The organism is Synechococcus sp. MU1648 (genome assembly GCF_023630615.1).
Taxonomy (GTDB): Bacteria; Cyanobacteriota; Cyanobacteriia; order PCC-6307; family Cyanobiaceae; genus Parasynechococcus.
Genome location: NZ_JAKUHI010000005.1, coordinates 55,944 through 109,795 on the forward strand (window position 1 = coordinate 55,944; position 53,852 = coordinate 109,795).

Annotated in this window: 62 protein-coding genes and 1 tRNA gene (2 of these 63 cut by a window edge); 32 read left to right on the forward strand and 31 right to left on the reverse strand. The window is 60.2% G+C overall.

The window, feature by feature from the left end:
- From atpH to NCN06_RS07265, 8 genes are all read left to right on the forward strand, one after another.
- Window positions 1-32: the 3' portion of an ATP synthase F1 subunit delta gene (gene atpH / locus NCN06_RS07230; protein WP_115022423.1), read on the forward strand. The gene continues 517 nt to the left of window position 1, outside the view; only the last 32 of its 549 coding nucleotides appear in the window; its start codon lies beyond the left edge, outside the window; it ends in the stop codon at window positions 30-32.
- A 57-nt stretch (window positions 33-89) separates the two neighbouring features.
- Window positions 90-1,610, forward strand: a complete 1,521-nt coding sequence (gene atpA / locus NCN06_RS07235; protein WP_115022421.1) for a F0F1 ATP synthase subunit alpha — start codon at window positions 90-92, stop codon at window positions 1,608-1,610.
- A 13-nt stretch (window positions 1,611-1,623) separates the two neighbouring features.
- A complete protein-coding gene (locus NCN06_RS07240) occupies window positions 1,624-2,574 on the forward strand; it encodes a F0F1 ATP synthase subunit gamma (protein WP_115022419.1) in 951 nt (316 codons plus the stop codon).
- 160 nt (window positions 2,575-2,734) lie between these two features.
- Window positions 2,735-3,439, forward strand: coding sequence for a TIGR02466 family protein (locus NCN06_RS07245; RefSeq protein WP_250398795.1), 705 nt, complete (start codon window positions 2,735-2,737; stop codon window positions 3,437-3,439).
- Between the two features lie 33 nt (window positions 3,440-3,472).
- Window positions 3,473-3,802: a 2Fe-2S iron-sulfur cluster-binding protein gene (locus NCN06_RS07250; RefSeq protein ID WP_115022416.1), complete on the forward strand. Its 330-nt coding sequence runs from the start codon at window positions 3,473-3,475 to the stop codon at window positions 3,800-3,802.
- Window positions 3,799-3,984 carry a DUF8621 family protein gene (locus NCN06_RS07255; protein ID WP_226423264.1) on the forward strand — a complete coding sequence of 62 codons (186 nt, stop codon included), beginning with the start codon at window positions 3,799-3,801 and terminating at the stop codon, window positions 3,982-3,984. The genes NCN06_RS07250 and NCN06_RS07255 overlap by 4 nt, the downstream gene beginning before the upstream one ends.
- Window positions 3,981-5,036 carry a DUF3326 domain-containing protein gene (locus NCN06_RS07260; protein ID WP_250398796.1) on the forward strand — a complete coding sequence of 352 codons (1,056 nt, stop codon included), beginning with the start codon at window positions 3,981-3,983 and terminating at the stop codon, window positions 5,034-5,036. The genes NCN06_RS07255 and NCN06_RS07260 overlap by 4 nt, the downstream gene beginning before the upstream one ends.
- A complete protein-coding gene (locus tag NCN06_RS07265; RefSeq protein ID WP_250398797.1) occupies window positions 5,036-5,464 on the forward strand; it encodes a YchJ family protein in 429 nt (142 codons plus the stop codon). Before NCN06_RS07260 ends, NCN06_RS07265 begins: the two co-directional genes overlap by 1 nt.
- Here NCN06_RS07265 and ald read toward each other — a convergent pair.
- The 5 genes from ald to NCN06_RS07290 all read right to left on the reverse strand — a co-directional run bounded on the left by ald (window position 5,461) and on the right by NCN06_RS07290 (window position 11,220).
- Entirely contained in the window at window positions 5,461-6,600 is a 1,140-nt protein-coding gene (gene ald / locus NCN06_RS07270) for an alanine dehydrogenase (RefSeq protein WP_250398798.1), read from the reverse strand. The two genes, NCN06_RS07265 and ald, sit on opposite strands and share 4 nt — an antisense overlap.
- A gap of 73 nt (window positions 6,601-6,673) precedes the next feature.
- Window positions 6,674-8,347, reverse strand: coding sequence for an NAD+ synthase (locus NCN06_RS07275; RefSeq protein WP_250398799.1), 1,674 nt, complete (start codon window positions 8,345-8,347; stop codon window positions 6,674-6,676).
- Window positions 8,347-8,928 carry a nicotinate-nucleotide adenylyltransferase gene (locus NCN06_RS07280; protein WP_250398800.1) on the reverse strand — a complete coding sequence of 194 codons (582 nt, stop codon included), beginning with the start codon at window positions 8,926-8,928 and terminating at the stop codon, window positions 8,347-8,349. Before NCN06_RS07280 ends, NCN06_RS07275 begins: the two co-directional genes overlap by 1 nt.
- A gap of 1 nt (window position 8,929) precedes the next feature.
- Window positions 8,930-10,225: a GTP-binding protein gene (locus tag NCN06_RS07285; protein WP_250398822.1), complete on the reverse strand. Its 1,296-nt coding sequence runs from the start codon at window positions 10,223-10,225 to the stop codon at window positions 8,930-8,932.
- Entirely contained in the window at window positions 10,222-11,220 is a 999-nt protein-coding gene (locus NCN06_RS07290; RefSeq protein ID WP_226423259.1) for a CNNM domain-containing protein, read from the reverse strand. Before NCN06_RS07290 ends, NCN06_RS07285 begins: the two co-directional genes overlap by 4 nt.
- An 87-nt stretch (window positions 11,221-11,307) precedes the next feature.
- Between NCN06_RS07290 and NCN06_RS07295 the strand changes: the two genes are divergently transcribed.
- Complete coding sequence (locus NCN06_RS07295; RefSeq protein ID WP_250398801.1) at window positions 11,308-12,633, forward strand: aminopeptidase P N-terminal domain-containing protein; 1,326 nt, start codon at window positions 11,308-11,310, stop codon at window positions 12,631-12,633.
- Between the two features lie 7 nt (window positions 12,634-12,640).
- Here the strand turns inward: NCN06_RS07295 and NCN06_RS07300 are convergent, their stop codons facing one another.
- Entirely contained in the window at window positions 12,641-13,804 is a 1,164-nt protein-coding gene (locus tag NCN06_RS07300; protein WP_250398802.1) for a calcium:cation antiporter, read from the reverse strand.
- A complete protein-coding gene (locus NCN06_RS07305; protein ID WP_250398803.1) occupies window positions 13,801-14,523 on the reverse strand; it encodes an HAD-IA family hydrolase in 723 nt (240 codons plus the stop codon). Before NCN06_RS07305 ends, NCN06_RS07300 begins: the two co-directional genes overlap by 4 nt.
- 102 nt (window positions 14,524-14,625) lie before the next feature.
- Here NCN06_RS07305 and NCN06_RS07310 point away from each other — a divergent pair, with 102 nt between their 5' ends.
- On the forward strand, window positions 14,626-15,141 hold the full coding sequence (locus NCN06_RS07310) for a 30S ribosomal protein PSRP-3 (protein WP_115093168.1): 516 nt from the start codon (window positions 14,626-14,628) through the stop codon (window positions 15,139-15,141).
- Between the two features lie 148 nt (window positions 15,142-15,289).
- Here the strand turns inward: NCN06_RS07310 and atpC are convergent, their stop codons facing one another.
- Window positions 15,290-15,700 carry an ATP synthase F1 subunit epsilon gene (atpC, locus tag NCN06_RS07315; RefSeq protein WP_115022395.1) on the reverse strand — a complete coding sequence of 137 codons (411 nt, stop codon included), beginning with the start codon at window positions 15,698-15,700 and terminating at the stop codon, window positions 15,290-15,292.
- Window positions 15,701-15,774: 74 nt separating this feature from the next.
- Window positions 15,775-17,238 carry a F0F1 ATP synthase subunit beta gene (atpD, locus tag NCN06_RS07320; RefSeq protein WP_115022393.1) on the reverse strand — a complete coding sequence of 488 codons (1,464 nt, stop codon included), beginning with the start codon at window positions 17,236-17,238 and terminating at the stop codon, window positions 15,775-15,777.
- A gap of 245 nt (window positions 17,239-17,483) precedes the next feature.
- Between atpD and groES the strand changes: the two genes are divergently transcribed.
- The 3 genes from groES to NCN06_RS07335 all read left to right on the forward strand — a co-directional run bounded on the left by groES (window position 17,484) and on the right by NCN06_RS07335 (window position 20,078).
- Complete coding sequence (gene groES / locus NCN06_RS07325; protein WP_115022391.1) at window positions 17,484-17,795, forward strand: co-chaperone GroES; 312 nt, start codon at window positions 17,484-17,486, stop codon at window positions 17,793-17,795.
- Window positions 17,796-17,867: 72 nt separating this feature from the next.
- Entirely contained in the window at window positions 17,868-19,499 is a 1,632-nt protein-coding gene (gene groL / locus NCN06_RS07330; RefSeq protein ID WP_115022388.1) for a chaperonin GroEL, read from the forward strand.
- 222 nt (window positions 19,500-19,721) lie between these two features.
- On the forward strand, window positions 19,722-20,078 hold the full coding sequence (locus NCN06_RS07335; protein WP_115093302.1) for a hypothetical protein: 357 nt from the start codon (window positions 19,722-19,724) through the stop codon (window positions 20,076-20,078).
- 11 nt (window positions 20,079-20,089) lie between these two features.
- Here the strand turns inward: NCN06_RS07335 and NCN06_RS07340 are convergent, their stop codons facing one another.
- A complete protein-coding gene (locus NCN06_RS07340) occupies window positions 20,090-21,499 on the reverse strand; it encodes a hypothetical protein (protein WP_250398804.1) in 1,410 nt (469 codons plus the stop codon).
- A 302-nt stretch (window positions 21,500-21,801) separates the two neighbouring features.
- Window positions 21,802-22,962 (reverse strand): hypothetical protein, encoded by a 1,161-nt coding sequence (locus NCN06_RS07345; protein ID WP_250398805.1) that lies wholly within the window; start codon window positions 22,960-22,962, stop codon window positions 21,802-21,804.
- 137 nt (window positions 22,963-23,099) lie between these two features.
- Here NCN06_RS07345 and NCN06_RS07350 point away from each other — a divergent pair, with 137 nt between their 5' ends.
- On the forward strand, window positions 23,100-24,212 hold the full coding sequence (locus NCN06_RS07350) for a hypothetical protein (protein WP_226397982.1): 1,113 nt from the start codon (window positions 23,100-23,102) through the stop codon (window positions 24,210-24,212).
- A 12-nt stretch (window positions 24,213-24,224) separates the two neighbouring features.
- Here the strand turns inward: NCN06_RS07350 and secG are convergent, their stop codons facing one another.
- Window positions 24,225-24,455 (reverse strand): preprotein translocase subunit SecG, encoded by a 231-nt coding sequence (gene secG / locus NCN06_RS07355; protein WP_115022383.1) that lies wholly within the window; start codon window positions 24,453-24,455, stop codon window positions 24,225-24,227.
- Window positions 24,455-26,092, reverse strand: a complete 1,638-nt coding sequence (gene gpmI, locus NCN06_RS07360; protein WP_250398806.1) for a 2,3-bisphosphoglycerate-independent phosphoglycerate mutase — start codon at window positions 26,090-26,092, stop codon at window positions 24,455-24,457. The genes secG and gpmI overlap by 1 nt, the downstream gene beginning before the upstream one ends.
- 108 nt (window positions 26,093-26,200) lie before the next feature.
- Here gpmI and pyrR point away from each other — a divergent pair, with 108 nt between their 5' ends.
- The gene (gene pyrR / locus NCN06_RS07365) at window positions 26,201-26,752 is read left to right on the forward strand and encodes a bifunctional pyr operon transcriptional regulator/uracil phosphoribosyltransferase PyrR (protein ID WP_226397984.1); all 552 of its coding nucleotides are present in this window, start codon (window positions 26,201-26,203) and stop codon (window positions 26,750-26,752) included.
- Here the strand turns inward: pyrR and NCN06_RS07370 are convergent.
- The 3 genes from NCN06_RS07370 to NCN06_RS07380 all read right to left on the reverse strand — a co-directional run bounded on the left by NCN06_RS07370 (window position 26,736) and on the right by NCN06_RS07380 (window position 29,481).
- Window positions 26,736-26,957 carry a ferredoxin-thioredoxin reductase variable chain gene (locus NCN06_RS07370; protein ID WP_115022378.1) on the reverse strand — a complete coding sequence of 74 codons (222 nt, stop codon included), beginning with the start codon at window positions 26,955-26,957 and terminating at the stop codon, window positions 26,736-26,738. The genes pyrR and NCN06_RS07370 overlap by 17 nt on opposite strands.
- A 30-nt stretch (window positions 26,958-26,987) precedes the next feature.
- On the reverse strand, window positions 26,988-27,833 hold the full coding sequence (locus NCN06_RS07375) for a hypothetical protein (RefSeq protein ID WP_226397985.1): 846 nt from the start codon (window positions 27,831-27,833) through the stop codon (window positions 26,988-26,990).
- 73 nt (window positions 27,834-27,906) lie between these two features.
- On the reverse strand, window positions 27,907-29,481 hold the full coding sequence (locus NCN06_RS07380; RefSeq protein ID WP_226397986.1) for an Hsp70 family protein: 1,575 nt from the start codon (window positions 29,479-29,481) through the stop codon (window positions 27,907-27,909).
- 62 nt (window positions 29,482-29,543) lie between these two features.
- Here NCN06_RS07380 and NCN06_RS07385 point away from each other — a divergent pair, with 62 nt between their 5' ends.
- The 4 genes from NCN06_RS07385 (at window position 29,544) to NCN06_RS07400 (ending at window position 31,045) form a co-directional block, all read left to right on the forward strand.
- A complete protein-coding gene (locus tag NCN06_RS07385; RefSeq protein WP_115022373.1) occupies window positions 29,544-29,828 on the forward strand; it encodes a hypothetical protein in 285 nt (94 codons plus the stop codon).
- A 42-nt stretch (window positions 29,829-29,870) separates the two neighbouring features.
- Complete coding sequence (locus NCN06_RS07390; protein ID WP_025362489.1) at window positions 29,871-30,098, forward strand: DNA-directed RNA polymerase subunit omega; 228 nt, start codon at window positions 29,871-29,873, stop codon at window positions 30,096-30,098.
- Window positions 30,099-30,108: 10 nt separating this feature from the next.
- Window positions 30,109-30,480, forward strand: a complete 372-nt coding sequence (locus NCN06_RS07395) for a DUF1818 family protein (RefSeq protein WP_226397987.1) — start codon at window positions 30,109-30,111, stop codon at window positions 30,478-30,480.
- A 316-nt stretch (window positions 30,481-30,796) separates the two neighbouring features.
- Window positions 30,797-31,045, forward strand: coding sequence for a DUF2811 domain-containing protein (locus NCN06_RS07400; RefSeq protein ID WP_115093179.1), 249 nt, complete (start codon window positions 30,797-30,799; stop codon window positions 31,043-31,045).
- On the opposite strand, the gene NCN06_RS07405 is transcribed toward NCN06_RS07400, so the two are convergent.
- From NCN06_RS07405 to NCN06_RS07430, 6 genes are all read right to left on the reverse strand, one after another.
- Entirely contained in the window at window positions 30,997-31,725 is a 729-nt protein-coding gene (locus NCN06_RS07405; protein ID WP_250398807.1) for a hypothetical protein, read from the reverse strand. The two genes, NCN06_RS07400 and NCN06_RS07405, sit on opposite strands and share 49 nt — an antisense overlap.
- Complete coding sequence (locus NCN06_RS07410; RefSeq protein ID WP_250398808.1) at window positions 31,709-32,194, reverse strand: EVE domain-containing protein; 486 nt, start codon at window positions 32,192-32,194, stop codon at window positions 31,709-31,711. The genes NCN06_RS07405 and NCN06_RS07410 overlap by 17 nt, the downstream gene beginning before the upstream one ends.
- Window positions 32,195-32,240: 46 nt before the next feature.
- Entirely contained in the window at window positions 32,241-33,626 is a 1,386-nt protein-coding gene (gene murD / locus NCN06_RS07415) for a UDP-N-acetylmuramoyl-L-alanine--D-glutamate ligase (protein WP_226397989.1), read from the reverse strand.
- A gap of 42 nt (window positions 33,627-33,668) precedes the next feature.
- A tRNA-Val gene (locus NCN06_RS07420) sits at window positions 33,669-33,740 on the reverse strand.
- 75 nt (window positions 33,741-33,815) lie between these two features.
- On the reverse strand, window positions 33,816-34,592 hold the full coding sequence (locus NCN06_RS07425) for a photosystem II electron transport protein, Sll1252 family (protein WP_226397990.1): 777 nt from the start codon (window positions 34,590-34,592) through the stop codon (window positions 33,816-33,818).
- Entirely contained in the window at window positions 34,592-35,092 is a 501-nt protein-coding gene (locus NCN06_RS07430) for a hypothetical protein (protein ID WP_226397991.1), read from the reverse strand. Before NCN06_RS07430 ends, NCN06_RS07425 begins: the two co-directional genes overlap by 1 nt.
- Before the next feature lie 106 nt (window positions 35,093-35,198).
- Between NCN06_RS07430 and serA the strand changes: the two genes are divergently transcribed.
- The 4 genes from serA to NCN06_RS07450 all read left to right on the forward strand — a co-directional run bounded on the left by serA (window position 35,199) and on the right by NCN06_RS07450 (window position 38,614).
- Complete coding sequence (gene serA, locus NCN06_RS07435; RefSeq protein ID WP_250398809.1) at window positions 35,199-36,785, forward strand: phosphoglycerate dehydrogenase; 1,587 nt, start codon at window positions 35,199-35,201, stop codon at window positions 36,783-36,785.
- The gene (gene prmA / locus NCN06_RS07440; protein ID WP_250398810.1) at window positions 36,785-37,678 is read left to right on the forward strand and encodes a 50S ribosomal protein L11 methyltransferase; all 894 of its coding nucleotides are present in this window, start codon (window positions 36,785-36,787) and stop codon (window positions 37,676-37,678) included. The genes serA and prmA overlap by 1 nt, the downstream gene beginning before the upstream one ends.
- Window positions 37,679-37,828: 150 nt before the next feature.
- Entirely contained in the window at window positions 37,829-38,128 is a 300-nt protein-coding gene (locus NCN06_RS07445) for a ferredoxin (protein WP_006043345.1), read from the forward strand.
- A gap of 99 nt (window positions 38,129-38,227) precedes the next feature.
- The gene (locus NCN06_RS07450; protein ID WP_226397993.1) at window positions 38,228-38,614 is read left to right on the forward strand and encodes a DUF8632 family protein; all 387 of its coding nucleotides are present in this window, start codon (window positions 38,228-38,230) and stop codon (window positions 38,612-38,614) included.
- A 37-nt stretch (window positions 38,615-38,651) separates the two neighbouring features.
- Here the strand turns inward: NCN06_RS07450 and psbV are convergent, their stop codons facing one another.
- Together psbV and rnz are read right to left on the reverse strand one after the other, a co-directional pair.
- Window positions 38,652-39,164: a photosystem II cytochrome c-550 gene (gene psbV / locus NCN06_RS07455; protein ID WP_115022620.1), complete on the reverse strand. Its 513-nt coding sequence runs from the start codon at window positions 39,162-39,164 to the stop codon at window positions 38,652-38,654.
- A 74-nt stretch (window positions 39,165-39,238) separates the two neighbouring features.
- A complete protein-coding gene (gene rnz / locus NCN06_RS07460; protein WP_226397994.1) occupies window positions 39,239-40,198 on the reverse strand; it encodes a ribonuclease Z in 960 nt (319 codons plus the stop codon).
- A gap of 83 nt (window positions 40,199-40,281) precedes the next feature.
- Between rnz and NCN06_RS07465 the strand changes: the two genes are divergently transcribed.
- The 3 genes from NCN06_RS07465 to NCN06_RS07475 are packed head-to-tail and all read left to right on the forward strand — an operon-like array spanning window position 40,282 to window position 42,707.
- On the forward strand, window positions 40,282-41,691 hold the full coding sequence (locus tag NCN06_RS07465; protein WP_226397995.1) for a SpoIID/LytB domain-containing protein: 1,410 nt from the start codon (window positions 40,282-40,284) through the stop codon (window positions 41,689-41,691).
- Window position 41,692: 1 nt separating this feature from the next.
- Window positions 41,693-42,424, forward strand: coding sequence for a glucosamine-6-phosphate deaminase (locus tag NCN06_RS07470; protein ID WP_226397996.1), 732 nt, complete (start codon window positions 41,693-41,695; stop codon window positions 42,422-42,424).
- Between the two features lie 19 nt (window positions 42,425-42,443).
- Window positions 42,444-42,707: a hypothetical protein gene (locus tag NCN06_RS07475; RefSeq protein WP_226397997.1), complete on the forward strand. Its 264-nt coding sequence runs from the start codon at window positions 42,444-42,446 to the stop codon at window positions 42,705-42,707.
- Between the two features lie 32 nt (window positions 42,708-42,739).
- Here the strand turns inward: NCN06_RS07475 and NCN06_RS07480 are convergent, their stop codons facing one another.
- From NCN06_RS07480 to truB, 3 genes are all read right to left on the reverse strand, one after another.
- On the reverse strand, window positions 42,740-42,910 hold the full coding sequence (locus tag NCN06_RS07480; RefSeq protein ID WP_115022356.1) for a Nif11 family protein: 171 nt from the start codon (window positions 42,908-42,910) through the stop codon (window positions 42,740-42,742).
- A gap of 105 nt (window positions 42,911-43,015) precedes the next feature.
- Window positions 43,016-43,759 carry a YebC/PmpR family DNA-binding transcriptional regulator gene (locus tag NCN06_RS07485; protein ID WP_226397998.1) on the reverse strand — a complete coding sequence of 248 codons (744 nt, stop codon included), beginning with the start codon at window positions 43,757-43,759 and terminating at the stop codon, window positions 43,016-43,018.
- A 53-nt stretch (window positions 43,760-43,812) separates the two neighbouring features.
- Entirely contained in the window at window positions 43,813-44,721 is a 909-nt protein-coding gene (gene truB / locus NCN06_RS07490; protein WP_115093188.1) for a tRNA pseudouridine(55) synthase TruB, read from the reverse strand.
- Between the two features lie 41 nt (window positions 44,722-44,762).
- Between truB and NCN06_RS07495 the strand changes: the two genes are divergently transcribed.
- Entirely contained in the window at window positions 44,763-45,515 is a 753-nt protein-coding gene (locus tag NCN06_RS07495) for a class I SAM-dependent methyltransferase (protein WP_226397999.1), read from the forward strand.
- A 71-nt stretch (window positions 45,516-45,586) separates the two neighbouring features.
- Here the strand turns inward: NCN06_RS07495 and rpmA are convergent, their stop codons facing one another.
- The gene (rpmA, locus tag NCN06_RS07500) at window positions 45,587-45,853 is read right to left on the reverse strand and encodes a 50S ribosomal protein L27 (protein WP_115022352.1); all 267 of its coding nucleotides are present in this window, start codon (window positions 45,851-45,853) and stop codon (window positions 45,587-45,589) included.
- Window positions 45,854-45,899: 46 nt separating this feature from the next.
- The gene (gene rplU / locus NCN06_RS07505; protein WP_115022350.1) at window positions 45,900-46,265 is read right to left on the reverse strand and encodes a 50S ribosomal protein L21; all 366 of its coding nucleotides are present in this window, start codon (window positions 46,263-46,265) and stop codon (window positions 45,900-45,902) included.
- A gap of 132 nt (window positions 46,266-46,397) precedes the next feature.
- Here rplU and NCN06_RS07510 point away from each other — a divergent pair, with 132 nt between their 5' ends.
- From NCN06_RS07510 to kaiC, 3 genes are all read left to right on the forward strand, one after another.
- Window positions 46,398-47,282, forward strand: a complete 885-nt coding sequence (locus tag NCN06_RS07510; protein ID WP_226398000.1) for a circadian clock protein KaiA — start codon at window positions 46,398-46,400, stop codon at window positions 47,280-47,282.
- Entirely contained in the window at window positions 47,279-47,644 is a 366-nt protein-coding gene (gene kaiB, locus NCN06_RS07515) for a circadian clock protein KaiB (RefSeq protein ID WP_115022346.1), read from the forward strand. Before NCN06_RS07510 ends, kaiB begins: the two co-directional genes overlap by 4 nt.
- Window positions 47,645-47,708: 64 nt before the next feature.
- Entirely contained in the window at window positions 47,709-49,247 is a 1,539-nt protein-coding gene (gene kaiC / locus NCN06_RS07520) for a circadian clock protein KaiC (protein WP_115022615.1), read from the forward strand.
- A 1-nt stretch (window position 49,248) separates the two neighbouring features.
- Here the strand turns inward: kaiC and NCN06_RS07525 are convergent, their stop codons facing one another.
- On the reverse strand, window positions 49,249-51,315 hold the full coding sequence (locus tag NCN06_RS07525) for a HAMP domain-containing sensor histidine kinase (protein ID WP_226398001.1): 2,067 nt from the start codon (window positions 51,313-51,315) through the stop codon (window positions 49,249-49,251).
- Window positions 51,312-52,619 (reverse strand): phosphoribosylamine--glycine ligase, encoded by a 1,308-nt coding sequence (purD, locus tag NCN06_RS07530; protein WP_226398002.1) that lies wholly within the window; start codon window positions 52,617-52,619, stop codon window positions 51,312-51,314. The genes NCN06_RS07525 and purD overlap by 4 nt, the downstream gene beginning before the upstream one ends.
- 58 nt (window positions 52,620-52,677) lie before the next feature.
- Here purD and NCN06_RS07535 point away from each other — a divergent pair, with 58 nt between their 5' ends.
- Both NCN06_RS07535 and purC read left to right on the forward strand, forming a co-directional pair.
- Window positions 52,678-53,571, forward strand: coding sequence for a hypothetical protein (locus NCN06_RS07535; protein WP_226398003.1), 894 nt, complete (start codon window positions 52,678-52,680; stop codon window positions 53,569-53,571).
- Window positions 53,568-53,852, forward strand: the 5' end (the start) of a protein-coding gene (gene purC / locus NCN06_RS07540; protein ID WP_115022341.1) for a phosphoribosylaminoimidazolesuccinocarboxamide synthase. The gene runs 468 nt beyond the window's last position; the window shows 285 of its 753 coding nt (coding positions 1-285); its start codon is at window positions 53,568-53,570; the stop codon falls past the right edge of the window. Before NCN06_RS07535 ends, purC begins: the two co-directional genes overlap by 4 nt.

The following is a 53,852-nucleotide window of genomic DNA, read 5'->3' on the forward strand; positions in this document are numbered from 1 at the left end:
GCCTTGGTCTGGCACTCGCCAAGGCGAGCTGACCTCACTCTTTCCTCCAACGCTCCTTCCTCCCCAACTCCCACCTGGGATCACACGCCATGGTTTCCATCCGTCCTGACGAGATCAGCGCCATCCTCAAACAGCAAATTGAGGACTATGACAAGTCGGTTTCCGTCAGCAATGTCGGTACCGTTCTGACTGTGGGCGACGGCATCGCCCGCGTCTACGGCCTGCAGCAAGCCATGGCTGGCGAACTCATTGAATTTGAGGACGGCACCGAAGGCATCGCCCTGAACCTCGAAGACGACAACGTCGGCGCGGTGCTGATGGGTGAGGGATACGGCATTCAGGAAGGCAGCACGGTCAAGGCAACCGGCAAGATTGCCTCTGTTCCTGTCGGTGAAGCCCTGTTGGGCCGCGTGGTGAACTCCCTGGGTCGCGCCATCGACGGCAAGGGTGAAATCGCCACCAGCGAAACGCGCCTGATCGAGTCCATGGCGCCCGGCATCATTCAGCGCAAATCGGTGCACGAGCCGATGCAGACCGGCATCACCGCGATCGACGCAATGATCCCCGTTGGCCGAGGTCAGCGCGAGCTGATCATTGGTGACCGTCAGACCGGTAAAACTGCCATCGCGATCGACACGATCCTGAACCAGTCGGATCAGGACATGATCTGCGTCTACGTCGCGGTGGGGCAAAAGGCTGCCTCCGTGGCCAACGTTGTTGAGGTGCTGCGTGAGCGCGGTGCCCTCGACTACACCGTGATCGTGGCTGCGAACGCTTCTGAGCCCGCTGCACTGCAGTACCTGGCTCCTTACACAGGTGCCACCATCGCCGAGTACTTCATGTACAAGGGCAAGGCCACCTTGGTGATCTACGACGATCTTTCCAAGCAGGCTGCCGCCTATCGCCAGATGTCGCTCTTGCTGCGTCGTCCGCCCGGTCGTGAGGCTTACCCCGGTGACGTCTTCTACTGCCACAGCCGTTTGCTGGAGCGCGCTGCCAAGTTGTCTGACGCGATGGGCAAGGGTTCGATGACCGCTCTGCCGATCATCGAGACTCAGGCCGGCGACGTTTCGGCTTACATCCCCACCAACGTGATTTCAATCACGGACGGACAGATCTTCCTCAGCTCTGACCTGTTCAACTCCGGTCTACGCCCAGCTATCAACGTTGGTATCTCCGTGAGCCGGGTGGGTGGTGCTGCCCAGACCAAGGCCATCAAAAAGATTGCCGGCACCCTGAAGCTGGAGCTGGCTCAGTTCGACGAGCTGGCTGCCTTCTCGCAGTTCGCCTCTGACCTGGATGCCTCCACCCAGCAGCAGCTCGAGCGTGGCAAGCGCTTGCGTGAACTGCTCAAGCAGCCTCAGTTCAGCCCCCTGATCCTGGCTGAGCAGGTCGCCATCGTTTATGCGGGTGTGAAGGGCCTGATCGATGCCGTCCCCGTCGACAAGGTGGTCGACTTCTCCCGAGAACTTCGTGAGTACCTCAAGTCCAACAAGGCTGAGTTCATCTCCGAAATCCAGGAGAAGAAGGTGATGAGCCCTGAGGCTGAGGCCATCCTCAAGGATGCCATCACCGAAGTCGTGTCCACCATGGTCGCTTCTGCGGCCTGACGGAGCTGCCGAAATGGCGAATCTCAAAGAAATCCGCGACCGAATTAAGTCGGTCAAAAACACCCGCAAGATTACCGAGGCCATGCGCCTCGTGGCTGCGGCCAAGGTGCGCCGCGCCCAGGAGCAAGTGCTCCGCAGCCGTCCCTTCGCGGATCGGCTGGCGCGAATTCTGGAAAATCTCCAGTCCCGCATGCGTTTCGAAGATGCTGCATCTCCCCTGATGCAGCAGCGCGATGTGGAGACCATCACCCTGGTAGCGATCACTGGTGATCGCGGTCTGTGTGGTGGCTACAACGCCAACATCATTAAGCGCACGGAACAGCGTTTCGCTGAACTGAAGGGCAAAGGCTTTGATGTGAAGCTTCTGCTGGTTGGCACAAAAGCCATCGGCTATTTCACCCGTCGCAACTATCCGATCCAGGCCACCTTCTCCGGTCTCGAACAGGTGCCCACCGCCGATGAGGCCAACACGATCTCCACGGATCTCTTGGCTGAATTCCTGGCTGAGAGCACCGATCGAGTGGAGTTGATCTTCACCAAGTTCATCAACCTGGTGAGCTGCAAGCCTGTGGTTCAGACCCTCTTGCCTTTGGATCCTCAAGACATTGCTGATCCGGAGGACGAGATTTTCCGTCTCACCACTAAGGACGGTTTGTTGACAGTTGAGCCAGGTGCTGGTCCTGCCAATACCGAGCCGAAGATTCCTTCGGACATCGTGTTTGAGCAGACCCCTGAACAGTTGCTGAATGCACTTCTTCCTCTGTATCTGCAGAACCAGATGTTGCGTTCACTGCAGGAATCGGCAGCGTCTGAGCTGGCCAGCAGGATGACGGCCATGAACAACGCCAGCGACAACGCCAAGGAATTGGCGAAGACCTTGACGCTGGATTACAACAAGGCCCGTCAGGCTGCGATCACCCAGGAGATCCTGGAAGTGGCAGGTGGTGCCGCCGCGGTCGGCTGATCTTTCCGATCAATCCACCCTTGAAAGCCGGTCCATTGGGCCGGCTTTTTTGTGTCTTCTTGAAGCTGCCGTCTCTCCTACTGGTCAAGGCTCTGCTTGAACAGAGGCCACCACTTCAAGGCTTGTTTACGGTTGAGCTGAGGGGTTTGAGGTTGTCGGCGTGGTTCAGCTGCATCAGCTCTTTCCCACAGTGGTAGGCACAACCCAACTCCCCCTGGACCCACTGCAGCTGGCCGCATGCATGCAGGCTCTGCTGGACGGTCGAGGCGAAGCAGAGGGAAACCCCAGCGAGGGTTGCGCCTGGACGGGTGACCTCCATGGTGTGTGGCAGCTCCATCAAGACGAACGCTTTCAGGCCTTGGTTCAACAGGTGAATGATCAGGTGTGGAGCTACCTCGATTCAATTGGGTTCGCCCGAAGCCAAGTCGCCCTGCATCTGCAGCGGTGCTGGCCTGTCATCAGTGACTGGGATCAGGCGGTTGGACGGCACCATCACCCCAATGCTCATCTCAGCGCTGTCCTCTATCTCACCGGCACCGGCTCCGGTGAGGAGGGCGTTTTACGTCTGCATGCATCCCATCAACCGAATGAGTTGGTGGCTGGCTTGGCGGTGGGTTATGGCGGTCCGATTGCACCAAACCATCCTTTGAATCAATCCCATTGGGATCTAGCTCCACGACCAGGTTTGCTCGTGCTTTTCCCTTCGAGTCTTCAGCACAGTGTTTTGCCGAATGCCGACCCGGATGAGCTGCGCTGTTCCATCAGTTTTGATTTTGTTCTGACGGCTCAAGAGCAGGGTGGATCTCCGGAGTACCTCGCACCCCACCCCCGTCATTGGACATCCCTGGATGAGCCCATTGCCTGAGAGAATGCGGCCTCTTCTCCCCTGACACCCGGCATGACCGACGTGGCCACCTACACCGTCCGCGCCGAGTTCGAAGGCGAGATCCGTACCTTTCCCTGCCGCGCCGACCAGACGGTGCTCAATGCAGCCGAAGCTGCTGGCGTCATGATCCCAAGCTCATGCTGCTCCGGGGTTTGCACCACCTGTGCCGCGGTGATCACCGAGGGCAGTGTTGAGCAGCCCGACGCCATGGGCGTGAAAGGCGAGCTTCAAGAGCAGGGCTACAGCCTGTTGTGCGTGGCCTTCCCGCGCGCCGATCTCACCCTTAAAACCGGCCAGGAAGATGCGCTCTATGAAGCCCAGTTCGGGCAATATCAGAAGTGAGGCTGACCAGCCTGCAACGCCAATTCTTCTGGCCCGCTGATGTGCCGCTGGTTGAGCTGCGCAGCTGGATTCGTCAGCAGTTGTCGCCAGAGGGTGATGTGCTGCGTTGGGCCCTCACTGATGTGCGTCCTGCCCCCGATGGTGGTCGAACCATTCAGGTGGAGGCCGTGATCAGCGCATGAGCTCGGCTCCGATGCCAACGCTGATGCTGGTGCCGACGGGCATTGGTTGTGACATCGGAGGTTATGCCGGTGATGCCTTGCCATCAGCACGGTTGTTGGCCGCAGCAAGCGGCTGTTTGATCACCCATCCCAATGTGATGAATGGGGCTTCGCTCTATTGGAGCGATCCCCGCGTTCACTATGTGGAGGGCTATGGCCTCGATCGTTTCGCCGTGGGCGAGTGGGCCTTGCGAGCGGTGCGGAGGCAACGCATTGGGCTGTTGTTGGATGCCGGGATCGAGCCCGAGCTGGCCCAGCGCCAGATTCAGGTGGCCGAGGGCTGCCGTGCCAGCTTGGGTTTGGATATCGGCCCGGTGATTTCAACGGATGCGCCGCTCGATGTGACGCTGGAGCGCGGTGCCAGTGGTGCCAGCTGGGGACGATTGGGTTCTCCTGATGCCTTGTTGCGGGCTGGTGAACGGTTGAAGCAAGCAGGGGCGACGGCGATCGCCGTGGTGGCCCGCTTCCCGGAGGATCCGGAGAGTGAGGAGCTGGCGGCCTATCGCCAGGGCAGTGGCGTGGACGCTTTGGCCGGCGCTGAAGCGGTGATCAGTCATTTATTGGTGAAGCACCTGCAGATCCCCTGTGCCCACGCGCCAGCCTTGGATCCGTTGCCCCTGGATCCAAGGCTCGACCCGAGGGCGGCGGGTGAAGAACTGGGTTACACCTTTTTGGCATGCGTGCTGGTGGGGCTGAGCCGGGCACCGGATCTGGTGGCCGCTTGGCGACACAGGCCCGGAGACCTCAGTGTCGAGCAATTGGGGGCGGTTGTGGTTCCCGAAGGAGCCCTGGGGGGCGAGGCGGTGTTGGCCTGTGTGGAGCGCAATCTGCCCGTGGTTTGCGTGGCCAATCCATCGGTGTTGTCGGTCACGGCCGACGCCCTTGGCTTGAGCCAGAGCATTTTTCATGTCAGCAGTTACAGCGAGGCAGCAGGGCTGTTGCTGGCTCTGCGGGAAGGATTGAGTCCGGCGTCTCTGGGCCGCCCACTGCCAGCGTTGCAACGGTTGGACTGATGCCTGGCGGTTTCGGTGGAGCCCTCGATCAGAGCCCTTGCCCCTGTGGGGGTGGTGCTTATCGCAGCTGCTGTGGGCCCATGCATCGCGGCGAACAGCGTGCTGAAACGGCTGAACAGCTGATGCGCTCGAGGTATTCAGCCTTTGTGCGTGGGGAAGTGGACTACCTGATGGCGACCCATCCCGAGCCGGATGTTGCAGCGCAGCAGCGGCGCCTTGCCCTGCAGCGGAGTTGTCGCCAGACCCATTGGCTTGGCTTGAACGTGCTTGCCGTCAGCAGCGGCGGCCCAGGGGATCTGGAGGGAACGGTGCAATTTGAGGCGCGTTATCGCGGTGGGGTGTTGAAGGAAACCTCCCTGTTTCAGCGTCGCGATGGCGCGGCCGATGGCCCTTGGCTCTATGTGGCTGCGCTCAAGTTGGAGGGCTAACGCAGGCAGGCCATCGGATGCCGGGGCGGCAGGCCAAGAGCTTTGGCTACCCCCGGGTGACAGACAGCGCCCTGCACCGTGTTTAGGCCCGAGAGCAGTTCGGGTCGTTCGGTCACGGCCTCTTCCAGGCCCCGGCCGGCGATTCCCAGGATGTAGGGGAGCGTCACGCTGACGAGGGCTTCGGTGGAGGTGAAGGGCACAGCACCCGGCATGTTGCCCACGGCGTAGTGCTGCACACCATGAATGGTGACGGTGGGATCGCGATGGGTGGTTTCCTGGCTGGTGGCGATGCAGCCGCCCTGGTCGATGGCTACGTCGACAATCACCGAACCAGGCCGCATCTGCTGCACCATCCCTTCGTCCACCAGGGTGGGGGCCCGCCCGCCGGGTGTGAGAACGGCTCCGATCACAAGATCAGCCGTTGGCACCAACCGTTCCAGCAGGCCGCGGCTGCTCACCACACTCATCAGCCGGCCGCGCCGGTCGGCTTCCAGGCTGCGCAACCGTTGGGGTGATCGGTCGAGCAGTAGCACTTCCGCATCCATTGCGGCAGCAATGCGTGCGGCATTCCAGCCCACGGTGCCAGCGCCAAGCACCACCACCCTGGCCGGTTGCACGCCGGTGCAGCCCCCCATCAGCACGCCACGACCGCCATGGGGTTTTTCCAGCAGGTGGGCACCCACCTGGCCCGCCAGCCGCCCTGCGATTTCGCTCATTGGTGCCAGCAACGGCAGGCTGCCGTTCTCCAGCTGCACGGTTTCGTAGGCAATGGCGGTGGTGCCTGCCTCCAGCAAAGCTTCCCCGACGCTGGGATAGGCCGCCAGGTGGAGGTAGGTGAACAGCACCATGTCCTCCCGCAGGAAGGCAAATTCCTCCGCTTGCGGTTCCTTCACCTTCACCACCAAATGGGCGCCCCAGGCCTCATCTCGGTTCACCAGGCGCGCTCCCGCCGCGGCAAACGCGTCATCGCCGATTCCTGCTCCTGCTCCGGCCCCCGCTTCAATCAGCACTTCAAGGCCCTGGCTGACCAACTCCCGCACGGCGTCAGGGGTCAGCGCGACCCGTTTCTCATCGAGCTTGATCTCCTTCGGCACACCGATGCTGGCCATCGGGGCCGAGAGGACGGAGGCTGCCATGGCGGCTTCAGGGGGATTCCTTCAATGTGGCTCCGCTGCGAGCAACCCGCCACATCACAATGGTGGGACTGCTTTAGGCCGCTGCAATTGGCAAGCGCCAGCCGCTGCCGAAGGCCTGGGGACTCACCTTTAGTAACGGTGCCGCCTGCCGCCGTTTGAATTCGGCCCGTTTCAGCAGCCGTTCCACACGTTCCACCAGGGCGGGATCGTGGCCGGCTGCCACCAGGGCCTCGCCGGAGTGGCGCTCCTGAATCAGTCCTTTGAGCAGTGCATCAAGGGCGTCGTAGTCGGGCAGGGAGTCGCTGTCCTTCTGGTTGGGCCGCAGCTCGGCACTGGGGGGTTTGCGTCGAATCGCTTCCCCCACCAGCTCTCCTTGCTTCGGTAGCCCCAGCGACTGCCGGCAGCCCTGGGCTGCTTGGCTGTCGAGCCAATCGCACAGGGCAAACACGCTGGTTTTGTAGAGATCGCCAATCACCGCCAGCCCGCCGTTCATGTCGCCGTAGAGGGTGCAGTAGCCCACGGCCAGTTCTGATTTATTGCCGGTAGTGAGCAGCAATTGCCCCTGTTGGTTGGCCACGGCCATCAGCAGGGTGCCGCGAATACGGGATTGCAGATTCTCCGCCGTTACCCCTTGAGGCACCTCCCCCAACGGTGCTGTCAGGGCATTGTCGTAGCCCTCCATTAGGCCGGCGATGGGCACCGTGTTGGCCTGCAGGCCAAGTCGTTCGGCCAAGGCCAAGGCATCGTCAATGGATCCAGCCGAGCTCCAGGGGGAGGGCATCAACAGCGTGGCCACTGCTTCTTTCCCCAGGGCAGCGGTGGCGATCACCGCCACCAGTGCGGAGTCGATGCCGCCGCTCAACCCCAGCAATGCCTTTTTGAAACCGCATTTCTGTGCGTAGTCGCGCACTCCGAGCACCAGGGCTCGGAAAAGTCGCTCCAGGGGATCCATCGGTTGGACCCGAGCAGGAGCGGGTTGGTCGCTGTCCCAGACCACGAGATGGTCTTCACAGACGGGAAGCTCCAGCTGTACGACGCCATCGGCGCCCACCACAAAACTGGCCCCGTCGAACACCAGCTCGTCGTTGCCTCCGACTTGATTGAGATAGATCAGTGGGCAGTTCAGGCGCCGCGCCGCTGCAGCTGCTAATTGCTGGCGCAGGGCGGGCTTCGCGGCATCGAAGGGAGAGGCCGCAAGATTGATGACCAGATCCGGCTGCTCTGGCATCAGTTGATCAATGGGATCCGGTCCGGCCAGACGCTCGCGTTGCAGGCCGTCATCCACCCACAGGTCTTCGCAGATGGTGAGTCCCAACCGTTTCCCGTCCGGCAAAGTCAGCAGACAGGGGCCATCGCCAGGGCGGAAATAGCGCCTCTCATCAAAGACGTCGTAACTGGGCAGCAGTTGTTTGTGGGCAATCGGCCGCCAGCCCAGGCGATTCACCAGCACGACACCATTGAGCAGCCTTGGGCTGCGGTTATCCGCTGCCGGCAGCGCTGCACCCACCAACAGGGTGATGCTGCTGCTGAGTTGGTTGACCAGCCACTGCAGCATCGCCTCCTGCTGCTGGATGCGGCTGGGCTCGAGCAACTGGTCCCGGGGGGGATAGCCCCAGAGGGAGAGTTCAGGGGTCAGCACAAGCTCTGCCGCCTGTTCCTCGGCACTGCGCACGGCATCCAGAATCTGCTTGGCATTGCCCTCGAAGTCGCCGACCACGGGGTTGAGTTGTGCCAGGGCGATGCGCATCAGCAGAGGCTTCCCGACAGGCCATACAGATTGTGCTGGAGTAACAGCGGCCACACCGATTCCGGAATTTCAGCTGCATTGGGTTGACGGCGCAGCTGCGAACTGGCGGTGGCGGGAACCTCAAGATCCAGCAGCTCCACCCGTCCGCCTAGATCCCGCAGCGCTTGCAGATTCGCGTCTTGGAGAGGCCAGCCCTTGCGCGGGGCGATCGCCAATCGGCACTGCGGCAGCCAGCCATCGCTTTGTTTCCAGCGGGGGATCTGGCTGGCCAGGTCGCTGCCCACCACAAACACCAGCTCCCGATCCGGCCAGTGCTGGGCGGCCCGTTGCAGGGTGATCAAGGTGTAAGGGCTGCTCAGGTGCTGGGCTAGTTCCAGGCGTTCATCCTGCAATTGCTCCACCAGCTGGCTGAGCAGCATCGCCCGCAAGGACAGGGGGGCATCGTGTTGTTTCAGAGGGTTGTCGCTGGCCCAGGTCGCCACTTGGCCGTAGCGGCTCAGCAGCCCTTCCAGCAGAACTTGATGGCCCCGGGTGGGTGGATCGGCGCTTGTGCCCAGCAAGGCGATGGCAGCAACGGTCATCTCAGGGCAGCAGCGGTTGGAGATCCTGCTCCAGAGCTTTCGGCCAGCGCAGTAGCCAGTGGTGCACCACGGGATCTCGTTCTGCCAAGCGGCGCAGCAGGGCTCCGGGTTGACCGCCACGACGGCGCAGCAATTGCTGCGCTACGAGCCGTCCCGTCCGGCGGCTGGCATGCACCGCCAGGGCGGCTTGAGCGAGGGCTACAGGAGCTGCCGGGGCCAGGCTGCCGCCGCTGCTGACGGGCACCAGCAGCAGAAGTGCCTGTTTGAGGGCCGCTAGTCCCAGCTGAACACCTCCCAGCAGGGCGTTATGGCTGGAGAGACGAGTCAGCAGCAGTCGTGCCGCCGCTGGCGTCATCGGCAGGTTGTAGAGGCGGCTGAGCTGAAGCACCAGGGCGGTATCGCAGGCCATGCCTCCCGCCATATCCAGTGCCACCACTGGGTTGACGGCCACACCGGTGGCCTTGGCTGCTGCGTAGCGACCGATCAGGCTCTGGGCCGTGCGGCGGTGCTGTTGCAGCCGGAGTTGCTGGCATGCTCCTTGGAAGCGGTCGGCCTGGCGTAGCGACTGGATCGCCAGCAGCAGGGTGCCTTCGCTCTCCAGCTGCTGGGTGAGCTGCTCGCGCAGGTCATTCACCTGTGGCGTTGTGATCGTGCTGCGCACCCGGCCATCGGCCTGGATCTGGGGGCTGCGGGGTGCAGCCGCAGCGGCCGTGATCGGGAGATCCACCGGCAGACGCCCGCGAATGCTGCGAAGCAGCGCGGCGCGCTCCTGCTCCGGCCAGCGATCGCTGCGATTCAAAACCACTTGTAGGGGCTTTCCACTGGCTAAAAGCGTGGTCAAGGCCTCCAGGTCAGCCCGGGTTAAGTCGCTGTCCAGCACCAGCAATACCAGGTCGGCTCCCATGGCCACACGGGAGGCCAATCGAGCCCGCCCGGCGGCATCGATTTCATCGATTCCAGGGGTGTCCACTAGCTCAACTCTGGTCAGCCCAGCAATGTCCATGGGCCAATCCACCGCCTGTTGACGCCGGGTGCTGCCGTGAGCGACATCCGTCTGCAGCAGCGGGCGTTGGATCAATGCATTGATCAGGCTGGATTTGCCAACCCCCACCCGACCAAACAGCGCAATGCGCAGGCGCCGTTGCTGCAGCCGTTGCAGTTGACGATCCAGAAGCCGCAAGTCACCCCCCAGCAGTCCCCGTTCCTTGGCGCTCAGCTGCAGCTGGTTCCTCCAGCGCTCCAGCAGCACCTGGCAGCGTTCGACGGTGTGGGGCGGGGTGGGTTGCATCCCGCTCATGCTGCCGGCTTGCGCCACCACCCGGCCAGCACCGCCAGAACCGATTCGGCGCCGATCACGCCAACAAATCCTCCGAATTCATCCACCACCACGCGCACTCCGCTGCTGTCGCGCCGGAACCCCGTCAGCAGCCGATCGGCCCGGATCATCTCCGGCACATACTCCACCGGTTCGCAGAGGTCGACGGGGGTCAGCAGGCCACGGTTTTCCAACAGAGCTGTGAGCACCCGTTCGCGGCTGGCCACCCCAAGCACTTTGTCCACCTGATCGCCGAGCACCACCCACCAGGGGTCGTTGTTGCTCATCAGCTGGGCCCGCTGGGCTTCGATGCTCAGGCCGCCATCAAGGGTTGGTGCCGCCACCCGCGGCGTCATCAGGTCACGGGCAGTGAGATCGTTCAGCTGAAAGACCTTGCCGATCATCGCGGCTTCGTCGGCCTCGATTTCTCCCTTCTGTGAGCCCAGGCGAGCCAGCAGACGGATTTCCTCTTCGTTGGTGCTGAGCTCCGCTTCTGCGGTGATGGCCGGAAGCATTCTCTCCAGCAACAGCACAAGCGGCCTGAGCGCCAGGCCAAGCCAGTGAAGAAGTGGTGCGCTGGCCAGGGCCACTGGCAGTGCCAGGCGACTTCCGAGGGCTTTGGGCAGGATTTCGCCCAACAGGATCACCAACACGGTCAGGCCCACCGAGAACACCGGCAGGGCGGCGCCGCTGATGTTGCGTTGCTCGAACACCCAGGCGGCGTAACCGCCCAGCATCAGGCTCCCGAAAATGTTGAAGCCGTTGTTTGCGATCACGAGGGCAGACAAGGTGCGTCCCAGGCGCTTGCGCAACTGCGCCAGCCTGCGGGCTCCGGGTACGGGGCGCTCCCGGGCCGCCAGTTCGTGCACTCGGATCGGACTCACCGTGAGTAAGGCGGCTTCCACGCCGGAGCAGAGGGCCGAGCCCAACAGCACCACCAAAACCATCAGCAACAGCACCAGGAGGTCGGAGCTCATTGCCGTCTGAAACTCCTTGCATCGTAGAGGCCTTGGCCAGTTTGGCCTCGCCAACTGCCATCCTGTTCCTCTGAACTCTCTGCTGCTGTGAACGGCTTCGATTCCGGAATCCATGCGCGTCGTCGCGCCCTGTTCCTGGAGCAACTGGGCGCAGCCGCTGCGGTGATTCCCGCTGCCGCATTGGCCACCCACCACGCCGACTGCGAATGGCCCTTCCGTCAGGACAGCGATTTTTTCTATCTCACCGGTTTTGATGAGCCCGATGCAGTGGCCTTGTTGCTGCCGCATCGGCCGGAGGGAGAGCGTTACGTGCTGTTCGTGCAGCCCAAGGACCCTGCGGCTGAGGTGTGGACGGGGATTCGTTGGGGCACTGAGGGAGCTGTGGAGCGTTACGGCGCGGACGTAGCCCATCCGTTGGATCAGTTGAGCGCAAAACTGCCGGAGTACCTCGCCGGTGCCGAAGCCATTGCCTTTCGGGTTGGCCGTCACGCTTCTGTCGAATCGATGGTGCTCTCCGCCTGGGGGCGACAGCTCGACACCTTTGCCCGCACGGGAACGGCCGCCTTGGGCTTGGTGGCACCAACCCCGATCTTGCAGCGCCTGCGCCTGCGCAAGGAGCCCCACGAGCTGGAACGGCTAAGGGAGGCTTGTCGCATCTCCGCCGAAGCCCACGAATTGGCCCGTTCGATCACCCGCCCCGGTATGAATGAGGCTGAGGTGCAGGCGGCGATCGAAGCCCACTTCCGCAGCCAAGGTGCCCGCGGCCCGGCCTACGGCTCCATTGTTGCCGGTGGCGACAACGCCTGCGTGCTGCACTACACCGCCAATACGGCACCCCTCCAGGACGGAGACCTGCTGCTGATTGATGCCGGCTGTTCGCTGGAGGATTACTACAACGGCGATATCACCCGAACCTTCCCTGTGAATGGAAGCTTCTCGGCGGAACAGCGGGAGCTCTACAGCCTGGTGTTGGCCGCCCAGGAGGCTGCCATTGCTGTCGTGGCCCCAGAAGGCACCGCTGATGCGGTGCACGCCACAGCCCTGCGCTTGCTTGTCGAGGGGCTGGTGGATCTGGGCCTGCTGATCGGGGACGTGGACGGGATCATCGAGCGGGGCGACTACCGCCACCTGTACATGCACCGCACCGGCCATTGGCTGGGTCTTGATGTGCATGACGTTGGTGCTTATCGGCTCGGGGAGCAACCCGCTCCGCTGCAGCCGGGCATGGTGCTCACGGTGGAACCAGGTCTTTATGTCAGCGATCGACTCAGCGTGCCTAAAGGTCAGCCTGAGATCGACGATCGCTGGAAAGGCATCGGTATCCGCATCGAAGACGACGTGGCTGTTACCGAGACCGGCCACGAGGTGCTCACGGCTGGTGCCCTGAAGAGCGTTGCCGCGATGGAACGCTGACCCAGGATCAGCTCACCACCTGCAAGGCCACCCAGACCACGCCCACGGTGAGCAGCATCAGGCCATCCATTTCGCTGACGCGGCCGCTGATCGGCCGCACCAGGATCAGCGTCAGCACCAGCAGCACCGTTTCGATCGGATCCAGTCCGAGGATTACATCGGTGCCTGTGAATTCACCGATCGCTAGAACTGCCGGCACCGTGAGGCAGAGGGTCGCCAGGGACGAGCCGTAGAGAGTGTTGAGCGACCGCTGCAACTCCCCTTTCCCTGCAGCTTGGAAGGCATTGAGAGCTTCTGGTGCCACCACCAGCAAGCCCACGAGTAGGCCGCCGAGGGAACTGGGTAGCTCGAGGTCGTTGATGCCGGTTTCGATCAGGCTTCCCATCGATTCCGCGATCAGCACCAGCACCAGCAGGCCTGCTGCCATCAGACAGACGTTTTGCAGGATTGAGCTCTGAGATTCGTCATGGGGTGTTGGTTCCGCTGAGGTGCTTTCCGCGAGGGAAAGTTGGTCGGAGCCTTGTTGCTGAGCGGTATCGATGAAGAGGTTGCGGTAGCGGCCGACCTGGCCGCCCAGAAAAATCCCGTAAAGGCTGATCGACACGAACGTCAGCAGCCAATTGATGGGGAGCGAGTAGTTGGCCTCGAGGCTGTCCTGGCTGAAGTTGGGAAGCACCAGAGCCAGAACGCTCATGGTGGTGATCAGATTGATGTAGGCACTTGAACCGCTCTGATTTACAGCTGCCAGGTCTTCCAGCTGCATGGGCTGGGTTCGGCCCTGTCTCTGAAACCTGGCGGCCACGATTAAGGTCACGCCCTTCACCCCCGTGAGCACGATCATCAGCACCGAGAACATCGAGTCGCGGGCCAGGGTCGGGTTGCTGTCTCCCGTCAGCATCGTGGAGGCAATCAGGGCTAGCTCAATCACGATCACGGATCCGGTCAGCACCAGGGTCCCCAGGGGCTCCGCGAGTTGCTCCGCCAGTTGGTCGGCATGGTGCGCCACTCCCCGCGCCATCAGCAGCACCAGCACACTGAGCAGGCCAAGACCCGTGAGGACGGGCAGTGCGGGTTGCAGGAGCAGCCAGTCGAGCACTGTTGTGGTTTCCAGGCTGATTAGGGCCAGGATCCCGATGAGTAGGGGAGTTTCGCGGAGAACGGCCGCCCTCATGCCATAGCTCCCTCCCAGCTCAGCAGCGCATTGGTGTTGTTCAGCACCAGATCAGCGCCGGCCTCCTGCAGCCGTTGTTCATAGATTGTTCGCGCCTGTGCCTGCCCCGCGGTCTGCAGGTGAGGTGGCACCACAGCAAGACTCACGAACCGTTGCTCCGGCCAGCGTTCTCGGGCTTGAATCACGGTGTGCACATCGGCCACGGTGTCGCCGAGATAAGCCACCCGAGCTCCCTCGATGTCCGCCCCCAGAGCCTTGGCCAGGCGGATCAAGCCTGTGGGATCTGGTTTGTCGGGGGCATCTCCCATCGCGATCAAGGGTGGATCCTGGAGCCCCAGTCGCTGCTGCAGCACGAAGCGTGCTGAGGGCGGCTCAGCACCGCTCACGAATCCCCAGCGCATCTTCCTCTGGGAGAGCGTGGCGAAAAAGCTGGCGTCCACCAGCAGGGGCTCATCGCCGATGAATCCAGTCCAGTGACTGGGGTCCCCCTCTGGATCTCCGCCGAAGTAAAAGTCGCTGAAGACATCGATCAGTGCGGTCCGATCCGGCAGAGCAGCGCCGTGGCGCCGCAGCAATTCAAGGCTGGCGTCCCAGTCGTTGTTCCAGGCCCCTTCAGCCTTCAGTGCATCGATGGCATCGGCGCTGGGCTGCCAACCGCAGTAGTGCTGGACAGTGCATTGGAGGGCCCTTCGGTAACTGCCAGCGACATCGCGGATCACACCATCAATGTCGAACAGCAGGATGGTTGGAGATCCCAGAACGTCTGATGGAGAGCGGCTGGTAGGTTAGTTGTTTGTATTTCTGTCTTGAGCGCTGACACCATGCCGGTCACCGAAGGCGCTGCCCCTACCGACCAGGAGGTCGCGACTCCGTCCGCCGACGCGGCTGAAGGCGCCACCCAGGCAGCTGAAACCACTGAAAAGCCTGCAGCCAGCGAGGGTGAAGGCCGTCCTGTTCTGAAGGGTGCCGCCGCGGCTCTGGCCACGGCAACCATCGACGCCGATGGTGTTCCCTCCGGCTACACCCCTAAGGCCGACGAGGGCCGCTTCCTGCTGAAGATCCTCTGGCTTCCCGACAACGTGGCCCTTGCCGTTGATCAGATCGTCGGCGGTGGCCCCAGTCCCCTCACCTCCTACTTCTTCTGGCCCCGTGAGGATGCCTGGGAAAGCTTGAAGACCGAGCTGGAAGGGAAGAGCTGGATCACCGATAACGAGCGGGTTGAAGTGCTCAACCAAGCCACTGAGGTGATCAACTACTGGCAGGAGGAAGGCAAGGGCAAGAGCCTCGACGAGGCCAAGGTCAAGTTCCCCGACGTCACGTTCTGCGGTACCGCCTGAACCCTTTCTCCAGGTTGTTCATCCAAACCTGCCTTCGGGCAGGTTTTTTTGTGTCTGCCCGAAGGTAGGTGGTGATCCGGATGAACCATCAAAAAAGCCAGGAGCGTGAGCCCCTGGCGTATTGGAGTCAATCTGCGAAGCAGATGAATCAGTCGGGAGTTTTACTGGCTTGCAGGCGAGCCCTGGCTTCATTCAGCTGTTGCTGTGCCTTGAGCTTTTCCGGAGAAGCCGGTTGGCCTTCCATGCCAGCCACGACGGTTGAGGCTTTCTGGAAGGCGGCTTCGGCGGTACCGGCATCGATGGCGCTGCCCAGTTCGGCTTTGTTCACCAGAACGGTGACTTCGTCGGCATCGACTTCGGCGAAACCACCCATCAGAGCGATGGAGTTCCAGGCTCCGTTGGCACGAACCCGCAGAACACCGATGTCGATGGCGGTGAGCAGCGAAATGTGGCCGGGCAGGATGCCGAGTTGACCGGTGGTACTAGGCAGGATCACCTCGTCGGCGCTGCCATCAAAGACGTTCTGGTCTGTTGCCAGCACGCGGAGGGTGAGGGACATGAACCTTGGTTCGAAAAGAGAACGGACTGTCGAGAAACACGTGATTGGGGGTGTGAATCACACCCCCGCAAGGATCACTTGGTTTCGGCGGCGATCTTCTCGGCCTTGGCTTTCACTTCCTCGATGTTGCCCACCAGGTAGAAGGCGGCTTCGGGGAGGCTGTCCAGCTCGCCGGCGAGGATCTGGTTGAAACCGGCGATGGTGTCGTCCAGCTTCACGTACTTACCGGGCATGCCGGTAAAGATTTCAGCCACGAAGAAGGGCTGGGAGAGGAATTTCTCCACCTTGCGGGCACGATCCACGGTGCGACGGTCGTCTTCCGACAGTTCGTCGAGACCCAGAATCGCGATGATGTCCTGGAGTTCCTTGTAGCGCTGCAGGGTGGACTGCACGGCGCGTGCGGTGCGGTAGTGCTCGTCACCCACCACTGCTGGCTGCAGCATGGTGCTGGTGGAATCCAAAGGGTCCACAGCGGGGTAGATGCCTTTGGAGGCCAGGGCACGGTTCAGCACCGTGGTGGCATCGAGGTGAGCAAAGGTGGTCGCAGGAGCGGGGTCGGTCAGGTCGTCAGCAGGGACGTAAACCGCCTGAATCGAGGTGATGGATCCCTCAACGGTTGAGGCAACACGCTCTTGGAGAGCACCCACGTCGGTGCCGAGGGTGGGCTGGTAGCCCACAGCGGAAGGCATGCGGCCGAGAAGTGCGGACACTTCGGAACCGGCCTGCACGAATCGGAAGATGTTGTCGACGAACAGCAGAACGTCCTGCTTGTTCACGTCGCGGAAGTGCTCCGCCATGGTCAGAGCGGAGAGACCCACGCGCATCCGGGCGCCGGGGGGCTCGTTCATCTGGCCGTAGCAAAGGGCCACCTTCGACTTGGAAAGGTCGTCAGCGTTGATCACGCCAGACTCTTTGAATTCCTCATAGAGGTCGTTGCCTTCGCGGGTGCGCTCGCCCACGCCGCCAAAGACAGACACACCGCCATGCTCTTTGGCGATGTTGTTGATCAGCTCCTGAATCAGCACGGTTTTACCCACGCCGGCACCGCCGAACAGGCCCACCTTTCCGCCTTGGCGGTAAGGAGCCAGCAGATCGATCACCTTGATGCCGGTTTCGAAAACCTTGGGCTTTGTTTCCAGTTCGGTGAGGTTGGGCGCCTCGCGGTGGATGGGAGCAGTGGTTGTGGTGTTGACAGGTCCTTGCTCGTCAACGGGCTCGCCGAGAACGTTGAAGATTCTGCCCAGGGTGGCTTCGCCGACGGGCACTGAGATCGGTGCACCGGTGTCGACGGCTTCCATGCCGCGGACGAGTCCGTCGGTGCCACTCATGGCAACGGCGCGAACACGGTGGTCACCCAGCAGCTGTTGAACTTCAGCCGTCAGAGCGACGTCATCACCTGCGGGGTTTTTGCCCTCGATGCGCAGGGCGTTATAGATCTTGGGCAATTTCCCTGCGGGAAATTCCACGTCCAGAACCGGGCCGATCACCTGACGGATCACACCCTTGGTGCCAGCAGATGCAGGAGCAGAAGCGACCATAGGTAAGGAGAGTTGCGGGAACAGGCGCTACGCGCTCGGACCCATTCAGAGCGGCGCAACCATACCACTGTCAGTTCAACGCTCCCATCGGTTGGGTCGGCACAGCCTGCGGTTCGGACACCCGCACAGCTCTAGGACTAGAAAAGGGGCCGCCCGATTGCATACGTTGGCACTCATCGGCATCGAGTGCCAACTCGGTTCGATGCGTGGCGCATTGCGCCCTGTCCCTGCTCCTGCAAGTACCCATGGCTGCTGTTTCTCTCAGCGTCTCAACTGTTAAACCGCTCGGCGACCGCATCTTCATCAAGGTCTCCGAATCCGAAGAGAAGACCGCCGGCGGCATCCTTCTGCCCGATACCGCAAAGGAAAAGCCCCAAGTGGGTGAAGTGGTTCAAGTGGGCCCCGGCAAGCGCAACGACGATGGCAGCCGTCAGGCTCCCGAAGTCGGTGTGGGCGACAAGGTCCTCTACAGCAAGTACGCCGGCACCGACATCAAGCTCGGCAGCGATGAATACGTGCTTCTGTCCGAGAAAGACATCCTGGCTGTCGTCAACTGAGATCAGCTCTGCTGATTTGCGGCTCAGCCATCCCTATTCATCATTCATCCTCTTCATTAGGAAACGCCTTCCATGGCAAAGCGCATCATTTACAACGAGAACGCCCGTCGCGCTCTCGAGAAAGGCATCGACATCCTGGCTGAAGCCGTTGCGGTGACCCTGGGTCCCAAGGGCCGCAACGTGGTGCTGGAGAAGAAGTTCGGTGCACCCCAGATCATCAATGACGGTGTCACCATCGCCAAGGAGATCGAGCTTGAAGATCACATCGAGAACACCGGTGTTGCTCTGATCCGCCAGGCCGCCTCGAAAACAAACGACGCTGCCGGTGACGGCACCACCACCGCCACCGTCCTGGCTCACGCCATGGTCAAGGCCGGTTTGCGCAACGTGGCCGCCGGTGCCAATGCGATCACTCTGAAAAAGGGCATCGACAAGGCCTCCGATTTCCTGGTAAGCAAGATCCAGGAAATGGCCAAGCCCATCGCTGACAGCAACGCCATCGCTCAGGTCGGCACCATCTCTGCCGGCAACGACGAAGAAGTCGGCAAGATGATTGCCGATGCCATGGACAAGGTTGGCAAGGAAGGTGTGATTTCCCTCGAAGAGGGCAAGTCCATGGAGACCGAGCTCGAGGTCACCGAGGGCATGCGTTTCGACAAGGGCTACATCTCCCCTTATTTCGCGACTGACACCGAGCGGATGGAAGCCGTCCTCGACGAGCCCTACATCCTGCTCACCGACAAGAAGATCGGCCTGGTTCAGGATCTCGTGCCTGTGCTGGAGCAGATCGCACGCACCGGCAAGCCTCTGCTGATCATTGCTGAGGACATCGAGAAGGAAGCTCTCGCCACCCTGGTGGTGAATCGTCTGCGGGGCGTGTTGAACGTTGCTGCTGTGAAGGCTCCTGGTTTCGGCGATCGCCGCAAGGCCATGTTGGAAGACATGGCTGTTCTGACCAATGGTCAGCTGATTACCGAGGACGCTGGCCTCAAGCTGGAGAACGCCAAGCTGGAGATGTTGGGCACCGCCCGCCGCATCACCATCAACAAAGACACCACCACCATCGTTGCCGAGGGCAATGAGGCGGCTGTCGGCGCCCGCTGCGAACAGATCAAGAAGCAGATGGACGAGACCGACTCCACCTACGACAAGGAGAAGCTGCAGGAGCGCCTGGCCAAACTGGCCGGTGGCGTCGCTGTGGTGAAGGTGGGTGCGGCCACCGAAACTGAGATGAAGGACAAGAAACTCCGTCTCGAGGACGCCATCAACGCCACCAAGGCGGCTGTTGAGGAAGGCATTGTTCCTGGTGGTGGCACCACCCTGGCTCACCTGGCTCCGGCCCTGGAGCAGTGGGCTGCCTCCAGCCTCTCTGGCGAGGAGCTGATTGGCGCCAACATCGTGGCTGCTGCTCTGACCGCTCCGCTGATGCGCATCGCTGAAAACGCAGGTGCCAACGGTGCTGTTGTGGCTGAGAACGTCAAGGCTCGCGCAGGTGCCGAGGGCTTCAACGCAGCTTCCGGCGAGTACGTCGACATGCTGGCTGCCGGCATCGTTGACCCCGCCAAGGTGACCCGCTCCGGTCTGCAGAATGCCGCATCGATTGCTGGCATGGTGTTGACCACTGAGTGCATCGTGGCTGACTTGCCTGAGAAGAAGGAAGCAGCTCCTGCCGGTGGCATGGGCGGCGGTGACTTCGACTATTGACGTCTGTGCGGGTGGTTCGCAAACCACCGAATCACCCACATCCCAGTCATATCAAGGGGTCCTGCGGGGCCTCTTTTTTTTGACTCAGTCATTGCCTTGTCAGATCTAGACCCTTCAAGACATCGAACGGTTGGGGTGCGGTTTCAGCTGCAAGACATGAATGAGTAGGGGTGCAGAAGTGCGCGGGTTAATGTATTGATTCGTCTGGTTCTGTCGGGACAAATGCCACAGCGCCTTGGTGCCTTTGCCGCTCAGTTCGCCCCGGAGACGCTCCAGCGTTTTAAGGATCTCTGTCGACGCCAAGACAAGGCTTACTCCAAGGTATTGGAGCGTCTGGCGTTGTTGTACGTCGAAACGGATGGAGGAATTCTTTCTACAGCAGGGTCTGCGGCACCACCATCACAAGGCGTACAAAAAAGGCAAGTTCAAGTTGAATCACTGCAAAATAAATTGTTAGAAGATCTTTTGAAACGTGTTGAGATCCTCGAAAAGAAAGAAACCAAAATGTTGTATGAGTTGGATCGCGTTCATAAGGAACTTGCCTTCTTTGGATCAGGCCTGAAGGCACCAGGCCTTTGACTAATTTATTACTAAAGATCGGTGGTGATCGGCACTAGCCGTTCACTTAAATTCAACATGGTTATGATCATATTTATGACAACTTCTATGTGTATGCTGTAGCTAATTAATCCAGAACCTGATACATCTGCCTTCTTTCTTCTATCACTAGCAAACAAGTTTCCGACATCGCTCACGAGCGACTTGTCGACCAGTTTCACGGTTGTATTGTTGATTCCCATAGAAAAAACACAATGTTTCTCGTTGGAATGTAAAATACCTGGCTTTTTGCAAAATCGATGAGGAACTAGCTGGCCTGCACCAGCGTTTGCAATAAAAAAGTCAACAGACTGGCACCATTGAATTTTTTTTCGATAAGTTTGACCAACAAGGTTGACGATAGAAGCGTTTGAATAAGGCAATAGTTTATGCCTTATCGAATCGACAACCACAAGGTCTTGACCAATGGGAGTTGACTTGCTGCCCTTGATGGGCTGCCCATCAGTGTATTCATATTGCGTGAATCCATCAATTAAGAATACAAACGAATCGAACCATGGTTTTAGGTTTTCCACAAGAGTTGGTAGAAAGTCTTCTTGCTCGACCCATATTCTTTTTTGCCCAGAAATGCCAAACCAAAGGGTAAGAGTTCTTTTTTTACCCGTTAATTTTTTTAGCTTATTAATTGCTGTATTCCATCCATGGAGACCTTTTAAGCTGTCGTCATGGACAACTTTTTCCATTTCGTCGGTATATTTGTCAAGCTTCGTCCCCAATTGAGTTGATCCAATGACCAATGGGAACATAGAAAATGTAGGCTGATCTGTTGTTGAAGGCGTTCTCCTTTTTAGACTTTTTGGGATAAAAAATGAATTATTGCTAATAATTGGCTTTTTAGTTTTTAAATGCACCAGCCACTTGAGTTGGTCGTAGAAGTGATGATATGGTCTTAATTGATCAAGTAAGTACCCAGAAAATATCGCTTGCTCTGCCCAGCTTTGCGTTAGGCCAGCTTTATTATAGTTTTTGATAACTCTATTGATGTGGTTTAGTATTTGATTGTCATTGGGCGAAGATTTGTGCTTGCCTGAATGTGTTTCTGAAAAAATAGCATCAACGAACGAAGTAGATTGACACAATATCCAACGGTGCCGATTGGTTGAGTCATGAAAGAAAATAAAGTTGCACATTCCATGACGCATGCTTTTAACTGGGAATGTGTCCACAGCATCTATAAAAGGATGAGGTAAGTGCAATATGCCTTCATATGTGTCAATCCCTTTAACTATTTCGAGGATTATTTCGACTTCTTGGTTTTCAATTGAACTGATTATTTTTTTCCATAGTGGACTGCAGACTTCTTCCGCAAGAGAGCTTGATAGTTTTGGTGGGATGAAAAAATTGTATTTCTCTGGCTTTTTTGAGTTTAATTTTTTTTTCATTTAAGCACCTTGCTCTCGTTTCAAATTATACATCCTTGCTATTCATTGAGTGCGCTCAATGTGCAATGTTGTTGGTAGCAGCTCTTGGCTGGGGAATTTTATATTGATACTGACATCAGTTGTCAAGATGAGAGCCTGGGTATAAGCCTGTTTTGTATCTCTTGATTTGATAATTGGTGACTGGCTTGGATCGTTTCTAAGTTAAGTTTGGATTCCTCTATTTTGGTGGTATTTTCTTTCCAGTGATTTTCGTGGAATATATTTTCTCTGTATGTCGTGGTCGAGCTTTATCGACTCGCGGTTTAAAGCTTTGAAAGTTCTGTCCTCGCGCGTTCCAATAGTTTTCCTAATTTTAATCCTTGGGGTCGATTCTCTTTGGCGACTTCCAAAAGTTCAACCTCCGTGGTTTTCGAAACTTTCCCCGACTGGCTCAATTCGATGATGGCGTCTACGGTGTCGTTGGAGAGTTTTCGCTTGGACTCATTGGTCAATGTCTGTTGGAGTGTATCTCCGATAAGGCAGATAGATATGGTTTCCTCGTCACGAATTTTTTGAACTTGTTCGGGCGAACTGTCTTGTATTACTTCATGGCTGAGAGTTGAGAGCATTGTTAATTGTTCATTTGGGTCAAGGCATGCATTAAGTGTTTGAAGATAGGCATCGTTTTGTTCGTAGACTTTCTCCAGCTGTGGCTTGATAAGTTTGCATTGCTGGGCCTCGATCTGAGGTTGACTTTTGATCAATGCGTCTGAAATTCTTGTACTAATCCATGGAAATTTGCTGTAGTAAAGAGCGTTGATCGTGATCAGCATCTCAAGTTCTTTTCGGCTTAGACTTCGGTTGATGATTGCTCCAGCCATCTGGTCTTCGGGATAAAGTTCTTCGGCACCAACCAATTTGAAAATTAATTGTGAGATGTCTCGTTTGTGCCTGGAGTAATTAATTATTGTATTGGAGATATTTGACTCATTCATTAATTCAATGATTTCAGCAGCCTTTGCATGATGGGATGATATGAAATGTCTTGCTCGAAGGAATTGCTCTAGTGGCATAGAGTCTCCATGTCGCTTAACGCGTTGTTGGTATTCTGAAGAAAGCATCTCTTCGATCTCTCGTACTGCCAGAATGATGTGCATGTCAATATTGTTCTCCCACTTGCTTTTGTTTTGAATTAATTCTGGAACCAGCCAAAAAAGTGATTCCGAACTTAAAATAATTTTTAAATTATCTCCATTATTTGCGGCGATTTCGAGCAATTCATCGCTCAAGCTCACTTCGGATTTGGGCTCCCAATTTCCGGACGTGATTTCCAGTCGAGATGCTCGATCCCGGAGTGATTGCTGAATGGGATAACTGATTCCTTGCTCGGCTAAATCGTTTGAAGCGATAGCAAGGGATGACTGGATGGCGGAAGTGCCAGTTTTGCCATGACCAATGTGCAGGAAAAGCTTTGTTTTTTTCACTGCACTCCAGTTATCCCTACAACTTTAGCATTGGCCTTGACGTCATCGTTTGCATTCTGTAGTGAAAATTTTAGGCATTGCATTAAGTCGCTATTTTGCTCTAACCTTTATTGAAATAGGGGCTTCTGAGGTTTTAAGTGACGCGAAAGCTGGTCATTCATGTTGGAGCTCAGAAGTGTGCTTCTTCCTCCCTTCAAGCCTCTCTGCGGCTTGTTGCTCAGGCATCAAAGGGTGGCCTTGGATTTTGCTTTTTAAATCCTGAGAAACTACGTGATGCAGATCAAGCTCTGAAGAAGAATAGTAAAACCGCTTTTCATTATGTCGATCTTGTTCTTTCCGGCCAATCGAGTTCCAAGGTTGTTGTCAGCCATGAAATGTTGGGTAATCGTCCAGCTTTGGTGTGTTCGATAGCGGAGCGGGCATTGGAGAAGCATTCATTCGATCATGTTGTTGTTTCTGGCTACTCCAGATTGCAATCTAATTATCATGTTTCTGCGTTCTCTCAATGGTTTTTTCGAGATCGAAAGAAGCTTCTTAGCGATTTAAAGGTTTTGTCAAAATATAATTTAAATTGGCGTCAATTCACGGCTCTTGAGCGTAGCTTACTTGCTTTGTCTCTTGTTGGTAAAGATCGCAATTGGCACTCCAACTATCGGCGTTTTTGTGACGGGGTCAAGAGTCTTGGTGATTCTGTCACGGTCGTGAGTTGCCATATCCCAACACGCTCCAATCCTTACTCATTGCTTGAGCATTTTCTATCTTCGACAGGGATACCTTTGGAGCTTGAAGAGCTGGAATCATTTGATGTGCGAAAGAATCTTTCCTTTCATCCAGTATTGATTCATGGGATGTCTGCTTATCTCAGCTCATTGCGGCCATTGCAGCAGTCGTTTTTTCCGCACCCCCATGAAGGGAATCGATGGCTCTTTCGTGTTTGCAAGCGTCTGTCTGCTGGTCAGGATCTAATGGCTGAGTTTGATTCATTATTTTCTCCTCGTCTTCAGAATTCCCTGATCGGTCATCTCGACTGCAGGGCATCGTCGAGTAATAAGCAGTATTGCGAATTAATGTCTGTTGATTTTAGTTATTTCCAGCCATCTGATGAGGCCTCGCTTTTGTTAGAGGAAGAGTTACTGGATCTTGCTAGAGATACAGAGCAGAGTCGTAATGCAGAAGATATAGGTCATTTCGATCGCAGGATTCAAAATGCATGTATGCAGAGTATGCGCGCAGAAATTGTGAGTTCCTGAGTGCTGGTTTGTTTAGGTCAACCAGCCAGCACTCAGGATCACGGCCAAGGACAGGAACAGCGCGAGACAGGTCCATGTCAGCCGATTTAACGTTGCTTCCGCGCTACTGGCGCTGCTGAACATTGAGCTGCCGCTGGCAGCCAGTCCACCCATGCCATCACCTTTAGGGCTGTGCAGCAGCACCAGGACAATGAGAAGAATGCCGGTGCCGATCCAGCTCCAGGACAGAATTGAGGTCAACATCAGACAGAGAGAGGCAAGCGAGCGGTTTTGGGGGATGGGTCCATGTTGGACATTGGCGCAATAAGGCTGAGACCGGTCATGGCCTCCGGTTGCGGCAGGTCGAGGATCTGAAGCAAGGTTGGTGCAATATCGGCCAGACCTCCGTTATCGCGGAGTGTGATCCCATTGCCATGGCCAGGAAGCTTGCGCCGTTCTCCCTCGATGAGGATCGCGGGCACAGGATTGGTGGTGTGGGCTGTCCACGCCTGTCCATCCGCTCCCTCCATCAATTCTGCATTGCCGTGATCGGCCGTGATCAGCATGGTTCCACCCTGACGGCCTACCGCATCCAACAGCCGACCAATGCAGCCATCCACGGTTTGGATCGCCTCCTTCGCGGCATCCATTACACCGGTATGCCCAACCATGTCGGGGTTGGCGTAGTTGATCACAATCAGCGAATATTCAGCCTTTTTGATGGCAGCAACGCAGCTGTCGGTGAGTTGCTCGGCAGACATCGCCGGTGAAAGGTCATAGGTGGCGACTCTTGGAGAGGGCACCAGGTGGCGATCTTCTCCATCCAAGGGTTGTTCGATCCCGCCGTTCATGAAGTAGGTGACATGGGGATATTTCTCGGTCTCGGCTGTGCGGTACTGCTTAAGCCCCGCGTCAGCCACCACTTGGCCCAGCAGCTGGTCGAGCGGCTCCGGTGGGAAGACGACGTGGACGGGCAGATCCTGTTCGACCTGGGTGAAGGTCACCACGTCCAATGAGGGAACGCGGCTGCGCTCGAACGATTCAAAGTCTGCAAGGCAGAGCGCCTGCACGATTTGACGAGCGCGATCGGGGCGGAAGTTGAAGACCAGAACACTGTCGCCGTCCTTGATGACGCTGTTCTGCAGGCGCACTGGTTCGAGGAATTCATCGGTGATTCCCTCGGCATAACTGGCAGCCAGCACCTGATCAGGTTTGCGGCTGTCAACGGCGATCTCCGGATCGGTGTAGAGGTTGTAGGCCTTTTCGGTGCGGTCCCAGCGCTGGTCCCGGTCCATGGCCCAGTAACGGCCACAGAGGCTGGTGAGCTGGCCCACGCCGCATCTGCTTAGAGCTTCTTCAACCTGGCTGATGTAGTTCGGTGCGCTCTGGGTTGGTGTGTCGCGACCATCAGTGATGGCATGGACGGCGACATCGGAGAGGCCGCTATCGGCAGCCCACTGGATCAGTCCACAGAGGTGGTTCACATGGCTGTGGACACCGCCATCGGAGCAGAGGCCCAGCAGGTGCAGGGTCCCTCCCCGTTGTTGGATCCGTTCCACCAGCGCCTTGAGCACCGGTCTCGTACCCAGTTGATTGCTGCGCACGGTGTCGCTGATCCGCACCAACTCTTGGCGGATGATGCGCCCCGCACCGATGGTTAGGTGGCCTACCTCTGAATTGCCCATCTGCTGATCGGGCAGGCCAACGTGGGATCCGCTGGCTTCAATCAGCGTGTGCGGATACGCATGCCACAGGGCATCCATCACCGGTGTGCCGCTTTGTTGGATCGCGTTGTGCTCGCTTGCGTCCCGGTGGCCCCAGCCATCAAGAATGGCGAGGACAACAGGTGCCACTGTTCCGGAGCGACCTGAACCGTTGGTAGTGCTGTTCCCCACGTTCACCCGCGACCGACGGTTCTTAAGGACTTTTGCAGAATCAACCTAACGCTCCGTCAGCCCTCAGGCTGCAGTTTCACCCGATCCCCACACCGCTGCACTGCTTTATCACCCATGGCTGACCCTGACAGGATTGAAATTCTCTCGGAGCGCGAGCTTGGTTTCACCCTGACGCGCTTGGCGTCTCAGGTGCTGGAGAGTGCCGAAGACAGCCGCAGGCTCATGTTGCTGGGCATCCCAACACGAGGTGTTCAGCTGTCCAGGGTCCTGGCGGGTGAGTTGGAAAGGCTGACGGGTCACGCTATCTCTCAGGGTTCGATCGATCCCACATTCCATCGCGACGATCTGGAGCGCATCGGGACCCGTTTGCCCCAGCTGACATCGCTGCCCAACAGCATTGAGGATCGTCTGGTGATCCTTGTGGACGACGTGATCTTCACTGGTCGGACGGTGCGTGCTGCGCTGGAAGCACTGCAGAGTTGGGGACGTCCGCAACGGGTGATGCTGCTCGCCATGGTTGATCGAGGCCATCGCGAACTGCCTATTCAGCCTGATTTCTGTGGGCGCGTCGTTCCAACTCGACGCAGCGAAAGCATCGAACTGCGTTTGCAGGATGTGGATGGCGAGGAGGGGGTGTTCCTCAGCCGCGTCAGCCCGCTGACTTGAGTTCGTCGGCTCGGAAGTGGGCTTTGTAGCGGCCGAAGGCAACGATCACAGGCAGCGTCGGGCTGATCACCCGTCCCTTCCAGTCGTTGAGGACGTTCACCACATCACCGCTCTGCCCTTTCATGTCAAAGGCCTGCCCCCGGTGTTCGGGATGGTTGAACACCACGACGGATGCCTCAACCGTCACCCTGTCGCCCGCCTGCATCGCACCTGAATCATCCACCGAGCCATTTTGTCACGGGCTCGGAGATGCGCGTCGACAGAAACTTTCTGGCCCGTCTTCTTCGACGCGACCGCCGAGATGGTTGCATCCTGAGGAAAAGGCCGTCCAAGGGTCCAGGCCTTGGCGCAATTGATCCTGGACGGCAGCATCTAGCGCCTCACCACTGATGACATCGGCATGCACCGCTGGATGCTGTTGGTGCGCCTGGGCATCGTCGAGAGCCTGAATCGCACTCTCCACCCGTTCTCGGGTGGCACGGGCCTGCTGCTGCCACCAGGGATGGTCGAGTTTGTTGAGGCTGTCCAGGGCCTCCCACCAGCGTTCCTGCTCCACCAGTTGCACCAGCCGACGCTGTTCCAGTTGATTGCGGTTCCAGATCTCCATCAGCGTTGCACTGAGTTGGCTGATCGAACTGCGGGAGTGGCCTTTCAGCGGTTCCAGCAGGTCGAGCGCTTTCTGAAGTTCCCCCTGACGAAACAGGGCGAAAGCTTGATCCTTTAGGGCCTGTCGCCAGCGTTCAAGGGTCTCGCGATCGACGTCAAGGTCGCCGTGGCCCGATGCGACCAGTTGTTGCTGCAGTGCTAAGGCGGCGATGGGGTCACCTTGTTCCCAAAGCTGTTCGGCATGCTTCCGGCGGCAGAGTGCCTGTTCTTTGGGTGCCCCATCGCCCAACCAGCGCAGGGATGCCAGTTGCTCACTGGTGCGAATGCAGGCCTCGAAGTTGTTGGCGTTGAGCGCACTCTGGAGCCGTTCAGGCAGTTGTTTTTCCCACCAGTAGGCGCCTGCTGCGATCGACAGAACCAGCCCCAGGGTTCCGAGACCCCAGAGCCGCAGCAGCAGATGGCGCGGTGCCGCCAAGAACGAATGAACAAAAGCTGAATCTGTTTTATGGATTGACAGCTGCTGTTCCAAGGGCCTGTGGACGGACGTGTTATCGGACAGCCCCCAGCATTGGGTGGCCCCACGCTTCTCCAGAGCGCAGATCCATGATTTCCAGCTGAAGCTGCGCTTCAGAATCAATGCTCCAGCGCAGCCTCAAGCAGTCTTCGCCCTTTTCGCCTTCCGGTTCGAGGGGCAGCACCAGAGCGTCGCCTGGCCAGGGCTGATGGGAGATCTCGCCTGCGGGCTGCTCTTGGAGGGTCGGCAATCCATCGATAAAGACCACGCTGTGGCTGCCCTGCGGGATTGGTTCCCCCAGCACAACCTCCAGGCTGTCTTGCCCTGTCTGGCTTGCGGCCAGCACAAGTTCCAGGGGAGCCGGACTCGGCCAAGGTTGTCCGGCCATGAATAGGGGATGCCAGCGGTGGCTGTTGCTGCGCTGATCCCAGAAGCGCAGGGAAACGCCGTGTTGAAGCACATCTCGAATGGCGACCCCTGGTGTGAGTCGCAGGGCGCCGAGGGCCACGGCTTCCACTGGTGGCGGGGTGAGCAAGCGTGCTGGTGCTGTGTTCTCGGTGAGCCACTGGCGCAGGAAAGGCAGCCGGGCACCTCCTCCGACGGCTACGACGCCTTCCAAATCTTCCAGGCTGCAATTGTTGCGGCGACCACCGGCCAGACAGGCCTCCAGAAGTTGTTCGAGGGCGTCCCCGAATCCCCGCTCCAGCAGCAGGGTGTTGAGCTCGCTGCGTGACAGGCGGAGAACATGCTCCTGGTCATCCACCGCCAACTCCATCAGCTGCTCGCGTTCGGCCAGCGTGGTGTCGCTCAAACGGCATTTCAGGCGTTCGGCGGCGTTGAGCAGGGTGGAATTGGCGGGTTGACCCGGGCAACAGCGATCCACAATCCAGCGATCGATGTCGCGGCCGCCGAGACGCAGCCCTGCCTTGCCCAGAACCTTGGCTGTGCGCAGCATCTGGCGGCTGTTGTCCCCCAGGCTGCGTCCCCCCAGCCGCAGCAGTTGTGCGATCGGTGCTGCACGACCTTCGCCTCCTTCCAGCGCCACCAAAGCCAGATCGAGGGTGCTCCCCCCCAAGTCCACCACCAGCAGCGTGGATCCGGCCGGGAGCCCTGCACCCATGGCTGCTGCGGTGGGTTCATCCACCAGGGCAATTTCGGCCACCGGCAGCGCGGTGCAGGCCTGCAGCAACCAGCTTCGATAAGCCCTGTAGCACTCCACCGGGGCGGTGAGCACCAGCCGCTCAATTGCGAGGTCAGGGGGGAGCCGACTCCAGATCTGCTGAAGCAGCTGTTCCCCTGCCCAGCGGGCTGCCTCCTGATCTGGGGCGTCGGCTTGACCGATGCGGCCCTTGAAGTCCCGATGCAGACGGATATCACTGGAGTCATTGAGCCCTGAATCGAGCACCTGCCGACCAATCAGGGGCCGTTGCGTCGCGTTCCAAACCAGGCTCGGGATTTCACCGGCCCGACTGCAAATGGCTGGCAGGTTCAGCAGATCGGCTGTGGCTGATGTCGAACTCTGATACGCCACCACCGTGGTGGTGCTGCCCAGATCGATGGCGAGTGTTCCGCCCCGCTGTGCTGAATGCTGAAGCTTTTCTTCGCCCACGCGATCTGTGACCGTGCTCGGGGCACGGTGAAGTCAAGATGAGACTAAGGGGACTGGAGGCGATGGATCGATTGCAGCAGCTGATCTTCTCCTTCTACCGGGAAGATCCTGAACTGCAGGACAGGCTGGAGCCGCTGCGGAGCTGTCGCATGCGTCGCAGCTGGGGCAGCATCCGCATCGAGTGCGTTGACGATGCTCACCTCGAGGAGCTGAGTGGTTTGGTCGTCTATTTGCGGTTGCCTCTGGCCGCTCTGGGTTTGGGGCGCCAGATCGTTTTGCGTGTGCCCGGATCTCGTCAGCGGGCTTATCCCATGCACGTGCCCTTTCACACCGATCAGCTGGCTTGAGACGGTCACCAATTAGTGTGTGACTGTTTGCCTTAAAAGCCTGTGCTTTCGGCCGGAGTTGACTCCAAAGATCTCGCCAAGCGTGGCGAAAGCTTGATCCGTCAATCAAGCAACCGTTATCTGACGACCGTACGGATTGCTTTCCGGGCCAAACAGCGGCGATTCGACGACTTCGATGGCTTGCTGGAGGAGTCCAGTGTCAAGCCGGTTCAGCGAGCCATTGTGGAATTGAGTGACGAGCAGGACCAGCCCGACTTGCTGCCTGGTTGATCGGCTGGGTGTGATTCAGCAGGAGGGAGCCGGTTGGCGTGTGTCTCGGGATCCCTCCCGGGGTCACTACTGCGTTCTTGTTGGAGGAGAACGCTGGGCTTTTGAGTTGACCGAGTCGGAGTGGCGAGATCTGGTGGATCTTGTGATGACCCTGGAGCAGCAGCACCGGGGCCTGGTTGACCAGCTGATGCCTGAGGAAGCGATTGAGCTGGAGCTTGATCGCGGCGTCTGGTGGGGATGCTTGAGCGGTGATCGCAATCAATGGGACTTGCGCATCCTGCTCACACCGCTGGAGGGCCGTGCTGCCGAAGGGGAATGGACGGCCCCCGCGGCGGCGGCCGCGGTGGCTGCGATGAGAACTCTGTGGGACTCGCAGCATTGATTGGCGTGGCTAATCATTTTCGAGTCATTGATTTCCCCCGCCTTTTGTCGCGAGCTCTGCACAGTTTTTCCACAGGCGATGAGCTGTAAGCGCCGTTATGGAGGACTGCTGTGGAAATCCTCCGGTTTTTGTTGTTTTCGCTTGACGTTGGTGACGGGGTGCTTAGGTCTGGCCTCTCTGGCGCACTGGCCAGTGCAGGAGTGGCTTCCAGCAAGGAATCTCATGTGGAGATGCGTGAGAATGGCTCCATGTTGGCTCCCCTTGACGGTGAAGCTTTGGTGTGGAGAACTGGTGTTCGTTTCGAAAAACAAAAAAGATGCCGGAAGGCCTTGAGCAAGCTTCCACGGCTGAGAGCAGTGTTGTGAGTTTCCAATCGGAAGTGCCGCAACCCCTTCAGCAGGCCATGACCCAATTCATCGAGGGTCATCCGAATTGGGATCAATACCGTTTGGTTCAGGCGGCGCTGGCCGGTTTCCTGGTTCAGAACGGCACGCCTTCGCGGGAGATCACCCGGGTTTACGTCGGAAACATGTTCCGTCGGGAGTCGTTGCTGAATGGGGTTTGAGGTCGGCAGCAGGCCATTAGCACCAGGGCGCTGAAGGGGAGGCTGAGCAGCAGCCCCAGGGTCGCTCCGATCAGCCCCAGCAGATTGATCCCCAGCAGCATCCCAAGTAGCGCTAGCACCTTGAGGCCATTGCGGTGTACCAGCTGGCGGCTGTGGTCCATCGCTTGTAGAGCTCGGCAGCGCTCGTACACCAGCAGGGGGAAGGCCAAGGTTTGGCTAAACAGCCAACTCATCAGAACCAGCCCCCCCAGCACCACGCTGAGTCCGGCCAGGGCTGTGCTCCAGCGTCCGAGCATCCAGCTCAGCGACTGAATCAGTCCGAGCCCCCCCAGCACGAGAAACATCTCAAACAGCACCAGGCTGAAAGCTTGATGCAGAAGCTGCCGCCAGGTTTGGTTGGGCCGGTCGTCGCGTCGATCAGGGAGCAGGCCATCCGTCAGCCGCAGCAGGGCCAAGAGGGGCAACAGGGGAAGCACCAGGCTGGTCAGCACCGATAGATCCCCCAGTCGGTTTAGCCACGGGGAGCCTGCTAGACGCAGGTCGTGGCCGACCACCGCCGGGCCACTGGCGCTGATCAGGACCAGTGCAGCCAGGCCCACGCAACGCCAAGGCCCGCGGCTGAAGCCGATCCAAGCCCGGGGCAACAGGGTGACCAGTGGGATCTCAGTGGAGCTGGCCAAGCCGCGAGAGGAGGTCGTGGGCAGTGTCAGCCGGAACAGGAAGGATCGAAAGCCTGTTCCCGCGTTTGATCACGGGCAACTGCTGTTCGCTGTAGATCTCCCGCAGCTGGTCGAGACTGAGTAGAGCATCAAACTCGCCGAGAAATTGCAGGCGAGCACAGTCCCAGCGGGGCTTCTCGGTGGTTGATTTGGGGTCGTAATACTTGGCCGCCGGATCAAACTGGGTGGGGTCCACCAAGCCGGTTTCCATAACCTCCATCAGCCCGATGATCCCGGGAGGTTTGCAATTCGAGTGGTAGAAGAACGCCTGGTCGCCAGCCTCCATGCTGCGCATGAAATTGCGGGCCTGGTAATTCCTAATGCCGTCCCAAAGCGTGGTGCCTTCACGACGAAGATCTTCGATCCCGTAAGCGTCGGGTTCGCTTTTCATCAACCAGAAGGCCACGTCAACAGGCTTGTTTGAGGTCATCATCGGACCGCCTGGCCCGGATGCATCCCATTGCGTTCGTTTTGTCTCAGGCGGCGTCCAAGAAGGGGTGAATCAGAGAGCGGAAGTGCTCGCCTCGCGCTTCGAAATCCCGGTATTGATCAAAACTGGCGCAGGCCGGTGACAGCAGGAGCGCCGAGGCATGCTTCCGCTGCACGGCCGCCGCTGCCACGTTCACAGCACTTTCGAGATCGGGGCACTGAAGCAGTTCGCCTGGATAACCCGCGGCTTTGGCCAGGCTGGCCAGTTCGTCAGCCCCCGCTCCGAACAGGATCAGGCTGCAGGCCCTGGTGTTGAGTGCCTGCAGCCATCCTCTGGCATCGCCACGTTTGGTCTGTCCTCCGGCAAGCACCACTACCGGTCCCTGCATCGCTCGTAATCCCACCTCAGCCGCGTCGTAGTTGGTGGCCTTGCTGTCGTTGAACACGGTGGCTCCTGACAGGGTTCCGAGTTGCTCGAGGCGATGCGGGACGCCCGGAAACGTGCTGAGGGCGTCTGCGATCTGTTGGGGGGGGAGGCCGACCGCTAATGCAGCAGCTGTGACCAGCAGAAGGTTCTGACGGTTGTGGCTGCCTGGCATCGCCAGGACATCAGCAGAAAACAGCGTGGTGACGGTGTTTCGCACCAAGCCCTCGGCATCAATCCAGAGATCGGCTGGCTGGCCATCCGGACTAGCCCCTTCACTGCTGACCCAGGTGCCGCGCTGCCAACTGCTTCGCTGTTGGCGTAGGTCCGGATCATCGGCATTGAAAAGGGCGCAGTCCGAGCGTTCGAGTAGCCCACGCTTGATGGCCCTGTAGGCCTCAAGGCTGCCGTGGCGCTCGAGATGGTCTGGGGTCAGCGTTGTCCAGATGCCGATCTTGGGGGCAATGGCGGGTGCTGCTTCAATCTGGTAGCTGCTCAGCTCCATCACGAGCCAATCCGGCCGTGGCGAGGCGCCTGCCGCGATCTGACAAGCCAGTTCAGCCGCTGAGAGCCCCATATTTCCGCCCATGGGAGCCTTCAGGCCGGAGCTCTCCAACACATGACTGAGCAGGTGCGTGACCGTGGTCTTGCCGTTGGTTCCGGTGATGCCGATCCAGGGGATCTGGCGGAGGGCATCCCAGGCCAGGTCCATCTCGCCACGCACCTGGATGCCCTCGGATCGCAGTTGGATCAGAGTTGGATGATCCCAGGGAATGCCTGGTCCGATCACCACTGCTTCTAGGCCTTCGCGCCAGGGTTGGAAGCTCTCTGGGGTGAGGGGCTGCCCTAAGACCACCTGAATGCCCTCTTGATCCAGCTCAGCCGCGATGTGCTGGAGGGCATCGTTGTCGCCGCGTTCAAAAACAACGACATCGCAATCCTGCTGTTTGAGCAGACGCGCAGCACCCAAACCTGAGCGACCCAAGCCAACGACAATCGTGCGTGTCATCGCAAGGTCTGAAGTTCGAAAACGCAGTCCCGATCAGGGAAGTGGGCGATACTGGATTTGAACCAGTGACTCCTACAATGTCAATGTAGTGCTCTACCCCTGAGCTAATCGCCCGCCAATAGATCGAATTGGAATCTTGTGATTCCTTCGATCGAGGCTGAACAGTAGCAGCCGGAGGGGAGGCTCAATTCAACTGCGGCGCAGTTCAACCCGCCAACGCTCACGTTTTGTGAGTGTTAGGGAGAGCACCTCAACAGAACCGCGGTCCTGCAGTTGCAGTCGGTCCCCAACCACCAGTTCACGGCTCGCTTGCCGCACGTTCCCCCAGTTGAGGCGCAGACGTCCAGCTTTGACGTGGGTCACGATCTTGGCCCGGGACAGGCCAAATCCTGCTGACGCAATCGCATCTAGGCGACAGGACGCCTCCACGGTTTGCAGGGTGCGGACGCTGCGTTGCACGGGAGGCTGTAGCTGTTCCAAGGGACGCGATTCACAGCGGATCTCCACGTCGCGGACGGCACCCACGCGTCCATGAAGGGCTTCCGCCGCGCTAGGGGTGCAGATCCCTTGCCCGCCGCGATCGCCCCGCACCCAGAGATCACCAAGGCTGGTCTCGTCGATGCCCATCGCCTGCAACGCCTCGCGCAGGTCGTCGGGGGAGAGGGGGTCGAAGAGGAAGTTGCCTTCGATCAGCAGACCTTGAACGGGTGCTGCCGAGTCGGGGGTGTCATCGCGCCGGTGGCAGAGCAGCAGTTGGCGCTCGGCCCCTGGATAGCCACCGTCACTCATCCAGGTCAATTCACTCAGGCTGCCCAGCCGAGCAAGGGTTTCCTCCCGGAGTGGTGCACTGAGGAAGGGGCTCCAGGCCGGTTGCCAGGTGCGCAGAACCTGCTCCGCCAGATCGATCAGCACCGTCAGTCCTTTGGGGTCCTGGGCTCCCGCTAGCAGATCCTCTCGGGGCAACATCACAGGTCGTCGAGGCGTACCACCTGTTGCGGGCGCGATCGTTGAATCACCTGCCAGGGCGCCTCGATGCCATTGGGGGTTTCCAGGAGCACCAGCCAGCATCCTTCGTCGCGGCGGTTGCGAAGAATTCGCACCCCAGCATCGTTGTCCGAATCGACGCTGGCGGCCGCGGCGTAGCTCCCCATCAGGCCGGAGCCCATGCCGAGCAGGCCGCTGATCAGGGTTTCAGCCCAGGGGGCAAAGCTGGCGAAGGTGGAGAGGTTGGTGATTTTGGTAAAGGTGACCCCAGCAAGAAAGCCGAAGGGCATCAGCCAGCGGGCCATGCCGCGCTGCCGCTGCTGACGGGTCAGGTTGGGGTTCAGCAGAGCAACTTTGTCGATGGCATCCCCATCAGGCGGGATCGTCAAACACTTCAGCAGCGGCAGATCGGTGTCGCGGAGCCGCTGGGTCAGACCTTCTGCCGATGGGGCATCGGCCATCACCATCACACAGACGGGCATGGGGCATTCAGATCCAATGCGCTGAATTCTGAACCCTGTGCTTCGAACCGGAGGTGGTGGTGGATGTTGATCTCTACAGTTTGGCGCGGCAGTTCTGCGCCTTTCGATGACGAAAGTTTTTGTCTCTGATCCGATCGACCAGGCCGGGATCGACATCCTTGGCCATGTGGCGCAGGTGGATCAGCGCACCGGTCTCTCCGAGGACGAGCTGATCGGCATCATCGGTGAGTACGACGGTTTGATGATCCGTTCCGGCACCCAGGTGACTGCAGCGGTGATCGCCGCTGCGAGTCGACTCAAAATCATTGGCCGCGCGGGCGTCGGTGTCGACAACGTGGATGTTCCTGCTGCAACCCAGCGGGGTGTGCTGGTGGTGAACTCCCCGGAGGGCAACACCATCGCTGCAGCGGAGCATGCTCTGGCCATGATGCTGACGCTCTCGCGTCATATCCCCCAAGCCCATTCCGGCATGCGGGCCGGCAAATGGGACCGCAAGAAGTACGTCGGCAACGAGCTATACAAGAAAACGCTCGGCGTCGTCGGTCTCGGCAAGATCGGCTCCCACGTCGCCCGGGTCGCCCAGGCCATGGGGATGGAGGTGATCGCCTACGACCCGTTTATCGCGGCTGACCGTGCCCAGCAGATGCAGGTCAAGCTCTCTGAGCTCGATGAGCTGTTCCGCACAGCCGATTACGTCACCCTGCACATCCCCCGCACCAAGGACACCGAGAACCTGGTGAATGCGGAGCTGCTGCGCACGATGAAACCCACGGCACGCATCGTTAATTGTGCTCGCGGTGGTGTTGTGGATGAGGCAGCGATCGCCGAAGCCATCAACAACGGTGTGATCGCCGGGGCTGGCCTGGATGTGTATGCCAGTGAGCCTCTCGCGGAAGACTCCCCTCTGCGGGCGGTTGAGCGTGGGCTCGTGCTGACCCCCCACCTCGGCGCTTCGACGGAGGAGGCCCAGGAGAATGTGGCGATTGACGTGGCGGAGCAGATCCGTGATGTGCTGCTGGGTCTGCCGGCCCGTAGTGCCGTCAACATCCCTGGCCTCAGCGCTGAGATCATGGAGCGCCTCAAGCCCCATCTGCAGCTCGCAGAGACCGTTGGTCTGCTCGTCAGTCAGCTGGCCGGTGGCCATGTGAAGGAGATGGAACTGCGGCTTCAGGGTGAATTCGCCAGCCATCCGTCTCAGCCTCTGGTGATCGCGGCTCTGAAGGGACTGCTCAGTGCGGGGCTGGGCGACAGCATCAACTTCGTGAATGCCTCCCTGGAGGCCAAAGCTCGCGGTATTCAGGTGCTGGAGGTGAAGGATGAGAGCAGCCGCGACTTCGCCGGTGGCTCGCTACAGATCACCACGCGCGGGGATCAGGGCAGCCGCAGTGTCACTGGAGCCGTCTTCGCCGATGGCGATCTACGCATCACCAGCATTGATGCCTTCCCGGTCAATGTGACGCCGAGCAGCCACATGCTGTTCACCCGACACCGGGACATGCCCGGAATCATTGGTCATCTGGGGTCCCTGCTGGGTGAACACAACGTCAACATCGCCTCGATGCAGGTGGGTCGCAAGATCGTGCGAGGGGACGCGGTGATGGTGCTCAGCATCGATGATCCGATCCCTGCCGACCTGCTGCAGACGATCACGGCGATCGAGGGCATCCAGGAAGCTCACCCGGTCACGCTCTGATGTGGTGGCGTCTGACACTGCCGTGCCCTCCAGAAATGGAGGAATCGCTGGTGTGGAAGCTGACGGATCTCGGGCTGCATCGCCATGCGGTGCAGCATGCGCCGGAAACGCCTGATCGCAAGACGCTGCTGGTCTGGTTGCCGCAGCCAGAGTGGCCGGAGCCCCAGCGGCGTGAGCTGATCGCCAGCCTGCAGCCGCTGGCAGAGCCCTTTGGTCTCAGCCTGCCCGAAGGACGCTGGGACGATGTGGCCGACGAGGATTGGAGCCTCAGCTGGAAACAGCACTGGCAGGCGGATCCTGTCGGCATGGGGCTGCTGATCCTGCCGGCCTGGCTGGAGATTCCGCCGGAGCATGCGGACCGCCTGGTGATCCGCATGGATCCGGGCAGTGCCTTTGGCACTGGAAGCCACCCCACCACTCGGCTCTGCCTGGAAGCGTTGGAGCAGTCGCCTCCCGTGGGGGGGCTGGTGGCCGACCTGGGCTGCGGCAGTGGTGTGTTGGGGCTTGCTGCACTGGGATTGGGAGCGGAGGCAGTGGTGGCCGCCGACACCGATTCCCTGGCTGTGCGTGCCACAGCCGCCAACCGTGGCCTGAACGACCGATCGGAGGCTGAGCTTGAGGTGGCCCTCGGATCCGTGGAGCGACTGAAGGAGCTGCTTGAGCCCCGCCGCGCTGATCTGCTGCTCTGCAACATCCTGGCCCCGGTGATCGAAGCCCTGTCGCCTGGCTTCGAGGGGCTGCTTCAGCCGGATGGTCGTGCTCTGCTCAGCGGGCTCCTGGTGGATCAAGCACCACGCCTGAAGGACGTTCTTGGGGCGTTGGGCTGGGTGGTCACTAAGGAAGCGGAACAAGGCCGCTGGGCGCTCCTGGAAATCCGTCGCCAGCAGCCGTAGCCCCATAAGCCACGCTTATCGGAGTGGGGTCTCCGATTGGACCTCCTCCCTAGTCAGCCAGGAATCGTTTGGTTAGGCACCTAATTGAAGTAAAAAAGTGCTGTCCTGCAGGACCGGATTTTCCGGAGCCCTGTACGCATTCACTAAGTCATGGCTTCCTACAAGGTCACCCTGGTCTCCGAGAGCGAAGGTCTCAACAAGACCATCGAAGTGCCCGACGACCAGTACATTCTCGACGCTGCTGAAGAGCAGGGCATCGACCTCCCCTACTCCTGCCGTGCGGGCGCTTGCTCCACTTGCGCCGGCAAAATCACCGCTGGCACCGTCGACCAGTCCGACCAGAGCTTCCTGGACGATGACCAGATCGAAGCTGGTTTCGTGCTGACCTGCGTCGCCTACCCCACCTCCGACTGCACCATCAAGACCCACGCCGAAGAAGAGCTCTATTGAGCTTCTGTCCTTCAACAGGACGTGTCTTCAACCACCCCTTCGGGGGTGGTTTTTTTTGGTCTGGTCGCCTTCCATGCAAGTCCCTTGCCTTCATCTGCCGTGAGCCGCCCCGAAGTTGACGATCTTCTGGAGCCCGGCAGTGTCCACACCAGCCCTGGCGGTCAGTACAGCTTCCGTGTTATTGGCCCCTGTTGCCGATTGTTTGATCGTGAAGAGCTGCCATGGCCCTGCTGTCGCCTCGCTTGGCGCAGCAAGGAGCCGAGTTGGCGGCGGATCGGACGAAGGTTTGTGCCAGACCTGGCTGCCCGGCGTTGCCCGTCCTATGCGGTGGAACTTCTACAGCCGGGGGGTCGGCCTACGCCCACGGTGCTGACCCTGTTCTCTGTGCGCTTCACCCGAGATCTGCAGGAGTGGTGGTACAGCCGCTACCCCAAATCCATGGCTCCGGACTGTGTGAGTCCCCAACAAAAAACCCCGACGACCTGAGGGCGCCGGGGACGAGCAAAATTTCGATCGGGATCGATCAGAAGTAGATCTTGCCGCCGCCCCAGGCAGTTCCCTGAACTTTGGGTGACACAAGGATGTAACCGGCCATCAGGCGCAGATCCTCATCATCAAGGTCACGCATGGCGGGGTAGAGCTCGGCGTCGCGCATGCTGGGGTGCACGTCGGCAATGCTGTATTCGCCGTCGTAAGAGGTCGGGTCCTTCATGTAGTCGACCAGGGCCTCGACGTTGTCGCGGGCCGGGGTGGCCAGGGCAAGAGTTTCCGGATCCAAGCCCACGTTGTGGTTGGTCTTGGTGATGCCGCCAGCGTGGCAGGTTCCGCAGCTGGTGTTGAACACCTTGCGGCCAGCATCGATTTCCCGATCGCTGAAGGTCACCTCTGAACCGGAAGGGTTGGCTGGAACCGTCAGGGTCTCAGCGTCCCACTGGGCCGCCTGAGCCGGCGAGATGACGGCAAGGCCGAACAGCACCGGGATGAGGACCAGAAGGCCCTTCAGGGACCGTCGCAAGGAAGAGAACACAGAGGCCATGAAGGTTGGGGGGGCGTGACGCATTCACCGCACCCAGCTCTTGTATCACGGGGAAGTGACCCTCTGAGGCCGGATCACAAACTGTTGCAGCGTGGTTTGACGTCAATGCTGAGAAAGTCCTTGGCCAGCAGCGTGTTGGGAAAGATCGCCTTGGCCTCGTCCAGCAGGTTTTGGGGGGTCACAGGATTGCCTGGTGCATAACGCGGGCTGAGGTGGGTCAGCACCAGTTGCCCGACCCCTGCTTCAGCGGCCGTTTGGGCTGCCATCGTGCTGGTGGAGTGCTGTTTCTGGAAGGCCATCTCCGCCTCTCCATGGGCAAAGGTGGATTCATGGATCAAGAGGTCCGCGCCCTGGGCAAGCTCCACGGCGGCATCGCAGAACACGGTGTCGGTGCAATAAACAACGCTTACTCCCGGTCGTTCCTCACCGCAAAGGCTGGTGCCGTCGATGGTGCGACCGTCCTCCAACTTCACCGTTTCGCCCCGCTTCAGCCTGGCGTAGACGGGGCCGGGCGGGATGTTGAGCTCCCGTGCTTTCTGAATATCGAACCGACCGGCCAGGGGCTTCTGTTCAATGCGATAGGCGTAGGCCGGCACGCGGTGGGTGAGTGGGGTGCAGCGCACGGTGAAGTCGTCGTCCTCGAACAGCAGCGAGCCCTGCTCTGCCGCTGACCTCACCCGATGCACCTCCAGGGGATAGCCGATGCGGGTGGAGCTGGTTCTCAGCACACCGTTGAGGTAACTCTCGAGCGGGTCCGGTCCGTAGAGATCCACTCCCGCTGGGCTGCTGCCGGCAAGCCCGAGGCTCGCCAGGAGCCCCGGCAGGCCGAAAATATGGTCGCCGTGCATGTGGGTGATGAATACCCTGCGCAGCTGGGACAGGCGCAAATCACTGCGTAAAAACTGATGCTGCGTTCCTTCCCCACAGTCGAAAAGCCACATCTCCGAGCGCTGCGGCAAGCGCAGGGCCACTGCTGAGACGTTGCGGGCCCGGGTGGGCACCCCAGAACTCGTACCGAGAAAAGTGACCTGCAAGGCCGGTGCGCCTCAGGACTCATGCTGCCATCTGGCTGAACTGAGGATCAGGCGGCACACTGGGACGCCTGTTGATCCCCAGCGTGCGCCGCGCCTCCGTTGTCGTCGGGCTGGTGCTCGTCGCTGTGATCGCTCCAGCTCCCGCGGCGCTGGCCCGTGGCCGGGAGCCACAGATGCGCGTACTGCTCCTGGAGAACACCCAGCTCAGCCTGCGCTCCGATGGTGCACAGCCGTTGCGGGTGCAGGGCCTCCCTGGCGGCGAGCGACGGCCCCAGCGGCTGCAACTCAGCCTGCAGGGCACGCGCCTGAGTGCCAATGTTGATGGTCGTTCGATGGCGCTGCGGCCCAGCACCCTGCTGACGGTGCAGAACGACGACCCACGGGGCATCTGGCTGGGATCCCGTCGGTACCGCGGTGTGCTGCGCATCAGCGGACGGGGCGGGCGCTTACGCGTGGTCAACAGCCTGGGCATCGAGACCTATCTCGCCAGCGTTGTGGGTAGCGAAATGCCCCATCGCTGGCCCTTGGCTGCGCTGCAGGCCCAGGCGGTGGCGGCCCGGACCTATGCGCTGAAACAACGAAGCCGTGGTGGGGCCTGGGATGTGAAGGCGACGGTCGCGAGTCAGGTGTACCGCGGTGTGGAGTCCGAAACTCCGAGCACCAGGCAGGCGGTTGCCAGTACCCGTGCGCTGGTGCTTGTTCATGGGGGGCGCTTGATCGATGCTGTGTTCCACAGCAGCTCCGGAGGGGTGACCGAGGCGAGCGGGATGGTCTGGCGCCGACAGCACCCATATCTGGTCAGCGTTCCAGACCACGACCAGCACAGTCCGGTGCACCGCTGGAAGCAATGGTTTGATCCGTCCGGTTTGCGCCAGCGGTTGCCGGAGACCGGCGGACTCCAGGCCGTTGAAGTGCTCAGCCGGTCCGGCAGTGGTCGTGTGCGCCAGGCCCGGTTACGTGGTCCACGCGGATCGTTGGTGCTCAGCGGGGGTGAGCTGCGCAAACGGTTGGGTCTCAAAAGCACCCTGGTGAGCTTCGAGATGGTGACGGGGGGGCAGCGCCCACCTGCGGCTTTCCCGGTGCGGAGTGGGACCACACAGGCCAGTAGTGGATCCCGCATCGATCGGATCACAGCGGCGGTGGCCCGGCAGGGGCCAGGACGCCCACCACTGTTGGTGGCACCTCCGCCGGTGCTGGTCAGCAAAGCCTCAGTTGGTCGTTGGTCCGGTAGCGGCCTACAGCTGCTGGTGAAGGGCCAGGGCTATGGCCATGGTGTTGGCATGAGCCAGTGGGGGGCCCATGGTCTGGCGGAGCAGGGGGCCGACTTCCGCGCGATCCTCCAGCACTACTACCGCGGTGCTGAGGTCGTTCCCTACCGACCGCACTTCGACCCATCGCTGGCGCTGAAGCCCCCGACGAAGCCACTCTGGAGGGAAGCTCAGGTTTCGCCTTTTGGCCCGGTTTCCCTGTCATTTGCAGCGCCACTCCAATGACATGGATCTCTGCGCTGTGCTGGCGGCGCATCTGGAGCGCCATCTGCGCAGCGGCTACGGCCAGGGGCCTCGCTCCCTGAAGCCGTTGGGCCTGGCTACGGGACGCACGATGGAGCCGCTCTACAGGACCCTGGTGGAACGGCTGTTGTCGTGGTCTGCCGATGAGCTGGAAGCGCTACGCGCCAGTTGGTGCAGTTTCAACTTGGACGAGTATCTCGGGCTTTCTGCAGAGGATCCCCGGGGTTATCGGGCTTACATGACCCAGCACCTTGCTGCGCCACTGGGGTTGCCGCAGTCAGCGGTGCACCTGCCCGACAGCACCGCCGCTGACGGACAGGCGGCTGCGCGCCGCTACGGCGAGCAGCTGACACGCTGCGGGGGCATCGGGCTGCAGCTGCTGGGGCTGGGCAGCAATGGACATGTCGGCTTCAACGAGCCGCCCTGCCCCCCCGACCAGCACTGTCATGAAGTGGTTCTGACGCCCGCAACCCGGCATCAGAACGCTGCCCTTTTTGATGGGAGCGTGGAGGCTGTGCCGCAGCGGGCCATCACCCTTGGCCTACGCGAGATTCTCGAGGCTGCCGAAATTCATCTGGTGGTGACTGGCGCCGCTAAGGCAGGCATTCTCAAGCGCTTGCTCGCCCTGAAGGAGCCGGACCCTTCGCTACCTGCCAGTTGGCTGCTGACCCATCCCAATGTTTGGCTGTGGTGCGATGCAGCGGCTCTAGCTTGAACAGCCGATGGCAGAGGCCATGAGCATCGACCCCTTGGAACGGCGTCTCGAGCAGAGTTTTGAGGTGGAACGCTGGACGCGATTCATCCAGGACTGTCAGGACCTCGAGCAATTGCGCGAAACGGCCCTGGCGCTAGTGCAGCAGCTGGCCCAGCAGAAGGCGGCCAGTGTCTGGATGGCTACCCGGGCGTCTGAATCGGAAAATGCCAAGTTGGAGATGCTGGCGCGGATGATTCGTCAGCAACCCGATGCCAAAGAGGAGGAGGCGACAGGCGCCCCCTGAGGGAAACCCCGCCGCCAGCAGTCTTTCGGTGCTCAGTGTTCGCGCTGCCAGCGGGTCAGCAGAGCTGGCGAGAACTTGTGGCCATGTTTGGCACCAACCTTGACCACGCAGGAGTTGTCCTTGCCGCAGCGCTGCACCTCGTCGCGCAGGGAGTCGTTGCTCTGAACCCGCGACATGAACGTCTCCAGCTGTTTCATGGACATGGCGATCCTCCAGTAGGGATTCCTTCGGCCTAGCTCTGGGGTTGTAGGGGGCTCAGGAGCGCAAGCTTTGGTGCGGATTTGCTGACGACAAACTTCAAGAAGGGGTCAGTCGATCTCCAGTCCGTCGGCGAGATCGAGGTTGGCGCTGAGGCTGCGAACATCATCGAGCCCGTCGAGGGCATCCAGCAGCTTTAGGCAGCTGCGGGCAATGTCTGGATCACTTACAGGGACGCTGGTCTGGGCGGACCAGTGATGCCCCCACTCCCGCACATCCCAGTCATCCCGGCGCAAGCCGTCCTGAAGGCTCTCCAAGGCCTCGAACGGGCCGTGCACCACAACGGCCGCCTCTTCCAGCTCATAGCCATCGGCGTCCAGCTCCAAGAGGCTTTCCAGCAGCCGTTCTTCGTCCTCGGGGCCCGCGTTGAGGATCACTTCGCTGCGGTGTTCAAACAGATAGGCCACGCAGCCGTGTTCACCGAGGTTGCCCCCGTTTTTGCTGAAGGCCAGGCGTAGATCCGCCGCAGTGCGGTTGCGGTTGTCGGTAAGCGCCTCCACCAGCACGGCCATGCCGCCGGGGCCATAGCCCTCGTAGCGCACTTCCTCCAGCTGAACCCCATCGCCCGCCTGGCCGGAGCCCTTGGCGATGGCGCGCTCGATGTTGGAGGCGGGAACCCCAGCTGCTCGGGCCTTGCTGATGGCCGTACGCAACTGGAAATTCCCGGCGGGATCGGCTCCGGCTCGGGCCGCCACCATGATTTCCCGGCCCAGACGGGTGAACACCGCCCCCCGTTTGGCATCAACGACGGCCTTCGTGCGTTTGATCTGTGACCATTTGCTGTGGCCAGCCATCGCGTCAGGGCAGGGCGGAATGCGGTCGGAGAGTACTGACCGACCGGGTGTGTTCAGCCTGCTGCATCGAACACCACTTTGGGTCGCAACAGACCCTCGTTCTCGCGGTGGCCGATGCCAGCCATGCTCCCATCAGCGTTGCACACCACCACAGCGTCCCCAGCACCGGGCTCCATCGTGATGCGACGGCCGCAACGCCAGTCGATCTGTTCCGCTTCGGTGAGATTCCGCCGGGGCAGGGCTGCTAGGGCCAGCAGCGGAGATAGGGGATCGGGTGGCGGAGCGTCTCGCTCCGGTAGGGGATGGGCCTGGTGAGCATGGAATCCCAGGGCCTGGGTGCGGCGCAGCGAGGCCAGACAGCCTCCACACCCGATGCTTGCCCCCAGATCCCGAGCGATCGAGCGGATGTAGGTGCCGGCGGAGCAGTGAACGTCGATGCTGAGCCTCCCCTGGGCCTCATCCCAATCCAAAAGCTGCAGCCGCTGCACCGTGACAGCTCGCGGCGGGAGATCCATCGCTTCGCCACGCCGGGCCCTGGCATGAGCCCGTTCGCCATCCACATGGACGGCTGAGACCTGCGGCGGTCGCTGTTCAATCGCGCCTCGGAACGGCTCCAGGGCGGCATCCAGCTCCGCCTCGCTTAGCGAGGGCCAGGCCTGTTGGTCCAGCAGCTCTCCCTCCAGGTCGTCGCTGCTGGTGCGCTTCCCCAGTTGGATGACGCCGGTGTACGTCTTTTCTCCGGGGAGGTACGGAAGCAGTCGGGTTGCCGGGCCCAGAGCGATGGGGAGAACTCCAGTGACTGCAGGATCGAGGGTGCCGCCATGGCCCACGCGCTTTAGGCCGTAGCTGCGGCGCAGGCGGCTGACGCAGGCATGGGAGGTGAGGCCTGCGGGCTTGTCGATCACCACGAAGCCGAAGGGGCCGTTCACCGGGGCTGGAGCGGGGTGCTCTGACTGTTGCATTCCGCCGTCTGCGTAGGTTGGCCGCGCCCTGACGCCCATTCATGCCCCAGCTCCGCAGCAGCACGGATGTGGACGTCTCTGCTTTTCTGGCGAACGGTCTTGGCATCAAGCAACATCTGAGCCGTTATCTCAACCTGACGCCGGAGCTTCTGGAGCAGCGTCTGCCCAGCAGCACCGACGACCTGGCGGATCTGCACCCCGGTGCGTTTCGACCGGAGGACGCCACCGCCTTTTATGAGGACACGGTGGGTACCGGTCACCTGCTGGAGCTGGCGGCTTGGCACCTCTCCAGTGCGGACTACATCGCGGACACCCTGCGGCTGCAAGGTATTGCCGTGCAAGGCCAGGTGCTGGATTTCGGTGGTGGCATCGGCACCCATGCCCTTTCGGCGGCGGCGCTTCCGGAGGTCGACCACGTCTGGTTTGTTGATCTCAACCCCCACAACCAGGCCTTTGTGCAGCAACGGGCTGAAAGCTTGGGTCTGGCGGACAAACTCTCGGTGCATCGGGACCTCAGCAGCACGGGTGACGTGCGTTTCGATGCGGTGGTCTGCCTCGATGTGCTGGAACACCTGCCGGATCCCTCGGCGCAGTTGCTGGAGTTTCACCAGCGCATGGCCCCTGGGGCCATTGCCCTCCTGAACTGGTACTTCTTCAAGGGACATCAGGGGGAGTACCCCTTCCACTTTGATGATCCGGCGCTGGTGGACGGGTTTTTCCGCACCCTGCAGGCCCAGTTCCTGGAGGTGTTTCATCCCTTGCTGATTACGGCCCGGCTGTACCGCCGTCCCTGAGGCTGAGGCAATAAAAAAAGCCCCAATGCCGAATTGGCATTGGGGCTTTTCATCGTTGCTTGCGTCGAAACTCAGACCGCTGCGGTGATGTTGATGCGCTTGCGATTGCGCAGGCCGCGGCGGATTGATTCGAACTTCACCACGCCATCGGTGAGGGCAAACAGGGTGTCGTCTTTGCCCTTGCCGACATTGACACCGGGAAGAACGGAGGTGCCGCGCTGGCGGATGAGGATGGATCCGGCGGTGACGGTTTCTCCGCCGTAGGCCTTCACGCCAAGACGTTTGGCGTTCGAGTCGCGGCCGTTACGGGTTGAGCCTGTGCCTTTTTTATGTGCCATGAGAAGGAATGGTGGTGGGGGCGTTCGATGAAGCGGGTGGATGAGGTCAGCTGATGGCCTTGCCGCCCACGGAGATGGACTCAACCATCACCCGGGTGAGTTCCTGCCGATGACCATTCTTGCGGCGGGTTTTCTTTTTGGGGCGCATCTTGTACACAATCACCTTGGGCCCGCGGCGATGGGCCATCACCTTGAGGGACACGGTGGCGTCCTTGACGTAGGGCTGGCCCAGGGTGGTGCCCCCGCCGTCCTTAACCAGAAGCACGTTCTCGAGCTTGATCGTGTCGTCCACCTCGGCTTGAAGCCTGTCGAGGTCGTAGTAACGGTTGGGCTGCAACCAGATCTGGGTGCCGGACGCCTCAACGATGGCGTAGGTCCCGCTCTGTTCCGCGGCTGGTTTGGTGTCGGCCATAGGGTGAAAAGACGCGTTCAGGCTCGGCGAACCGATTCAGGCCTGATCCGCAATCGAAAGACAAACAAAGATCTTCGTCTCTGACGCCCCCCCTCGTCAAGATTCAGATACTTCAATGATTCGGCTGAACGGATGGCCAGGCCGGCCCTCACTGTTGCTCTCGTCCTCGACAGCCCTTCTCTGGTGGAATCCTGTCTCCAGTGGCTGCCGTCCAATCGCTATGAGTCTGTTGTCCTAAGTGTTGAAGCTGGAGAGGCCCTGACGGCCGTCCTCGGGCCCAGGCAGGACGACTTCGATGCCGTGGTGCTTGAGCAGACTCTTCTGGACGCTGAGGTCAGGGAGCAGCTGCTCTCTGCTGGTCTGCTCTTCCCGGCCGTGATCGTTGGGGAAGTGAAGGGTCATGTGGATTACCACCCCGAGGAGCTGCATCTGCCCGACGACCAGCTGGCCCAGCTGGGATACAACGTTGACGCGGCAATTTCCCGCTTTCTGCGGCAGGGCCGCGCCGATGGCCGCCAAGAAGACCCCGCCAGCCGAAGCAAAGCCGTTGACAACCTCTCCGAACGTCTACAGGAACGACTCGGTTATCTCGGGGTTTTCTACAAACGTGATCCGTCTCGATTTTTAGGGAGCTTGGCTCCTGAAGAGCGCCGGGATTTGCTCCTTTCGCTGCAACGCACCTATCGGGACTTACTCGCGAGTTATTTCAGTGATCCGGCAGCGTCCAACCAGGCCCTGGAAAGCTTTGTGAATACAGCTTTTTTCAGTGATCTGCCGATCACGCGAACCGTTGAGATTCACGTGGATCTCATCGATGAATTCTGGAAACAGCTGAGTTTGGAGGGCCACAAACATGACTTTCTTCAGGATTACCGCCTTGCGCTTCTCGACGTGATGGCCCATCTGTGTGAGATGTACCGGCGTTCCATTCCGCCGGACCTTCCTTTATCGGGCACGGCCTCCAGCCGTGTACGTCGCCCGATGGATCAGCTCGATGCCTCGGAGGAGTCGTCATGAGTCCCCGCAAGACCTACATCCTCAAGCTCTACGTGGCGGGCAACACGCCCAATTCGATGCGGGCGCTGAAAACCTTGCGCAACATCCTTGAAACCGAATTCAGGGGTGTCTATGCCCTCAAGGTGATTGATGTGCTCAAAAATCCGCAACTGGCGGAGGAGGACAAAATTCTTGCAACGCCGACGTTGTCCAAGATTCTTCCCCCGCCGGTGCGCCGCATCATCGGTGATCTCTCTGATCGGGAGCGGGTTCTGATCGGTCTCGATCTTCTGTACGACGAGCTGTCCGACACGGCTCTTAACTCAAGTGTGATCGATGCTGTCGATGAGGAGACCGACACGACGATCACGTCGGATCCTTAAGCGACATGGTGCGCTCCAGCACGGTTCAACTCTGCTCACTACCGTCAAGTCATAGGTGTTCGCCATGCAGTTCCCTCCGACCAGCGGTCAGCCTCAGATGCAGGTTCAAAAGCTCCCGACAGGGATCGAGGGCTTTGATGATGTCTGCCAGGGCGGCCTACCGATCGGCCGTAGCACGCTGATTAGCGGTACGTCCGGCACCGGGAAGACGGTGTTCTCGCTGCACTTCCTCCACAACGGCATCAAGGATTTCGACGAACCCGGCATCTTCGTCACCTTCGAGGAGTCGCCCCTCGACATCCTGCGCAATGCCGCCAGCTTCGGTTGGAACCTGCAGGAGATGGTCGAGCAGGACAAGCTGTTCATCCTTGATGCCTCACCGGATCCCGATGGTCAGGATGTGGCCGGAAGTTTTGATCTCTCGGGTCTGATCGAGCGGATTAACTACGCCATCCGTAAGTACAAAGCCAAGCGTGTTGCTATTGATTCGATCACGGCGGTGTTCCAGCAATACGACGCAGTGTTTGTGGTGCGCCGTGAGATTTTTCGCTTGATCGCCCGGCTCAAGGAAATTGGCGTCACCACGGTGATGACCACCGAGCGCATCGACGAGTACGGCCCTATCGCCCGCTATGGCGTTGAGGAATTCGTCTCCGACAATGTGGTGATCCTCCGCAACGTGCTTGAGGGAGAGCGGCGCCGGCGCACTGTTGAAATTCTCAAGCTGCGGGGCACGACCCACATGAAGGGTGAGTTCCCCTTCACCATGGGAACCCACGGCATCAGCATCTTCCCGCTTGGGGCCATGCGCCTCACCCAACGGTCGTCGAATGTGCGGGTGAGTTCTGGTGTGCCTCGCCTCGACGACATGTGCGGTGGCGGCTTCTTCAAGGATTCGATCATTTTGGCCACCGGTGCCACGGGCACGGGCAAGACGATGCTCGTCTCCAAATTCATTGAAGACGCCTGCCGAAACAAGGAACGCGCCATCCTCTTCGCCTATGAGGAATCGCGCGCTCAGTTGCTCCGCAATGGCACCAGCTGGGGCATCGATTTTGAACAGATGGAGCAGGACGGACTGCTCAAGATCATCTGCGCCTACCCCGAATCCACGGGTCTTGAAGATCATCTGCAGATCATCAAAACGGAGATCAGTCAGTTCAAGCCGTCGCGGATGGCGATCGACTCCCTCTCAGCCCTGGCGCGCGGCGTGAGCCATAACGCCTTCCGTCAGTTCGTGATCGGGGTGACCGGATATGCGAAGCAGGAGGAGATCGCTGGCTTCTTCACGAACACCTCCGAGGAGTTCATGGGCAGCCACTCGATCACTGATTCCCACATCTCCACCATCACCGACACGATCCTGCTGCTGCAGTACGTCGAGATCCGCGGTGAGATGGCCCGTGCCTTGAACGTGTTCAAGATGCGTGGTTCCTGGCACGACAAGGGCATCCGTGAATTTGTGATCACGGGCAATGGTCCACAGATCAAGGACTCCTTCTCCAACTTCGAGCGGATCATCTCCGGTGTGCCTCATCGGGTGACATCGGATGAGCGCAGCGAGTTGTCGCGCATCGCCCGGGGCGTCTCCAGCGAGGATTGATCTAAAGCTCGACGGCCTCGGCGATGGAGTTGCGACTGCGACGCTCTGCTTGTAGTTGCAACTCATCTTTGTCGGCTACCGCTAACGGCAGCTCGAACCAGAAGGTCGTTCCGACTTCAGGCTCACTCACCATCTGAATTTGAGCCCCGTGTTTCTCGAGGATGCCCTGCACGATTGAGAGGCCCAGCCCGGTGCCCACTTCAGTGTGAACGGCATTTTCGACCCGGAAGAAGCGATCGAAGATGCGTTCCTGATCGGCATTACTGATCCCGCATCCCGTGTCGGCGATTTCCACCCTGAGCTTGGGCAGCGGTGAGGTGAGGGCGCAGGTGGGTCCATCACTTCCCGTGATCGCTGTTCCCTCCACAGAACAGGTGTCGGGCCAGGCATAGGCCCTCAGCGCGAGGGGGCCACCGGGGCGGCTGAACTTGAGGGCATTGCCCATCAGGTTGTCGAGCACCTGGAGCAGAAGGTCCCAGTTGCCCAGCACTTCAGGCAAGTCTTCCGGAACATCCAGCACCAGCTCAACCTGGCGATCCTCGGCATTCAGCCTGTAGGTACGCAAGGTCTGCTCCATGGCCGGGCGCATGCTGATCGGTTCGAACTGCAGTGTTCGACCCGACTCCAACCGGGAGAGATCCAGCACATCGTTAACCAATCGGGTGAGTCGATCGGTTTCGTCGTTGGCAACCCCGAGAAACTCCTTGTGTTCTTCAGGGCTGAGCTGATCGCCGAGGTCGTGCAGGGTTTCGACGTAGCTCTTGATGTTGAACAGCGGGGTGCGCAATTCGTGGGAGACGTTGCTGATGAAACGGCTCTGGGCTGCATTCAGCTCCACCTCGCGGGTGAGGTCCTGGATGGTGACGGCGATGCCTTTGAGGCTTTCTCCGCTGGCATCACGCACGGCCTGCAGAACGATGCGCAGGGTGCGGGCTGGTTCCCCCACGCTGCAGCGCAGATCTTCACTGTCAGAGGCACCACCCAGCAGTGCATCAAGGGGACTATGCAATTCGATCGCCAGCAGTTCGGGTAGTTCTCCCACCAGCTCCTGGCCTTCCAGGCTGCGCCCTTCCCAGCGGAACAGGCGCCTCGCTGTGGGATTCGCCAGCACGATCCTTCCGTCGGCATCCAGCAGCATCGCCCCGTCCGCCATGGTGGCGATCAACGATTGCTGCTTGACCTGGGCGGCCGTGAGTTCCTCGATGTTGGCTTCGTCATAGGCCTCGAGTTGAGAGGCCATGGCGTTGAAGCCGTTCAGTAACTCTCCCAGTTCCCCTCCCACCGGCAGGTCAACACGAGTTCCGAAGTTGCCTGAGGCGACGGAGCGCACCCCCCGCAGCAGTTCCTTGACTGGACGGGTGATGGTGAGGGCATTGAACACGGCTCCAAGAATCACCAGCACCCAGATCGAGATGAACACCGCCACCGTGACTTCGCGGGTGAGGGCTGCACTGGCCAGGGCGGTTTCATTCGGGTTCACACCGAGGCCGAGCACGCCGTAGTACTGACCTCCCCGAATCAGGGGGACAAACACGTCTGTGACGGCCCCTTGGGGCGTCAAGTGTTGCCGAACCAAGGGGTTCTGTGGGCGTCGGCGCAGCTCGTCAGGCAGTTCCAACCGGCGATTCAGACGCAGTTCCCCATCGCCATTGCTGGGGGTGGCGCTGATCGGGATCCCCAAATAAACGACGCCTTCGGGATCGGCGAAGAAGATGTAGCGAACGCTGCGACTCGAGCGCCAGAACTTTTCGGCGACGTTGGCGAGCTCACGGTCCTGGCCCTGGGCCACCAGTTCGGTGACATTTCCTGCCAGCAGCAAGCCAAGATCCCTGGCATAGCGCGTGTCGCTCATCACTGCATCGCGCTGAATTCCATTCAGCGCGAAAAATGTGATGCCCGTCATCATCAAACTCACCACCAGGGTGGCGATCGCCAGCAGCTTGGTCTGGAGGGTGAATTCCGCCCACCAGGCGGTGATGCGGTCCCACAGGTTCTGGTCTTCCCCCGGGGGTTTGCCGTGGGGGGGAAGAGCCCAATCAGCGATCGTGGCTCCGCTGCTGCTGCTCATCCGCCCGAGCGCACTTGATGACCTATATCGCGACGGTAGGTGATTCCGGCGTAATCCAGTTGGTTCAGACCGTTGTAGGCCCCTGCAAACGCCGCATCGAAGTCATCGCCCTGGGCTACCACGGCCAGCACCCGGCCCCCTGCGGTGAGCAGTTCCCCGGTGCTTTCGCGGCGGGTGCCGGCGTGGAACAGCTGATGGTCGGGGCTTGGGGGGAGGTCGATGCGGATGGCATCGCCTTTGCGGGGTGCTTCTGGGTAGCCCTCCGCTGCGGCCACAACGCAAGCACTGCAACGGTCGGTGATGCTCAGCTGCGGGGCCAGATCAAGGCGGCCCAGGGCACAGGCCTGAAGCACGGCGGCGATCTCGGGGCCCAGTAGGGGCATCAACGTCTGGCATTCGGGATCACCGAAGCGACAGTTGAATTCAATGACCTGGGGGCCATCGGCCGTGAGCATCAGGCCTGCATAGATCACCCCGCGGTAATCGATACCTCGACGTCGTAGGGCCTCCAATGTGGGCTCGAGCACGAGGTGGCGCACGGCGTCGAGCCCGTCGGCATCCAGAAGCGGGGCGGGGGCATAGGCGCCCATGCCACCGGTGTTGGGACCGCGATCGCCTTCATTGAGCCGCTTGTGGTCCTGCGCTGGTGGCAACATCACCATCCGCTCCCCATCGCACAGGGCGAACACCGACACTTCAGGACCCTCCATCCGCTCTTCCAGCACCAGCTGAGAGCCCGCAGCACCGAACCGCCCTTCGAAGGCCTCGCGGATGGCGACTTCCGACTCTTCCACTGTGTTCGCCACCGTGACGCCCTTGCCGGCGGCCAAGCCATCAGCTTTGACCACCAGTGGACGTTGCACCTCCCGCAAGACCGCGAGCGCTTCCGCCTCATTGGCCACCGCCCAGTGGCCTGCCGTGGGGACCCCGGCCTCCTGCATCAGCTGTTTGGCCCAGGCCTTGCTGGCCTCCAGTTGGGCGCCCTCTGCTCCTGGGCCGAACACGGAGAAGCCTGCATCGCGCAGGGCATCGGCCACGCCAGCGGCCAGAGGAGCTTCCGGCCCCACCACCACCAGATCAACGGCGTTCTGCTGGCAGAGGGCAATCAACCCAGCGCTATCGGTTTCGGCCACGGCCAGGGCGCTGCCTTCATCGCCTCCATTACCTGGGGTGATCCAGACCGTCTCCAGACCGGGGCAACGGCTCAGCGCCCAGGCCAGGGACTGTTCCCTGCCGCCGCTGCCGACGACGAGGGCACGTTGGAGCGTGGGCAGCGTGCTGGGACGGGTGGACGAGATGGCCATGGTTTCGGAAGGAACGGTTTGGGCCTCGTAGGTTTTCCTTTGTAGACCGCAGCCCGTCATGGGGACTCCCCTTTTCCCCTTCGCTCTCACCCTTCTGGCTGCTGTCACGGCGGCACCCGATCAGCAGGTGATGCGCGAGGAACGCTTTCAGACCGTTCTCGTTGAGATGGATGTGGCCGCTGCGGAGCAGGCCTGTCTGGACCCGCTGATCGCTGATACCGATCGCCGTCGCCAGGACTTGCGCGATCGACTTTTGGCGCTGCATCCCGTCATCGATTCGTTGGACTTGGTGTTGGAGAACGCCGAAGCCTTGATGAGCTGTGGCGCACCCGAAGCGGCGGCGGTGGTGCTCAATCGCTACAGCCCAAGGGCTGGCGATGAACGGCGGAGGTGGCTGTTGCTGCGCTGGCGAGCAGCAGCAGCAGCCCTGGATCACCGCCAGGCGGCTTTGGCCCTAAGGCGTTTGGTGGTCGGCAACCTGACCGCCCTGAACGCCCCGCTGTTGCCGGGTCAGGTCAATGGCCTGGATCAGTTGGCTTTGCACGAGGCAGCCCAGGGCCGAAACGCTGTGGCTGTGGAGGTGCAGTTGATGGCGGATCTGTCGGGTGTGCAGGGGGCGAGGCGAATGGCGCGAGCGGCGCAATGGCACGATACCGATCAGTTTGAGCAAGCGGATCAACTGCTGGAAACCGCCTTGGATCAGGCGGCGGCGGCAGAGGCCTGGGGATTGGCGATGGAGCTGTTGCATCAGCAGCTGCAACTGCAGCTGGCTGCAGGGGGCGATGGCGCCCGGCCGCGGCAGCGGATGGAACGGTTGGCCACTGTCCTTGACGACCGCTATGCCCTCCAGCAACTGCAGCCGGAGAACGACCCCGATCCCCTGCTGCGTTCACCGCGGGACCCCGGAGGCCATGCTGATGTAAGTCCTTCTGCCGTTGCACCGTCGCCATGACGCCCGATCACGGAGAGCTGCTTTACGAGGGCAAGGCGAAGCGGGTGTTCGCGAGCGCGGATCCCGACCGGGTGCTGGTGGAGTTCAAAAACGACGCCACGGCCTTCAATGCCCAGAAAAAAGCCCAGCTGGAGAACAAAGGTCGGCTGAATTGTCAGATCTCGGCAAGGTTGTTCGAGCTGCTGGAGCGCGAGGGGGTGCCGACCCATTACTGCGGTCTGGCCGGGGAGACCTGGATGCAGGTGCGACGGGTGGAGATCATTCCCTTGGAGGTGGTTCTC

Bases quoted from the DNA above. Each gene is read 5' to 3' on its own strand.
- atpA (WP_115022421.1), top strand. From the start codon at position 90: ATGGTTTCCATCCGTCCTGACGAGATCAGCGCCATCCTCAAACAGCAA.
- NCN06_RS07240 (WP_115022419.1), top strand. From the start codon at position 1,624: ATGGCGAATCTCAAAGAAATCCGCGACCGAATTAAGTCGGTCAAAAAC.
- NCN06_RS07250 (WP_115022416.1), top strand. From the start codon at position 3,473: ATGACCGACGTGGCCACCTACACCGTCCGCGCCGAGTTCGAAGGCGAG.
- NCN06_RS07260 (WP_250398796.1), top strand. From the start codon at position 3,981: ATGAGCTCGGCTCCGATGCCAACGCTGATGCTGGTGCCGACGGGCATT.
- NCN06_RS07265 (WP_250398797.1), top strand. From the start codon at position 5,036: ATGCCTGGCGGTTTCGGTGGAGCCCTCGATCAGAGCCCTTGCCCCTGT.
- ald (WP_250398798.1), bottom strand. From the start codon at position 6,600: ATGGCAGCCTCCGTCCTCTCGGCCCCGATGGCCAGCATCGGTGTGCCG.
- NCN06_RS07275 (WP_250398799.1), bottom strand. From the start codon at position 8,347: ATGCGCATCGCCCTGGCACAACTCAACCCCGTGGTCGGCGACTTCGAG.
- NCN06_RS07280 (WP_250398800.1), bottom strand. From the start codon at position 8,928: ATGACCGTTGCTGCCATCGCCTTGCTGGGCACAAGCGCCGATCCACCC.
- NCN06_RS07285 (WP_250398822.1), bottom strand. From the start codon at position 10,225: ATGAGCGGGATGCAACCCACCCCGCCCCACACCGTCGAACGCTGCCAG.
- NCN06_RS07290 (WP_226423259.1), bottom strand. From the start codon at position 11,220: ATGAGCTCCGACCTCCTGGTGCTGTTGCTGATGGTTTTGGTGGTGCTG.
- NCN06_RS07300 (WP_250398802.1), bottom strand. From the start codon at position 13,804: ATGAGGGCGGCCGTTCTCCGCGAAACTCCCCTACTCATCGGGATCCTG.
- NCN06_RS07310 (WP_115093168.1), top strand. From the start codon at position 14,626: ATGCCGGTCACCGAAGGCGCTGCCCCTACCGACCAGGAGGTCGCGACT.
- atpC (WP_115022395.1), bottom strand. From the start codon at position 15,700: ATGTCCCTCACCCTCCGCGTGCTGGCAACAGACCAGAACGTCTTTGAT.
- atpD (WP_115022393.1), bottom strand. From the start codon at position 17,238: ATGGTCGCTTCTGCTCCTGCATCTGCTGGCACCAAGGGTGTGATCCGT.
- groES (WP_115022391.1), top strand. From the start codon at position 17,484: ATGGCTGCTGTTTCTCTCAGCGTCTCAACTGTTAAACCGCTCGGCGAC.
- groL (WP_115022388.1), top strand. From the start codon at position 17,868: ATGGCAAAGCGCATCATTTACAACGAGAACGCCCGTCGCGCTCTCGAG.
- NCN06_RS07335 (WP_115093302.1), top strand. From the start codon at position 19,722: ATGCCACAGCGCCTTGGTGCCTTTGCCGCTCAGTTCGCCCCGGAGACG.
- NCN06_RS07340 (WP_250398804.1), bottom strand. From the start codon at position 21,499: ATGAAAAAAAAATTAAACTCAAAAAAGCCAGAGAAATACAATTTTTTC.
- secG (WP_115022383.1), bottom strand. From the start codon at position 24,455: ATGTTGACCTCAATTCTGTCCTGGAGCTGGATCGGCACCGGCATTCTT.
- pyrR (WP_226397984.1), top strand. From the start codon at position 26,201: ATGGCTGACCCTGACAGGATTGAAATTCTCTCGGAGCGCGAGCTTGGT.
- NCN06_RS07370 (WP_115022378.1), bottom strand. From the start codon at position 26,957: ATGCAGGCGGGCGACAGGGTGACGGTTGAGGCATCCGTCGTGGTGTTC.
- NCN06_RS07385 (WP_115022373.1), top strand. From the start codon at position 29,544: ATGGATCGATTGCAGCAGCTGATCTTCTCCTTCTACCGGGAAGATCCT.
- NCN06_RS07400 (WP_115093179.1), top strand. From the start codon at position 30,797: ATGCCGGAAGGCCTTGAGCAAGCTTCCACGGCTGAGAGCAGTGTTGTG.
- NCN06_RS07410 (WP_250398808.1), bottom strand. From the start codon at position 32,194: ATGACCTCAAACAAGCCTGTTGACGTGGCCTTCTGGTTGATGAAAAGC.
- murD (WP_226397989.1), bottom strand. From the start codon at position 33,626: ATGACACGCACGATTGTCGTTGGCTTGGGTCGCTCAGGTTTGGGTGCT.
- NCN06_RS07425 (WP_226397990.1), bottom strand. From the start codon at position 34,592: ATGTTGCCCCGAGAGGATCTGCTAGCGGGAGCCCAGGACCCCAAAGGA.
- NCN06_RS07430 (WP_226397991.1), bottom strand. From the start codon at position 35,092: ATGCCCGTCTGTGTGATGGTGATGGCCGATGCCCCATCGGCAGAAGGT.
- serA (WP_250398809.1), top strand. From the start codon at position 35,199: ATGACGAAAGTTTTTGTCTCTGATCCGATCGACCAGGCCGGGATCGAC.
- prmA (WP_250398810.1), top strand. From the start codon at position 36,785: ATGTGGTGGCGTCTGACACTGCCGTGCCCTCCAGAAATGGAGGAATCG.
- NCN06_RS07445 (WP_006043345.1), top strand. From the start codon at position 37,829: ATGGCTTCCTACAAGGTCACCCTGGTCTCCGAGAGCGAAGGTCTCAAC.
- psbV (WP_115022620.1), bottom strand. From the start codon at position 39,164: ATGGCCTCTGTGTTCTCTTCCTTGCGACGGTCCCTGAAGGGCCTTCTG.
- NCN06_RS07470 (WP_226397996.1), top strand. From the start codon at position 41,693: ATGGATCTCTGCGCTGTGCTGGCGGCGCATCTGGAGCGCCATCTGCGC.
- NCN06_RS07475 (WP_226397997.1), top strand. From the start codon at position 42,444: ATGAGCATCGACCCCTTGGAACGGCGTCTCGAGCAGAGTTTTGAGGTG.
- NCN06_RS07480 (WP_115022356.1), bottom strand. From the start codon at position 42,910: ATGTCCATGAAACAGCTGGAGACGTTCATGTCGCGGGTTCAGAGCAAC.
- NCN06_RS07485 (WP_226397998.1), bottom strand. From the start codon at position 43,759: ATGGCTGGCCACAGCAAATGGTCACAGATCAAACGCACGAAGGCCGTC.
- truB (WP_115093188.1), bottom strand. From the start codon at position 44,721: ATGCAACAGTCAGAGCACCCCGCTCCAGCCCCGGTGAACGGCCCCTTC.
- NCN06_RS07495 (WP_226397999.1), top strand. From the start codon at position 44,763: ATGCCCCAGCTCCGCAGCAGCACGGATGTGGACGTCTCTGCTTTTCTG.
- rpmA (WP_115022352.1), bottom strand. From the start codon at position 45,853: ATGGCACATAAAAAAGGCACAGGCTCAACCCGTAACGGCCGCGACTCG.
- rplU (WP_115022350.1), bottom strand. From the start codon at position 46,265: ATGGCCGACACCAAACCAGCCGCGGAACAGAGCGGGACCTACGCCATC.
- NCN06_RS07510 (WP_226398000.1), top strand. From the start codon at position 46,398: ATGGCCAGGCCGGCCCTCACTGTTGCTCTCGTCCTCGACAGCCCTTCT.
- kaiB (WP_115022346.1), top strand. From the start codon at position 47,279: ATGAGTCCCCGCAAGACCTACATCCTCAAGCTCTACGTGGCGGGCAAC.
- kaiC (WP_115022615.1), top strand. From the start codon at position 47,709: ATGCAGTTCCCTCCGACCAGCGGTCAGCCTCAGATGCAGGTTCAAAAG.
- NCN06_RS07525 (WP_226398001.1), bottom strand. From the start codon at position 51,315: ATGAGCAGCAGCAGCGGAGCCACGATCGCTGATTGGGCTCTTCCCCCC.
- purD (WP_226398002.1), bottom strand. From the start codon at position 52,619: ATGGCCATCTCGTCCACCCGTCCCAGCACGCTGCCCACGCTCCAACGT.
- NCN06_RS07535 (WP_226398003.1), top strand. From the start codon at position 52,678: ATGGGGACTCCCCTTTTCCCCTTCGCTCTCACCCTTCTGGCTGCTGTC.